This window comes from Sphingomonas sp. BL-S-29 (genome assembly GCF_055521495.1).
In genome coordinates, this window is record NZ_CM145482.1 from 4,759,355 (window position 1) to 4,817,025 (window position 57,671).

Annotated in this window: 47 protein-coding genes (2 of these 47 running past the window's edge); 20 read left to right on the top strand and 27 right to left on the bottom strand. The window is 66.6% G+C overall.

The window, feature by feature from the left end:
- A protein-coding gene (locus ACZ1I2_RS22640) for a TonB-dependent receptor domain-containing protein (RefSeq protein ID WP_465175758.1) crosses the window boundary here: on the top strand, positions 1-8 show its end. The gene continues 2,917 nt to the left of window position 1, outside the view; the window shows 8 of its 2,925 coding nt (coding positions 2,918-2,925); its start codon lies off the left edge, out of view; it ends in the stop codon at positions 6-8.
- 522 nt (positions 9-530) lie between these two features.
- On the opposite strand, the gene ACZ1I2_RS22645 is transcribed toward ACZ1I2_RS22640, so the two are convergent.
- The 5 genes from ACZ1I2_RS22645 to ACZ1I2_RS22665 form a co-directional block, all read right to left on the bottom strand.
- Complete coding sequence (locus ACZ1I2_RS22645; RefSeq protein ID WP_465175757.1) at positions 531-2,876, bottom strand: membrane-bound PQQ-dependent dehydrogenase, glucose/quinate/shikimate family; 2,346 nt, start codon at positions 2,874-2,876, stop codon at positions 531-533.
- An 81-nt stretch (positions 2,877-2,957) separates the two neighbouring features.
- The gene (locus tag ACZ1I2_RS22650; protein ID WP_465181537.1) at positions 2,958-4,109 is read right to left on the bottom strand and encodes an L-lactate dehydrogenase; all 1,152 of its coding nucleotides are present in this window, start codon (positions 4,107-4,109) and stop codon (positions 2,958-2,960) included.
- 115 nt (positions 4,110-4,224) lie between these two features.
- On the bottom strand, positions 4,225-5,112 hold the full coding sequence (locus tag ACZ1I2_RS22655) for an amidohydrolase family protein (RefSeq protein WP_465175756.1): 888 nt from the start codon (positions 5,110-5,112) through the stop codon (positions 4,225-4,227).
- The gene (locus ACZ1I2_RS22660; RefSeq protein ID WP_465175755.1) at positions 5,109-6,158 is read right to left on the bottom strand and encodes a 4-oxalomesaconate tautomerase; all 1,050 of its coding nucleotides are present in this window, start codon (positions 6,156-6,158) and stop codon (positions 5,109-5,111) included. The genes ACZ1I2_RS22655 and ACZ1I2_RS22660 overlap by 4 nt, the downstream gene beginning before the upstream one ends.
- Before the next feature lie 165 nt (positions 6,159-6,323).
- On the bottom strand, positions 6,324-6,998 hold the full coding sequence (locus tag ACZ1I2_RS22665; protein ID WP_465175754.1) for a 4-carboxy-4-hydroxy-2-oxoadipate aldolase/oxaloacetate decarboxylase: 675 nt from the start codon (positions 6,996-6,998) through the stop codon (positions 6,324-6,326).
- 98 nt (positions 6,999-7,096) lie between these two features.
- On the opposite strand from ACZ1I2_RS22665, the gene ACZ1I2_RS22670 reads away from it, so the two are divergent.
- From ACZ1I2_RS22670 to ACZ1I2_RS22710, 9 genes are all read left to right on the top strand, one after another.
- A complete protein-coding gene (locus ACZ1I2_RS22670) occupies positions 7,097-8,305 on the top strand; it encodes a LysR family transcriptional regulator (protein ID WP_465175753.1) in 1,209 nt (402 codons plus the stop codon).
- 54 nt (positions 8,306-8,359) lie between these two features.
- The gene (locus tag ACZ1I2_RS22675; protein WP_465175752.1) at positions 8,360-9,310 is read left to right on the top strand and encodes an NAD(P)-dependent oxidoreductase; all 951 of its coding nucleotides are present in this window, start codon (positions 8,360-8,362) and stop codon (positions 9,308-9,310) included.
- Entirely contained in the window at positions 9,307-10,332 is a 1,026-nt protein-coding gene (locus ACZ1I2_RS22680; protein ID WP_465171925.1) for an amidohydrolase family protein, read from the top strand. Before ACZ1I2_RS22675 ends, ACZ1I2_RS22680 begins: the two co-directional genes overlap by 4 nt.
- The gene (gene ligA, locus ACZ1I2_RS22685; RefSeq protein WP_465171924.1) at positions 10,329-10,739 is read left to right on the top strand and encodes a protocatechuate 4,5-dioxygenase subunit alpha; all 411 of its coding nucleotides are present in this window, start codon (positions 10,329-10,331) and stop codon (positions 10,737-10,739) included. Before ACZ1I2_RS22680 ends, ligA begins: the two co-directional genes overlap by 4 nt.
- Before the next feature lies 1 nt (position 10,740).
- Entirely contained in the window at positions 10,741-11,580 is an 840-nt protein-coding gene (locus ACZ1I2_RS22690) for a class III extradiol dioxygenase subunit beta (RefSeq protein ID WP_465175751.1), read from the top strand.
- Between the two features lie 164 nt (positions 11,581-11,744).
- Complete coding sequence (locus tag ACZ1I2_RS22695) at positions 11,745-12,686, top strand: Gfo/Idh/MocA family oxidoreductase (RefSeq protein WP_465175750.1); 942 nt, start codon at positions 11,745-11,747, stop codon at positions 12,684-12,686.
- Position 12,687: 1 nt separating this feature from the next.
- A complete protein-coding gene (locus ACZ1I2_RS22700) occupies positions 12,688-13,071 on the top strand; it encodes a hypothetical protein (protein WP_465175749.1) in 384 nt (127 codons plus the stop codon).
- An 18-nt stretch (positions 13,072-13,089) separates the two neighbouring features.
- Positions 13,090-14,259, top strand: a complete 1,170-nt coding sequence (gene pobA, locus ACZ1I2_RS22705) for a 4-hydroxybenzoate 3-monooxygenase (protein WP_465175748.1) — start codon at positions 13,090-13,092, stop codon at positions 14,257-14,259.
- 2 nt (positions 14,260-14,261) lie between these two features.
- Positions 14,262-15,269 (top strand): aldo/keto reductase, encoded by a 1,008-nt coding sequence (locus tag ACZ1I2_RS22710; RefSeq protein ID WP_465175747.1) that lies wholly within the window; start codon positions 14,262-14,264, stop codon positions 15,267-15,269.
- A gap of 1 nt (position 15,270) precedes the next feature.
- Here ACZ1I2_RS22710 and ACZ1I2_RS22715 read toward each other — a convergent pair whose 3' ends face one another.
- The 5 genes from ACZ1I2_RS22715 to ACZ1I2_RS22735 all read right to left on the bottom strand — a co-directional run bounded on the left by ACZ1I2_RS22715 (position 15,271) and on the right by ACZ1I2_RS22735 (position 21,429).
- A complete protein-coding gene (locus ACZ1I2_RS22715; protein ID WP_465181538.1) occupies positions 15,271-15,669 on the bottom strand; it encodes a VOC family protein in 399 nt (132 codons plus the stop codon).
- A 4-nt stretch (positions 15,670-15,673) separates the two neighbouring features.
- Positions 15,674-16,519, bottom strand: a complete 846-nt coding sequence (locus tag ACZ1I2_RS22720; protein WP_465181539.1) for a shikimate dehydrogenase — start codon at positions 16,517-16,519, stop codon at positions 15,674-15,676.
- Between the two features lie 145 nt (positions 16,520-16,664).
- On the bottom strand, positions 16,665-19,598 hold the full coding sequence (locus ACZ1I2_RS22725; protein ID WP_465175744.1) for a TonB-dependent receptor domain-containing protein: 2,934 nt from the start codon (positions 19,596-19,598) through the stop codon (positions 16,665-16,667).
- Positions 19,599-19,696: 98 nt separating this feature from the next.
- Entirely contained in the window at positions 19,697-20,983 is a 1,287-nt protein-coding gene (locus tag ACZ1I2_RS22730; protein WP_465175743.1) for an MFS transporter, read from the bottom strand.
- Complete coding sequence (locus ACZ1I2_RS22735) at positions 20,980-21,429, bottom strand: type II 3-dehydroquinate dehydratase (protein WP_465171914.1); 450 nt, start codon at positions 21,427-21,429, stop codon at positions 20,980-20,982. Before ACZ1I2_RS22735 ends, ACZ1I2_RS22730 begins: the two co-directional genes overlap by 4 nt.
- A 204-nt stretch (positions 21,430-21,633) precedes the next feature.
- On the opposite strand from ACZ1I2_RS22735, the gene ACZ1I2_RS22740 reads away from it, so the two are divergent.
- Together ACZ1I2_RS22740 and ACZ1I2_RS22745 are read left to right on the top strand one after the other, a co-directional pair.
- On the top strand, positions 21,634-23,517 hold the full coding sequence (locus ACZ1I2_RS22740; RefSeq protein ID WP_465175742.1) for a pyrroloquinoline quinone-dependent dehydrogenase: 1,884 nt from the start codon (positions 21,634-21,636) through the stop codon (positions 23,515-23,517).
- Positions 23,514-24,434, top strand: a complete 921-nt coding sequence (locus ACZ1I2_RS22745; RefSeq protein WP_465175741.1) for a ThuA domain-containing protein — start codon at positions 23,514-23,516, stop codon at positions 24,432-24,434. Before ACZ1I2_RS22740 ends, ACZ1I2_RS22745 begins: the two co-directional genes overlap by 4 nt.
- 142 nt (positions 24,435-24,576) lie before the next feature.
- Here the strand turns inward: ACZ1I2_RS22745 and ACZ1I2_RS22750 are convergent, their stop codons facing one another.
- A complete protein-coding gene (locus ACZ1I2_RS22750; RefSeq protein WP_465171911.1) occupies positions 24,577-25,572 on the bottom strand; it encodes an alpha/beta hydrolase fold domain-containing protein in 996 nt (331 codons plus the stop codon).
- Between the two features lie 50 nt (positions 25,573-25,622).
- Between ACZ1I2_RS22750 and ACZ1I2_RS22755 the strand changes: the two genes are divergently transcribed.
- Positions 25,623-25,781, top strand: a complete 159-nt coding sequence (locus ACZ1I2_RS22755) for a hypothetical protein (RefSeq protein ID WP_465171910.1) — start codon at positions 25,623-25,625, stop codon at positions 25,779-25,781.
- A gap of 22 nt (positions 25,782-25,803) precedes the next feature.
- On the opposite strand, the gene ACZ1I2_RS22760 is transcribed toward ACZ1I2_RS22755, so the two are convergent.
- The 4 genes from ACZ1I2_RS22760 to ACZ1I2_RS22775 all read right to left on the bottom strand — a co-directional run bounded on the left by ACZ1I2_RS22760 (position 25,804) and on the right by ACZ1I2_RS22775 (position 30,078).
- A complete protein-coding gene (locus tag ACZ1I2_RS22760) occupies positions 25,804-26,448 on the bottom strand; it encodes a TetR/AcrR family transcriptional regulator (RefSeq protein ID WP_465171909.1) in 645 nt (214 codons plus the stop codon).
- Positions 26,449-26,470: 22 nt separating this feature from the next.
- The gene (locus ACZ1I2_RS22765; protein WP_465175740.1) at positions 26,471-28,336 is read right to left on the bottom strand and encodes a bifunctional sugar phosphate isomerase/epimerase/4-hydroxyphenylpyruvate dioxygenase family protein; all 1,866 of its coding nucleotides are present in this window, start codon (positions 28,334-28,336) and stop codon (positions 26,471-26,473) included.
- 83 nt (positions 28,337-28,419) lie between these two features.
- Positions 28,420-28,776 (bottom strand): carboxylesterase family protein, encoded by a 357-nt coding sequence (locus ACZ1I2_RS22770; RefSeq protein WP_465175739.1) that lies wholly within the window; start codon positions 28,774-28,776, stop codon positions 28,420-28,422.
- 39 nt (positions 28,777-28,815) lie between these two features.
- The gene (locus ACZ1I2_RS22775) at positions 28,816-30,078 is read right to left on the bottom strand and encodes a carboxylesterase/lipase family protein (RefSeq protein ID WP_465175738.1); all 1,263 of its coding nucleotides are present in this window, start codon (positions 30,076-30,078) and stop codon (positions 28,816-28,818) included.
- Between the two features lie 137 nt (positions 30,079-30,215).
- Between ACZ1I2_RS22775 and ACZ1I2_RS22780 the strand changes: the two genes are divergently transcribed.
- Entirely contained in the window at positions 30,216-31,067 is an 852-nt protein-coding gene (locus ACZ1I2_RS22780; protein ID WP_465175737.1) for an N-acyl homoserine lactonase family protein, read from the top strand.
- A 24-nt stretch (positions 31,068-31,091) separates the two neighbouring features.
- Positions 31,092-31,646 (top strand): DUF3237 domain-containing protein, encoded by a 555-nt coding sequence (locus tag ACZ1I2_RS22785; RefSeq protein ID WP_465175736.1) that lies wholly within the window; start codon positions 31,092-31,094, stop codon positions 31,644-31,646.
- Positions 31,647-31,648: 2 nt separating this feature from the next.
- On the opposite strand, the gene ACZ1I2_RS22790 is transcribed toward ACZ1I2_RS22785, so the two are convergent.
- The 5 genes from ACZ1I2_RS22790 to ACZ1I2_RS22810 all read right to left on the bottom strand — a co-directional run bounded on the left by ACZ1I2_RS22790 (position 31,649) and on the right by ACZ1I2_RS22810 (position 38,954).
- Complete coding sequence (locus ACZ1I2_RS22790) at positions 31,649-32,800, bottom strand: multidrug effflux MFS transporter (protein WP_465175735.1); 1,152 nt, start codon at positions 32,798-32,800, stop codon at positions 31,649-31,651.
- Positions 32,801-32,844: 44 nt separating this feature from the next.
- On the bottom strand, positions 32,845-33,609 hold the full coding sequence (locus ACZ1I2_RS22795) for an OmpA family protein (RefSeq protein ID WP_465171903.1): 765 nt from the start codon (positions 33,607-33,609) through the stop codon (positions 32,845-32,847).
- Positions 33,606-35,072 (bottom strand): hypothetical protein, encoded by a 1,467-nt coding sequence (locus tag ACZ1I2_RS22800; RefSeq protein ID WP_465175734.1) that lies wholly within the window; start codon positions 35,070-35,072, stop codon positions 33,606-33,608. The genes ACZ1I2_RS22795 and ACZ1I2_RS22800 overlap by 4 nt, the downstream gene beginning before the upstream one ends.
- Positions 35,073-35,238: 166 nt before the next feature.
- Positions 35,239-37,470 (bottom strand): TonB-dependent receptor, encoded by a 2,232-nt coding sequence (locus tag ACZ1I2_RS22805; protein ID WP_465171901.1) that lies wholly within the window; start codon positions 37,468-37,470, stop codon positions 35,239-35,241.
- Positions 37,471-37,556: 86 nt separating this feature from the next.
- Entirely contained in the window at positions 37,557-38,954 is a 1,398-nt protein-coding gene (locus ACZ1I2_RS22810) for an MmgE/PrpD family protein (RefSeq protein WP_465175733.1), read from the bottom strand.
- A 93-nt stretch (positions 38,955-39,047) separates the two neighbouring features.
- Between ACZ1I2_RS22810 and ACZ1I2_RS22815 the strand changes: the two genes are divergently transcribed.
- On the top strand, positions 39,048-40,325 hold the full coding sequence (locus tag ACZ1I2_RS22815; protein ID WP_465175732.1) for an MFS transporter: 1,278 nt from the start codon (positions 39,048-39,050) through the stop codon (positions 40,323-40,325).
- Positions 40,325-41,452 carry a CapA family protein gene (locus tag ACZ1I2_RS22820; RefSeq protein WP_465175731.1) on the top strand — a complete coding sequence of 376 codons (1,128 nt, stop codon included), beginning with the start codon at positions 40,325-40,327 and terminating at the stop codon, positions 41,450-41,452. Before ACZ1I2_RS22815 ends, ACZ1I2_RS22820 begins: the two co-directional genes overlap by 1 nt.
- 136 nt (positions 41,453-41,588) lie before the next feature.
- On the opposite strand, the gene ACZ1I2_RS22825 is transcribed toward ACZ1I2_RS22820, so the two are convergent.
- The gene (locus tag ACZ1I2_RS22825; protein WP_465175730.1) at positions 41,589-42,755 is read right to left on the bottom strand and encodes a cytochrome P450; all 1,167 of its coding nucleotides are present in this window, start codon (positions 42,753-42,755) and stop codon (positions 41,589-41,591) included.
- 73 nt (positions 42,756-42,828) lie between these two features.
- Here ACZ1I2_RS22825 and ACZ1I2_RS22830 point away from each other — a divergent pair, with 73 nt between their 5' ends.
- Positions 42,829-43,830 (top strand): LacI family DNA-binding transcriptional regulator, encoded by a 1,002-nt coding sequence (locus tag ACZ1I2_RS22830; protein ID WP_465175729.1) that lies wholly within the window; start codon positions 42,829-42,831, stop codon positions 43,828-43,830.
- A gap of 339 nt (positions 43,831-44,169) precedes the next feature.
- Here ACZ1I2_RS22830 and ACZ1I2_RS22835 read toward each other — a convergent pair whose 3' ends face one another.
- Both ACZ1I2_RS22835 and ACZ1I2_RS22840 read right to left on the bottom strand, forming a co-directional pair.
- Complete coding sequence (locus ACZ1I2_RS22835) at positions 44,170-45,189, bottom strand: hypothetical protein (RefSeq protein WP_465175728.1); 1,020 nt, start codon at positions 45,187-45,189, stop codon at positions 44,170-44,172.
- Entirely contained in the window at positions 45,186-46,307 is a 1,122-nt protein-coding gene (locus ACZ1I2_RS22840; RefSeq protein WP_465175727.1) for a CapA family protein, read from the bottom strand. Before ACZ1I2_RS22840 ends, ACZ1I2_RS22835 begins: the two co-directional genes overlap by 4 nt.
- 111 nt (positions 46,308-46,418) lie before the next feature.
- Between ACZ1I2_RS22840 and ACZ1I2_RS22845 the strand changes: the two genes are divergently transcribed.
- Together ACZ1I2_RS22845 and ACZ1I2_RS22850 are read left to right on the top strand one after the other, a co-directional pair.
- Entirely contained in the window at positions 46,419-48,257 is a 1,839-nt protein-coding gene (locus ACZ1I2_RS22845) for a CocE/NonD family hydrolase (RefSeq protein WP_465175726.1), read from the top strand.
- Positions 48,258-48,288: 31 nt separating this feature from the next.
- Positions 48,289-51,006, top strand: coding sequence for a TonB-dependent receptor domain-containing protein (locus ACZ1I2_RS22850; RefSeq protein WP_465175725.1), 2,718 nt, complete (start codon positions 48,289-48,291; stop codon positions 51,004-51,006).
- A 49-nt stretch (positions 51,007-51,055) separates the two neighbouring features.
- Here the strand turns inward: ACZ1I2_RS22850 and ACZ1I2_RS22855 are convergent, their stop codons facing one another.
- The 4 genes from ACZ1I2_RS22855 to ACZ1I2_RS22870 form a co-directional block, all read right to left on the bottom strand.
- Entirely contained in the window at positions 51,056-52,804 is a 1,749-nt protein-coding gene (locus ACZ1I2_RS22855) for a glycoside hydrolase family 2 protein (protein WP_465175724.1), read from the bottom strand.
- Between the two features lie 160 nt (positions 52,805-52,964).
- Positions 52,965-54,134, bottom strand: coding sequence for a mannonate dehydratase (uxuA, locus tag ACZ1I2_RS22860; RefSeq protein ID WP_465175723.1), 1,170 nt, complete (start codon positions 54,132-54,134; stop codon positions 52,965-52,967).
- 65 nt (positions 54,135-54,199) lie between these two features.
- Positions 54,200-55,507, bottom strand: coding sequence for an alpha/beta hydrolase family protein (locus ACZ1I2_RS22865; protein ID WP_465181540.1), 1,308 nt, complete (start codon positions 55,505-55,507; stop codon positions 54,200-54,202).
- Positions 55,508-55,563: 56 nt separating this feature from the next.
- Positions 55,564-57,671: the 3' portion of a TonB-dependent receptor gene (locus ACZ1I2_RS22870; protein ID WP_465175721.1), read on the bottom strand. It continues 229 nt past the right edge of the window; 2,108 of the gene's 2,337 nt are visible here — the last part of the coding sequence; the start codon falls outside the window, past its right edge; its stop codon occupies positions 55,564-55,566.

Here is a 57,671-nt window from a genome sequence, read left to right on the forward strand (position 1 = left end):
AATTCTGACCCCCCGAGCCGGGTATCCGACCTGGCCCTTGGCGGCGACGGCATCCCCCGTCGCCGCTTTTTTTGGGCTCAGGAGCCGGCGACGACATTGCTTATCGACCAATTGGGTCTCCCCAAATGTCCCACGTCAGGCACCGCGGGGTTCGTATGCAGAAAATTAAATAGCTGATATATAATGACTTATTTCACACTGTCGCCGTAACGGCCAGAGATATGGGACATGCTGGTGTCCCATATCTCCGGGCACTGGCGGGCGTCGATTCAACCGTGAGATTGGATCTGGCAGATCATCCCTTGCCGGGCGTGGACCGGTTCGCTCTTTCTTAACGTCGAAAGCAGGATTGTCGGAGGGCGAGCGCGAAGGCGTCGCCTTAGCTTCCAATCGCTCGCCCCTTCTCCCTTTCGAACCACTCTTCTGTCCCCGCGAAGGAGTGACCCAGACTGGGCTCCCGCCTTTGCGGGAGCACAAGGAGTCGTACAGCGCTTCGACAATTGCTTATTCGAAAGGGCCGTTCACGCCCCTTACCGCTTCAACCGATAGGCAATGAAATAATCCCCCGGCCGGTCGCGCAGCGATCCGCCGCCCGCTGCGATCACCACATATTGATGCCCGTCGCGCCCGCGATAGCTCATCGGGGTGGCGTGGCCCGATACCGGCAGCTTGTCCTGCCATAATATCTTGCCCGTACCCGTATCGACCGCGCGAAACATCTCGTCCTGGGTCGCGGCGATGAAGATCAGCCCGCTCGCCGTCGCGATCGATCCGCCGATGTTCGGCGCGCCGAGCGGCAGCGGCAGGCCGAGGCCGAAGCCCCAAGGCCCGCTATTGCGGGAATCGCCGAGCGTGCGCATCCACAGCACCTTGCGCGTCTTCAGGTCGATCGCGGTCAGATAGCCATAAGGCGGGCGCTGGCACGGCACCTGAAGGCCGGATACGAACGGCCCCCAGTGAATCGCATAGGGCGTGCCCTCCATCGGTGCGCCCGGCGCCGAATGGGTCCTTGGGTCGCTCTTCACCACCAGCCCCTCGGCCTTCGCCTGGACGCGCGTGATCAGTTCGTCGCGGTCGGCCATGTGGTTGGAATTGACGATCAGCAGCCCGCGGCTTTCGTCCACCGAGACGCTGCCCCAGTCGATCCCGCCCAGCTCGCCGGGATAGCGCAAGGTTGGCCCAAGCCGGGGCGGGGTGAACATCCCCTCATAATGCGCGCGGCGGAACTGGACACGGCACCAGAGCTGATCGAACGGGGTGAGGCCCCACATGTCCAGCTCCTCGAGCGGCTTGCCCGCGACATCGGGCATGCCGACGGCAAAGGGCTGGGTCGGCGAACCGCGCTCGCCCGGCAGGGTCGATCTGGGGACCTGGCGCTCCTCCACCTTGATCAGCGGCGTGCCGGTGCGGCGGTCGAGCACGAACAGCTGGCCGGTCTTGGTCGGCAGGATCAACCCGGGTGTGGTGCCGTTGCCGGTCGGAAAGTCCACCAGCACCGGCTGGGCGGCTAGGTCATAATCCCACAGATCGTGCCGCACTGCCTGGAAGGTCCAGCGCACCGCGCCGGTCGCCGCGTCGAGCGCCACCAGCGACGAGGTGACCCGCTCCGTCTCCGGGCTGCGCTGGCCGCCGACGAAATCGGGGCTGCCATTGCCCATCGGGATATAGACCAGGCCGAGCGCATCGTCGCCGCTGAACAGGGTCCAGCTATTGGGGGTCGAGGGCATGTAGTGCTGCCCCGGCGGCAGCGGCCTTGTGTCGTTGGGCCGGCCGGGGTCGAACGCCCAGCGGATCTTGCCCGTCACCGCATCATAGCCGCGGATCACGCCCGGCGGCACCTTGGTCGCCTGGTTGTCCGCGACATAGGCGCCGATCACCGCGACGCCGTTGACGATGGTCGGCGGCGAGGTCGGGTGCGACCAGCGTTTCGGGAAATCGCCGATGCCGTCCTGCAGGCTGGTCGCGCCGCCCTCGCCGAAGCTCGTGCACGGCTTGCCGGTCTTCGCATCGAGCGCGATCAGGCGATTGTCGATCGTGCCGAGGATCAGCCGCGTGGGGCATTCCGCCACGCCCGCCGGCGCGCGGAAAAAGGCGATGCCGCGGCATGCCGGATGCCCGCCCGAATTCTCGGCGAGCCTGGGGTCATGACGCCATAATTGCCTGCCGGTGACCGGATCGAGCGCGAACACGCTGCTGAACGCGGTGCAGCCATAGAATATGCCGTCGACCATCAGCGGCGTGACCTGCAACCCGCCCTTGCGCTTGCCGCCGGGCATGGTGAGCCCGGAGCGGAAGGTCCAGGCGCGTTCGAGCCCGGTCACATTGGCAGGCGTGATCTCGGCCAGCGGCGAGAAGCGCGTGCCGCCGAGCGAATTGCCGTAATGCGCCCAGTCGCCATTTGCCGCGACCGCGCGCGGCTGGCCGCTCCACTGCGCCGGCCCCGCCTCGAACGGCGAATGGAGAGCCCAGGCGAGGAGGAAGATGGCCGTCGCCGATCCGATGCATATCCATAACACCCGGCGTTCCGCTCGCGACGAGGCGCAGACCAGCGCCACCGCCACGCCGCCGACGATCCAGAAGACCAGCCGCGGCATCAGCGCCCAGGGATCGAGCCCGACTTCCCACAGCCCCCAGAAAGTCGTACCGAGCAGGATGACGGCATAGAGAAGCGCGACCGCTGGTTTGCGCAGCCCCGCGAGCACGGCCGTGCCGATCGCCGCCAGCCCGGCGATCGCATAATAAGCCGAACCGCCGATGCCCAGCAGCGCGAGCCCCGGCACCAGCAGCGCCAGGCCGGCGGCCAGCAGGATCAGCGCGACGGGATAGCTGAGCCAGCGCGATCCCGGCTTGCGCGCCCCGTTCGATGCTCCGGCCATCTCCATCCCCTCAACGCGTCTTGTTTGCGTGGGAGCATAGCGCAAGCCCGCCGCCGGCGATGGCCATCGGTGTTCGGGCGCTCACTTGTTGAGAGGCAGCAGGATGTCGGGCGAAAGATCGGCGATGCTGGTCTGGCCGGTCAGCGCCATCGCCACCGCCATCTCGTGCCGCAACAGGTCGAGCATCGTGGCGACGCCCGCTTGGCCCCGCGCGGCCAGCGCAAAGGCCCAGGGCCGGCCGAGCAGCACGCCCTTCGCGCCGAGCGCCAGCGCGCGCAGCACATCCACGCCGGAGCGGATGCCGCTGTCCATCAATATCTCGGCCCGTCCGCCCACTGCCTTCGCCACCGCCGGCAGCGCGGCGATCGTCGAGGGCGCGCCATCGAGCTGGCGGCCGCCATGGTTGGACACGATGATACTATCGGCCCCGGCATCGCACGCCGCCAGTGCATCGTCGGGGTCGAGCACGCCCTTGATCACCAGCCGCCCGTTCCAGTGCTGGCGGATCCAGTCGAGGTCCTTCCAGGTGATCGAGGCATCGAAATTGCGCCCGACCCAGGCGAGGAACTGGCTCAGCCCCGCGCCCTCCTTCATCACCGGCGCAAAATTGCCGAGCGTGTGCGGCCCGCCGCGCACGCCGACGTCCCAAGCCCAGCCCGGCCGGCGCGCGATCTGCGAGAAACGGCGCAATTGCGTGTCGAGACCCTGCACGCCGGCCAGCCCCGACCGCACGTCGCGGTAGCGCGCGCTCTGCATCGCCAGGTCGACGGTGAGCACCAGCGTATCCACCCCCAGCGCTGCGGCACGCCCCAGCAGGTCGCGCATGAAATCCCGGTCGCGGATCATGTAGAGTTGCAGCGTCACCGGACCTGTCACCGCGGCCGTCACTTCTTCGAGGCTGCAACACGACACCGCCGACAGGACAAACGGCACGCCCTTCGCCTCGGCCGCGCGCGCCGCCTGCACTTCGCCGCGCCGCGCATTGAGCCCCGCCAGCCCGACCGGCCCTAGCGCGATCGGCAACGCGACCTCGCGGCCCATCATCCTGGTGGACAGGTCGATCGCGGAGACGTCGCGCATCACCTGCTGGCGCAACTTCAACGCCTGCATGTCGGCGACGTTGCTGCGCATCGTCGCCTCGGAATAGGAGCCGCCATCGATATAGTCGAACAGGAAGCGCGGCAGGCGCGCCTTTGCCAGCACGCGGAAATCGTCAAGGCACGCGGCGATCAAAATACGCTCCTATCCGGCAAGGAGTGCAACCTGATCGCGAAACGGCTGCGGGGTAAAGCGGATATCCCGCCGATCCCCTCATCTTCTGAGAGGGCCGGCGAGATCGGGCGAGAGCTTATGCCTCTTCGGGCCAGTAGAGCCGCATCGGATTGGCCACGAGCAGCTTGTGCTGAAGCGCCGCGGTCGGGGCGATGCGGGGAATCACGTCGACCAGCCCGCCATCATCGGGGATGCGATGCTCCATGTTCGGGTGCGGCCAGTCGGTGCCCCACAGCACCCGGTCCTGATAGTCCTCGACCAGCGGCCGCACCGCTTCGACGAAATCGTCATAGGGTTCGCCCCGTAGCGACAGCCGGTCGGGGCAGGTCACCTTGGTCCAGATATCGTCGCGGCTGTCGAGCAGCGCGCGAAAGGCGCGCATGTCCGCGCCGTCGGGTCCCTGGGTAACGTCCGGCCGGCCCATATGGTCGATCACGATCGGCACCGGGATGGCGGCGAGGAACGGCTTCATTTCCTCCAGGATATCCGCCTCGAAATAGACCACGACATGCCAGCCCTTGGGCAGGCGGGCCGCCACGTCGAGGAACTTGTCCTTGGGCGCGTTGTCGACCAGCCGCTTGAGGAAGTTGAAGCGCACGCCGCGCATGCCGCCGTCATGCAGCGCCTGCAGCTCGGCGTCGGAGATCGCCGGATCGACCACCGCCACACCCCGCGCCTTGCCGTTCGACCTGGCGATAGCGTTCAGCGTGGCGGCATTGTCGGTGCCGTGACAGCTCGCCTGGACGATCACGTTGCGCGCGAAACCGAGATGGTCGCGCAGCGCGAACAACATGTCCGGCCCGGCATCCTGGGGCTGATATTTGGCAAGCGGGCTGAACGGGAAGTCGGCCGCCGGACCGAAGACATGGCAATGCGCATCGACCGCGCCGGGCGGCGGCGCGAACTGCGGCATCGAGGGATGCTCGGTCCAGCTGCGGATACGGCCCTGTTCGTCCGTGCTCATGCGAACACCACTCCGTCCATCAATTTACGCGCCGTACGCAGCAAGGCCGCGGTCGCGACCTGCCCGTCGGCGTCCAGGTCGAGCACGCAACTCATCTCGCCGGTCGGATGCTCGACCGACAGGGTCTTGCGGTTGCCCTCGGGGATGGAGGCGACCTCGGCCGCCGGCGAACCCGCGACCAGACAGGCCGTCGCGACGCTGACCGCGCCAAGCACGCCGATCGTGGCGTGCGCGCGGTGTGGGATGAAACTGCGCACCGTCACCGCGCCGCCATGCGCGGGCGGGGCGACGAGCATCATCTTGGGCACCGACTTTTCCGTGACGTCGCCCAGGTTCATCATCGGCCCGGCCTTCAGCCGGATCGCCTCGATCCGCGCCTTGAGGTCGGTCGCCGCGTCGAGCGTGTCGCGATCCTCATAGCCGGTCGCACCGAGATCCTCGGCCTTGAACACCACGCAGGGCATGCCGTTGTCGATCAGCGTGCAGGCGACGCCGTCGATCATATCGACCGCGTTGCCGGTCGGCAGCAGCGCGCCGCTGGACGATCCGGCGGTATCGCGGAATTCGAGCGGAATCGGCGCGGCGGTGCCGGGCACCCCATCGATCCGAGCCTCGCCTTCATAGATCGGCACGCCCCCGGGCGTCCGCACCGTGGCGACCGCGACCTGGCCGGTATTGACCATGAAGATCGCCACGCGCGTCTCGTCGCCCGTCGCGGAAAACAGCCCGCGCTCGATCGCGAAAGGCCCGACTCCGGCGAGCATGTTGCCGCAATTCTGCGCATCGGTGACGATCGCCTGATCAACGAACACCTGGAGAAAGAGATAGTCGACATCCACACCCGCGCGGGCAGATTTCGAGACGATGGCGACCTTGGAGGTCAACGGATCGGCCCCACCCATGCCGTCGATCTGGTTCGGATCGGGCGATCCCATCACGCGGAGGAGGAACGCGTCGCGTTCGGCTGTGTCGGCGGGCAGATCGTCGGCGAGGAAGAACCCGCCTTTCGACGTGCCCCCGCGCATCCACATGCAGCGAGCCTTCATAATTCCTCCCCCAGGAACTGGGGGAGGGGGACCATTTGCCTCTTCCGGCAAATGGTGGAGGGGGCCTTGCCCCGAACGCTGCGTCTGCGGCGAGGCCCCCTCCACCACGCGCTGAAGAAGCGCGCGGTCCCCCTCCCCCGCTGCGCGAGGGAGGAATGAAGAACGTCACTCATAACTCAACCCCAGCTCCGCCAGCTTCCCGCGCATGTCATAGATGTCGAGCCCCAGTTCCCCCGCCGCCAGCCGCTGCCGCTTCGATTCCTCCGCCGCTTCGCGCGCCTGCGCCTTTTGCAGCACCGCCGCGGCATCGGCCCGCTTGACCACGCATACCCCGTCGTCATCGGCAACGATCACGTCGCCCGCCTCGATAGCCGCGCCCGCGCAAACGATCGGGACATTGACCGAGCCGAGCGTCGCCTTGATCGTGCCTTGCGCGAACACTGCCTTCGACCACACCGGAAAGCCCATCTGGGTCAGGTCGCGCACATCGCGTACCCCGGCATCGATCACCAGCCCGCGACACCCCCGCGCCATCGCCGAGGTCGCGAGCAGGTCGCCGAAATAGCCGTCCTCGCATGGCGAGGTGGGCGCCAGCACCAGGATATCGCCCTCGCGCAATTGCTCGATCGCGACATGGATCATCCAGTTGTCGCCCGGCGGCGCCGAGATGGTGACCGCTGAACCGGCGATGCGGGCGCCGGGATAGATTGGCCGCAGCCGGCTGGCGAGCAGCCCGATCCGCCCCTGCGCTTCATGCACCGTCGCAACACCAGCGGCACCAAGCCCGTCGATCACCGCCATCTCGGCGCGCTCGATTGAACGAATGACTCGACCCGCCATGCTGACCTCCTGCGTGAAGCGCCCGCCCTAGGCAGCGCGGGCGCGCCGCCCCAATCACAATTGCACGCGCCCGATAAGTTTTTGCTATAGGTGCGTTGATGGTTACCCCCTTCGACATGAACCTGCGACATCTCAGGTCGCTCTCGGCGATCGCCGCGCATCGCAGCATGAATGCCGCGGCACAGGCCGTGAACCTGTCGCAGCCGGCGCTCACCCAGGGCCTCGCCAAGCTCGAACGGCAGCTCGGCACAGCCCTGTTCGATCGCCATCCCGACGGCGTCACCCCGACCGAGGCCGGGGTGCTGATGGCGGATCGGGCGACCACCGCGTTCGACTATCTGACGGTCGCGACCAGGCCGGCGCTGCGGCGCGGCGGGCGGGGATTCGCCCGGCCCGAACAGCTTATGACGGCAAGCCAGCTCCACGCCTTTCTCGCGCTGGCCGATGCCGGCAGCTTCGTCGCCGCCGCGACGGCGACCGGCCTGTCCCAGCCCGCGCTCCACCGCGCGGTCCGCGATCTGGAGCAGATCTGCGGCCTGGCGCTGGCCGAGCGGCGTGGGCGCGGCGTGGTCCTGACGACGATGGGACGGCGGCTCGCGCGCGGGGTAAGGCTGGCCGCGACCGAGCTGGCGGCCGGCATCGCTGAAGTGGCCGGCGCGCAGGACAGCGGGCGGATCGCGATCGGGGCGATGCCGCTGTCGCGCGCGCTGATCCTGCCCGCCGCGATCGCCGCCTTCGTCCAGGGATCGCCGCGCGCGCTGGTCGATGTCGCCGAAGGATCGTGGCGCGAGCTGGTCGAGCCGCTGCGCGACGGCGTGATCGACCTGATGATCGGGGCGCTGCGTGATGAGACGCCGCCCGGCCTCGATCAGCGCGCCCTATTCACTGACCGGCTGGCGGTGATCGGCCGCGCGGAGCACCCGCTTGCCGCCAGGGTCGAGGTGACGCTGGACGACCTGTCGCATTATGGCTGGATCGTCGGCCAGGCCGAAACGCCGCTGCGGGGCCATTGGGACACCCTGTTCGCCGGTCGCACGGCTCCCGAGGCGCCGATCGAGTGCGGGTCAGTGATGGTGATCCGCGGCATATTGCGCGCCAGCGACCTGCTGACCCTGTTGTCGCCCGATCAGGTGGCGATGGAGATGCAGGGCGGCATCCTTGCCCAGATCGGCCGGCCGCTCGACCAGGGTGTCCGCACCATCGGCATCACCACCCGCACCGGCTGGCGCCCCACCGCCGCCCAGCGCCGCTTCATCGCGTTGCTGGAAATCGCGGTCGCCGACACAAGAATTCGGGAAAACCAATAAGCCGGTCGACAATTGGATTGGCACAGGGCTGCGCGCGTCACCTACCCCGGCCTCATGGATGCGGCATTCGCCTTTATCGGGTTTGGGGAAGCGGGCGCGGCCTTTGCCGGCGGCGCCCCGGCGCGCGGCTATGATCGCAAGACCGACCAGCCCGGCCTGCGCGCCGCCAAACTCGACGATTTCGCCCGAGCCAGCGTCATCGCCTGCACCGATGCCGCCGAAGCGACCGGGCACGCCCGCGCGATCTTCTCGCTGGTAACCGCCGACCAGGCGCTGGCTGCCGCCCGGACCGGTGCCGGGTCGATCGAGGCAGGCGCCTTCTGGTTCGACATGAACAGCGTCGCCCCGGACACCAAGCGCGACGCCGCGACGCTGATCGAGGCCGCCGGCGGCCGCTATGTCGATGTCGCGGTGATGTCGCCGGTCCATCCCGCCCGGCGCGCCGTGCCGTTGCTGCTCAGCGGACCGCATGCCGAGGCCGGCGCGGCGGCGCTGGCCGAGTTCGGGTTCACCAACGTCACGATCGTCGCCGGCGCGGTCGGCGCGGCCTCCTCGATCAAGATGATCCGTTCGGTGATGGTGAAGGGGCTTGAGGCGCTGACCGCCGAATGCTTCCTCGCGGCGGACAAGGCCGGCGTTTCGGCGGAGGTCGCCGCCTCGCTCAACGCGAGCTGGCCCGGCATCGATTGGGCCGACAAGGCCGATTACAATCTCGACCGCATGATGGTCCATGGCCTGCGCCGCGCGGCAGAGATGGAAGAGGTAGTGAAGACGCTCGATGCGCTCGGCACTGACTCCGCGATGACGCGCGGCACCGTGGAACGCCAGCGCGCGATCGGGGCGTTCGGGCTGGCGCCACCGGAAGGTCTCGCAGCCAAAATCGCTACCCTCTCCCCGTTCGTTTCGAGCGCAGTCGAGAAACAGGCGTCGGGCGCAGGTTTCTCGACTGCGCTCGAAACGAACGGAGATTCCACAATCCCAGACCGACAGGCGGACGCCGCATGACCCTGATCATCGATTGTCACGGCCATTACACCACTGCGCCGCCACAGCACGATGCGTGGCGCGACGCGCAAAAGGCCGCGTTCAAGGCCGGCGAGACGCCACCGCCCTACCCCGCCATCTCCGACGACGAGATCCGCGAGACGATCGAGGCGAACCAGCTCAAGCTCCTCAAGGAGCGCGGCGCGGACATGACGATCTTCAGCCCGCGCGCCTCGACCATGGCGCACCATGTCGGCGACGAGGCCGTGTCCAAGGCCTGGGCACGCGTCTCGAACGACCTGATCGCCCGCGTCGTCGGCCTCTATCCCGAGACCTTCGCCGGCGTGTGCATGCTGCCGCAATCGCCCAAGGCCGATCTGCAGGGCTCGATCGAGGAGCTCGAGCGCTGCGTCACCGAGCTCGGCTTCATCGGCTGCAACCTCAATCCCGATCCGGGCGGCGGGCACTTCGCCTTCCCCGCGCTGACCGACCGCTACTGGTATCCCTTCTACGAAAAGATGGTCGAGCTCGACGTGCCAGCGATGATTCACGTCTCGGGCTCGTGCAACCCGGCGCTCCACGCGACCGGCGCCTTCTACATCGCCGCCGACACCATCGCCTTCATGCAGCTCATTCAGGGTGATCTGTTCAGGGACTTCCCCGCCCTGCGCTTCATCATCCCGCATGGCGGGGGTGCCGTGCCCTATCATTGGGGGCGCTATCGCGGCCTGGCCGACATGCTCAAGCAGCCGGCCCTCGACACGCATGTGATGAACAATGTGTATTTCGACACGTGCGTCTATCACCAGCCCGGCATCGATCTGCTCGCCGAAGTGATCGACACCAGGAACATCCTGTTCGGCAGCGAGATGGTCGGCGCGGTGCGGGGCATCGACCCGCAGACCGGGCATTATTTCGACGACACCAAACGCTATGTGGACGCACTGCCCGTGAGCGCCGAGCGGAAACATGCCATCTTCGAGGGCAATGCGCGGCGCGTCTTCCCGCGCCTCGACGCCAAGCTCAAGGAAAGAGGCCTGTGACCGAACCCCGCGACATCCACGCCTATCTCGCCGAGTTCGACGACATCCCCGGCACGCGCGTCTTCACCGCAAAACGGGCACGCCAGGGCTATCACCTCAACCAGTTCGCGATGAGCCTGATGAAGGCGGAGAATCGCGAGCGGTGGAAAGCCGACGAGCGCGCCTATCTCGACGAATGGAAGCTCAGCGACGACCAGAAACAGGCAGTGCTCGATCGCGATTACAACCGCCTGCTCGATCTCGGCGGCAACATCTATTTCCTCGCCAAGGTCTTCTCGACGGACGGCCAGAGCTTCCTCCAGGCGGTCAGCACGATGAGCGGGATGAGCCTCGACGACTATTCCGCGATGATGATCGCCGGCGGCCGGTCCCCCGACGGCGTCCGCTCGATCAAAAAGGGTAATTGAGATGGCGCGCATCACTGCCGGCGTGGCGACCAGCCACATCCCCGCGCTCGGCGCCGCGATCGATCTCGGCAAGACGGGCGAGGACTATTGGAAGCCCGCCTTTGCCGGTTACGACTGGACCAGGGCGTGGGAGAAGAACGCGAAGCCCGATGTCGTGATCCTGGTCTATAACGACCATGCCTCCGCCTTCGACATGAAGATCATCCCGACCTTCGCGATCGGCTGCGCCGAGGAATTCCAGCCCGCCGACGAAGGCTGGGGCCCGCGCAAGGTGCCGGTGGTCGAGGGCCATCCCGATCTCGCCTGGCACATCGCGCAGAGCCTGATCCTCGACGAGTTCGACATGACCATCATCAACGAGATGGACGTCGATCACGGCCTGACCGTGCCGCTGTCGATGATGTTCGGCCAGCCCGACGCCTGGCCGGTCAAGGTCATCCCGCTCGCGGTGAACGTCGTCACCTACCCGCCGCCCTCCGGCAATCGCTGCTGGGCGCTGGGCGAGGCGATCGCCCGCGCGGTCGAGAGTTTCCCGGAGGATCTGAACGTCCAGGTCTGGGGCACCGGCGGCATGAGCCATCAGCTCCAGGGCCCGCGCGCCGGGCTGATCAATCCGGTATGGGACAATGACTTCCTCGACGGGCTGATCGGCGACAGCGATCGCCTGCGCCACATCCCGCACATCGAATATCTGCGCGAGACGGGCAGCGAGGGCATCGAGATGGTGATGTGGCTCGTCATGCGCGGCGCGCTCGGCAAGGCGACGCGAGTCCTGCACCGGCATTATCACGTGCCCGCCAGCAATACGGCGGTCGGGCATATCGTGCTGGAGCCTGTGTGACTTTCTCCCCTCCCTGCAAGGGAGGGGCCGGGGGTGGGTGGCGAGCGCAAGCGAGCCCCACCGCCCTCACCGCATAAAGCGACGCCGAGGGCATCGAGCCCTCGTCGTCGCTCACCCACCCCTTGCCCCTCCCTTGCAGGGAGGGGATGAAGAAGGAGACAAGTATGAAAATCGCCTTGGCCGGAGCCGGCGCCTTCGGTGAAAAACATCTCGACGGCCTCAAGCTGATCCAGGGCGTCGAGGTCGTCTCCCTGGTCGGCCGCCGCCTCGAACCCACTCAGGCGATCGCCGACAAATACGGCATCGGCCACGCCACCACCGATCTCTCCGACAGCCTCGCGCGCGACGATGTCGATGCGGTGATCCTCTGCACCCCCACGCAAATGCACGCCGACCAGGCGATCCAGTGCATGGATGCGGGCAAGCATGTTCAGGTCGAGATCCCGCTCGCCGACAGCCTCGCCGATGCCGAGGCGGTGCTGGCGAAGCAGCAGGAAACCGGCCTCACCTGCATGGTCGGCCACACCCGCCGCTTCAATCCGAGCCACCAGTTCATCCACAACCGGATCGTGGCCGGCGACTTCAACATCCAGCAGATGGACGTCCAGACCTATTTCTTCCGCCGCAAGAACATGAACGCCAAGGGCGAGGCACGCAGCTGGACCGATCATCTGCTCTGGCATCACGCCGCGCATACCGTCGATCTGTTCGCCTATCAGGCCGGCCCGATCGTCAAGGCCAACGCGATCGAAGGGCCGATCCATCCCGAGCTCGGCATCGCCATGGACATGTCGATCCAGCTCAAGGCGGAAAGCGGCGCGATCTGCACGCTGTCGCTCAGCTTCAACAATGACGGGCCGCTCGGCACCTTCTTCCGCTATATCGGCGACACCGCGACCTATCTCGCCCGTTACGACGATCTCTTCACCGGCAAGGACGAGCAGATCGACGTGTCGAAAGTCGATGTCTCGATGAACGGCATCGAGCTGCAGGACCGCGAGTTCATCGCCGCGATCCGCGAGGGCCGCGAGCCCAACAGCTCGGTCGCGCAGGTCCTGCCCTGTTACCGCGTGCTCGACGCGCTCGAACAGCAGCTGGCAGCGTGACATGCCCGATTTCACCCCCCTTTCCCGCGAACTGAGCGCGCTCGAGGCGATCCAGGCCGAACTGGCCAGTATCGCTGACCGGACCGACGACGCACGGCGCCACGACCTGATCCGGTTACGCCGCGATCTCTCGCTCCGGATCGCCGAGGTCGGCAAGATCGCCGAGCCGATCTTCGGCACGGCGGAGGCCGGCATGGCCCAGGAATATCGCAGCAAATTCTCGCGGATGCGCTCGGCTGCGGCGCTCCATCAGGCCAATTGGCCCGCCGTGCGGCTGGGCGAAGACGCCGATCAATATCGGGCGTCCGCGCAAGGCGTGCGCCAGGCCAACAAGGAGTTCGTCGCCTGGGTGCGCGGCGCGCTCGATCAGCTTCGGAAAGACTGAATTTATGCGAGCACGGACATGAAGACCGGCGTTGCGATCATCGGCGCCGGCCCCGCCGGGCTGTTGCTCGGCCATCTGCTGCGCGCCGAGGGGATCGACTGCGTCATCCTCGAGCGCCAGACCCAGGCCTATGTCGAGAGCCGCATCCGCGCGGGCGTGCTGGAGACCGTGACGACCGATCTGATGAGCCGCCTTGGCGTGGACGCGCGGATGAAGGCCGAAGGGCTGATCGAGGAGGGCTTCAACCTCGCCGATGGCGAGCGGCTGATCCGCATCGACATCACCCGCCTCACCGGCAAGCATGTCATGGTCTATGGCCAGACCGAGTTGACCCGCGACCTGTTCGCCGCCGCGCCGGAACGCGGGCTGGACATCGTGTTCGAGGCGAAGGACCTCGCGCTCCACGATGTCGACAGCGATCATCCCTCGATCAGCTATACCAGCGGCGGAGAGACGGTCACGATCCAGGCCGACTTCATCGCCGGCTGCGACGGTTTCCACGGCCCTTCGCGCAAGGCTTTCCCGGCCAGCGTCGCGCGCGACTTCGAGCGCGAATATCCGTTCGGCTGGCTCGGCATCCTCGCCGATGTGCCGCCCTGCCATCACGAGCTGATCTATTCCAACGGGCCGCGCGGCTTCGCGCTCGCCTCGATGCGCTCGGCGACGCGCAGCCGCTATTATGTCCAGGTCCCGCTGACCGACACGGTCGAGGACTGGCCCGAGGACCGGCTATGGGACGAGCTCGCGCTGCGCTTCGACTCCATTTCGAGCCGCGGCGTCACGCGCGGCCCGGCGCTGGAGATGTCGATCGCCCCGCTTCGCTCCTATGTGTTCGAGCCGATGCGCCACGGCCGCCTGTTCCTCGCCGGGGATTCCGCGCATATCGTGCCGCCGACCGGCGCCAAGGGCCTGAACCTCGCCGCCTCGGACGTCGCCTATCTCGCCGACGCGCTGACCGCGCACTACCAGCGAAGCGACGAGGCCGGCCTGACCGGATACCAGGACAAGGCGCTCGCCCGCATCTGGAAGGCGGAGCGGTTCAGCTGGTACCTCACCAAGCTGATGCACCGTTTCCCCGAGGACGGGCCGTTCGAGCACCGCATGCAGATCGCGGAGCTGGACTATGTCGCCTCGTCCGAGGCAATGCAGACCGCGATCGCCGAAAACTATGTGGGATTGCCGCTCTAACCATGTCCCTGCCCGTCCGCCGCATCGGCCCCTTTTCCGTCTCCGCCATCGGCCTCGGCGCGATGGGGCTCAGCCACGCCTATGACGTGGCGCCCTCGGCGGAAGACGGCGCGCGCCTGCTCAACCGCGCGCTCGATCTCGGCGTCACGCTGATCGACACCGCCGCGCTCTATGGCGGCGGCCGCAACGAAACGCTGATTGCCGGTGCGATCATGCACCGCAAGGCCGAGTTCACCCTGGCGAGCAAATGCGTGCTCGACATGATCGACGGCAAGCGCACCCTCGACGGCTCGCCCGACGCGATCACCCGCTCGGTCGACCGTTCGCTCGGCCGCCTCGGCACTGACCATATCGACCTTCTCTATCTGCATCGCCCCGACCCCGATGTGCCTGTCGAGGACTCGGTCGGCGCGCTCGTCCGGCTGAAGGAAGCGGGCAAGATCGGCACGATCGGACTGTCCGAAATGGGCGCCGACGCGATCCGCCGAGCCCAGGCGGTCCACCCGATCGCCGCGGTCCAGACCGAATATTCGCCGATCGTGCGCAACCCCGAAGTCGCGGTGCTCGACACCTGCCGCGAGCTCGGCATCGCCTTCGTCGCCTTCTCGCCGGTCGCGCGCGGCATGCTCGCCGGCGCGATCCGTGACGACCGCTACCCGGCGGGCGATATCCGCGCCCATATGCCGCGCTTCGTCGAGCCCCATCTCTCGCACAACCTCAGGGCCGTCGCCGCCTTCGACGCGCTGGCGGCCGAAATCGGGCTGACCCCGGCCCAGCTCGCGCTTGCCTGGGTGCTGGCGCAGGGCGACCATATCGTGCCGATCCCGGGCACGCGCGATCCGGCACATCTGGAAGAGGATCTGAAGGCGGCGACCGTCACGCTCGGCACCGACACGATCGCCCGGGTCGACTCGATCTTCGCGCCCGGCGCGATCCGCGGCGCCCGCTATGCCGCACCATTGCAGGCCCAGGTCAGCACCGAGCTGCTGCCCGGCGAGGAGCTCGCCTGATTCAGTCCGCCAGCCGGACCAGCTCATGCCCGAAGGTCAGCTCGACCCGCACGCCGTTCGGGTCGTGCAGATTGAACTGCACCAGCCCGGGCACCCGGGTCTCGATCTCGGTATAGGGAATGCCCTCGCGCGCGAGCAACGCCGCCATCGCGCCGCGATCGGGGCAGTTGAACGCGATATGGTCGAGGCAGGTGCCGCCGCCCGCGACCACGGACTCGGCCGGCCGGAACACATTGACGTGAACGCTCGGATTGCCTGCCGCATCGGCCAGCCAGAGATTGCGCGAAGGATCGGGATTGGTCGCCGCGGTCACGCGCCGGAAACCAAGGATCTTCTCGTAAAAGGCGCAGGTCTCGTCGAGGCGGGTGGTGCGGATATTGACATGGCCGAGCGTGATCATCGCCTCAGGCCGCACGCACCGCCGGGGCACTGACGAAATCGACGAAGCTCTTCAGCATGCGCTCGCGATCGGCGGTCACCCCGGTGAAGATGTCGAACGCCGCCGCCGCCTGGAACACCACCATGCCGCTGCCGTCCAGCGTGCGGCACCCGCGCCGCCGCGCTTCGCTCAACAGCATCGTCTCGAGCGGGAAATAGACGATGTCGGCAACCCAGTGACTCGGCCGCAGCAACTCGACCGGGATCGAGGTGCCCGGATAATTCACCATGCCGATCGGCGTCGCATTGACGATACCGTCCGCGCCGGCGATCGCCGTCTCCAGGTCGGTCCCCTCGACCGCGCGCCCGTCGCCGAAATCGCGCCCCAGCTTCTCGACCAGCGCCCGGCGTCGCGCGCTGTCGACATCGAAAATCTGCAGCTGCGCCACGCCGAGATCGAGCAATGCATGCGCCGTCGCGAAGCCGGCGCCACCGGCGCCCATCTGCACCACGGACTCGATCGCCGCATCGGGCAGGCCGTGGCGGAAGCTCTCGCCGAACCCGGTCACGTCGGTATTGTGGCCGATGCGCTTGCCGTCGACGAACTGCACCGTGTTGACCGCGCCGATCCGCCGCGCCCCTTCGGACAGGTCGTCGAGATAGTGCACGACTGCCTGTTTGTAGGGGTGAGTTACGTTGAGGCCGGAAACCCCGACCATCGCCGCCGCGTCGAGCAATGTCGGCAGGTCGCTCTCGTCCCATCCGCGCGCGGCGAAATCATAGAGCGAATAGACCAGCCGCAACCCCTGCGCATCGGCTTCGCGTTCGTGCAGCCAGGGCGAGCGCGATGCCAGGATGTCGCGGCCAAGCAACCCCGTCAGAAAGGACCGTCGCTGTTCCGGAAAAGGGGAAGCTTCACTCGTCAAATCACACGCTCCGTACGCGCCACGCGGCCCTGGTCGAGACCGCCGGCAAAAAGGGCCCGCCGCGCCACGATCGGCCAGCGGGCCCCGGTCATCAGAATTTGGTCCTCAGACCGATCGTGGCCACGCGCCCGATCGGACTGGCATTGATGTTATCGTAACCCGCCGAGACATTGTAGAAAGGCGGGTCGCGGTCGAACAAATTGGTCACGTCGACGAAGATCTGCGCTTCCTTCAGGAACACGTCCTTGATCTTGTACGACAGGTTGAGGTCGACCGTGGTGTTCGGCTTCACCCGCGCCCCGCCGCCGGTCGGGAAACCATTGGTGCGGGTGATCGGCACCTGGCTCGATCCGCTCCAGTTCCGATAGGCACCGAGATAGTTCAGATAGGCGTTGGCACTGAAGCCGGCGAGCGACCAGCCGATGTTCGCCCGGCTCTCGAACTTCACCGATGGGAAGGTCGTGTTGAAGCCCGCCGTGCCGAGCACGCTGAACTTGGTGCCGTTGGTGCCGAAGAACTGGTCGAACTTGGTCTTCAGCGTGCCGCTGGCGCCGAAATTGAAGTCGCCGAAGCTGGTGCTGGTCGCATAATTCACGCTGGCGTCGATACCGGCCACATCGAGGTTGAGCACGTTGCGCTGGCGATAGTCATAGATGAAATAGGTCGTCGCGTTGAGCGCACCGGTCTGTGGCAGGCCGGCGGTAGCGGTGCCGATCTGCGCCGGCGTCGCGCCGGCCGGATAGAGCTGGAGCAGATAGGCAAGGTCGGCCGCGCCCAGGGCGAGCGAGGGGACCGGCGAGGTGATGCCGCCGCGCAGCTTGTTGTTCCAATAGGTCACGCTGACCCGCAGGCCGGGGGCGAAGGTCGGGGTCAGGTCGATACCGATGCTGAACGCCTTGCCCGTCTGCGGCTTGAGGTCGGCATTGCCGCCGGTCAGCAACAGGCCGGTCACGCCGCTCCCAATCGTGCAGGTGGTCGATCCCGCCGGACAGCCCGGCAGGCCGATCGCCCCGGGAAAGGCCGAGGTCGAAACGGTGAAGGTGCCGCCCGGCACGCTGCTGCCATTGGCACCGGCAAAGCCGGATTCGCCGGTCAGGCCGACCGCGTTGGTGCCGAAGCTGGTCAGTGCCGGGGCGACGAAGGATTCGGCCCAGTTGCCGCGGATCTTCACGCCCTCGACGATTTCCCAGTTGGCGGCGATCTTCGGATTCTTCGTCTCGCCGAAATCGCTATATTTGTCGTAGCGGCCCGACACGATGACATCGAACTTGCGCACGCCCGGGATGCCGGTGTCCGGCCCGACCAGCGGCAGCAGCACCTCGACATAGGCCGATTTCACATCGCGGTCGTAACGCAGGTTGAGCGTCGACGATCCGGTCGAGGCCGGGCCGGTTGCATTCGGCCGGGTGATGTCCTGGTCGATATGATATTTGGTATATTCCCCGCCCAGCGCGACGCGCACCGCGCCGCCCGGCAGATCGAACAACGCCCCGTCGACCTTGGCATAGATGTTCGTCAGCGTCTGGCGCGTCGCCAGGGTCTGGTTGTTGTCGATCAGCTTGGCGAGCGTCGCGGCCGACGACCGGTTGCCCGGGACCCGATACGGGTCGAACGCGTTCGCCGTCGTCAGCGGGGTGTTGAGGATGATCGTCGTCGAGCCCGGGATCGACGGCGCGGTGGCGTTGCCGCCGCCATTGGTCGTGCCGTTGACCGCGAGGTTATAGGCGCTGGCGTTGAGCTGGCCCGAATTGAACTGCCGCGACGAGTCGCGCCCCGCCACGGCGCCGACATTCAAGTTCCACGTATCGGTGATGCGATAGACGCCGTCAGCCGCGACGTAGAAATTCTCCGCGCCCGAATCGATATAGGCGCCCGGGCCGAACAGCGCGTCGGCATCGAAATTGACCGTTTCGGAGGTCGCGACGACGCCGGTCGGCAGGGTGAAGAACGGATTGATCTGCGCGGCATTGGCCGAACCCGGCCCGAAGATCGTGGCGCTGGCCGATCCGCGCGCGACGATCTGATGGTTCTTGCGGTTCGAATAGACGACGTCGACCGTACCGGTGAACTTGTCGCCGATCTCCTGGCGGATCGTCGCGATCACGCTGTGGCGCTTCTCCGACGGGATCAGGTCGGTCAGGCCGGTGAAGTCGCAAACGCCGTTCGCCGCCGCATTGTTGGGCAGGCCGGCGGCGGTATAGGGCGAATAATAGATCAGGCCGTTGGCGGTCACCGTCGCGGGCGAGCAGCCATAACCGGCGAAGTTGGTGCCGCCCTGAGGCCGGTGATCCGCCTTGGTGAAGGCACGGTCGCCCGCCAGCAGGTTCGACCGGTCGGAATAATTGTAGGAGACCAGCGCGGAGCCGCTGTCCCATTTGGTGCCCGCGAGGATACCGGCGTTGAAGGTGCGATATTCGTCGCCGAAGCCGGCCTGGGCCGTCGCCTCGATGCCGCTATAGCTGCGGCGGGTGATGAAGTTGATGACGCCCGCGACCGCATCCGAGCCATAGACCGAGGACGCGCCGTCGGCGAGCACCTCGACGCGCTCGACTGCCAGCGGCGCGATGATGTTGGGATCGCCCAGCGCATGGTTGAGGCCGGTCAGCGGGAAACGATGGCCGTTGATCAGCACCAGCGTGCTGTTCGAGGCGGAGGCGCCGAGGCCGTGGATCGTCGGGGCATTGGTGCCGGCGCCGTCGAAGCTGCCATAGGCGCCCTGCCCGGCGCTCTGCGATCCGACGACCGACGGCACCGTCTTGAGCAGCTGCTGCGCGGTCTGCGGCGCGATATCCTCGATCTGCTCGCGCCCGACCGTGACGAGATTGGAGCCGACCGGCGCGACGCCGCGCAGGCTCGATCCGGTGACGATGATGTCCTCGATGCGCTCGCCATTGTCATCCTCGACCTGAGTCGCCTCGGCCGGCGACGGTGTCGCCGGCACGGCCTGGCCGAAGGCGGATTGAGCAGTTGCGAGCATCAGGAATGGAATGGCGGAAACACTCAACGTCAGACGTGCGCTCTTCATGGCATCTTCCCCTTTTTATATGTCGTGCTTTTTGCACTAACTGTTTCGTTACTTAATGAACGGACTGGTACATGTCAAAACATTCGAACCGGATCGGCTCAATCGATCGAGACGCGCTCGACCGGTCCCAGAATGACGATATAGGCGGCCGCGCCGACCAGCCCGAGCGCGCCGATATAGACCAGCGCGCCATAGAAACTGCCGGTTCCGCCGACCACGAAACCGACCACCAGCGGCGTCACGATCCCGGCCAGATTGGCGCAGAGATTGAACAGCCCGCCGGTCAGCCCGATCATCGGCTTGGGCGCGACGTCGGAGAGCAGGGTCCAGCCCAGCCCGGCCATGCCCTGGCCGAAAAAGGCGATCGACATGATCACGATGACGAAGGCGTTCGAGTCGACGAAATTGGCGGTGACCATCGTCGCGCAGAGCAGCAGCCCGGCGACGATCGGCAGCTTGCGGCCGATGCTCGGCGAACCGGTGCGGCGGATCAGCCAGTCGGACACCACTCCGCCCAGCATCACACCGATCGAGGCCGCGATATAGGGCAGGGACACGGCGAAGCCGGTCTTGATGAAGTCCATGCCGCGTTCCTCGGCGAGATAGCTCGGGAACCAGGTGAGGAAAAAGACCAGAGTCGAATTGCTGCAGAACTGGCCGATCGACGCGCCCAATATCTGGCGCTTGCGCATCAGCTTGCCGACATTGGCCCAGGTGAAGGGGATCGAGGCACCGCCCGCGGCCAGCCCGCCGCCGGCCGCAATCACGTCGAGCTCGGCCTGGTTGACCCGGTTGCTATGCTCCGGATCGCGGTACAACCGGTACCAGACCAGAGCAAAGACGATGCCGAGCCCGCCGACGATGAAGAACAGCGAGCGCCAGCCCCAGGTCGCGACGATCCAGGCAAGCACCGGGATCAGCAACCCCAGCCCGATATATTCGCCGACGGTATAGACGCCGGTCGCCCGGGCACGCTCCGATTGCGGGAACCAGGTGCTCAGGATGCGGCTGTTGGCCGGGAAGCACGGCGCCTCCGCAATGCCTAGCGCCATGCGCGCCGTCACCAGCCCCGCGACACTGGTCATGAAGCCATGCACCAGCGTCGCCAGCGACCACAGGCCGAGCGAAAAGGCATAGGTGATGCGCGTGCCGAGCTTGTCGAGCACGATGCCGCCCGGGATCTGGGCAATGGCATAGGTCCAGGAAAAGGCCGAGAAGATCAGCCCCATCACTTCGGGCGAGATATGCAGGTCCTTGACCAGCTCCGGCTTGGCCACGCCCATCGCCGAGCGGTCGAGATAATTGATTGCGGTGGCGATCGTGATCAGCACCAGCACGCCCATACGCGCGCGGGTCGCACGGGGCGCACCCATCGCGCCGCTCATTGCTCGCGGCTCCGCAGCCAGGCGATATGCCGGATGGCCAGCGGATAGCCGTTGACGCCGAGCCCCGAGATGATCCCGGTCACGACCTGAGTCATGATCGATTTCGACCGCCACTCGGCCTCGCGTCGGTGGATGTTGCTGATATGCACTTCGACGATCGGGCAGTCGCACAGCTTCAGTGCATCGAGCACCGGATAGGCGGCATACGTGAACGCCGCGGGATTGATCACCAGCCCGGCCGACCCCTTGCGTGCGGCCTGGATCCACTCGACCATCTCATGCTCGGCATGAGTCTGGCGGAACACCAGGTCGAAACCCGCCGCATCCGCCTCGACGCGACACATCGCCTCGACATCGGCCAGCGTGTCATGGCCGTAGATATGCGGCTCGCGCTCGCCCAGCAGGTTGAGATTCGGTCCGTTCAGGACATGGACTGCGCGTGCCAATCATTCTCTCCCGGGCATGCCGATGTCCGCCATGCGGCATCGATTTCGTCCCCGATACCGAAAGCGTCTTGCGTTGAAAAGGGAAATGTACGAACCAGTTCATATATAAGCGCCCAGCCAGAAAGTGACCGGCGCGGAGCAAGGGGTTGGATGATGAGGCTAGGTGCTGCGGCGCTCCTGTGTTCGGTGCTTTCGTCGGCGGCCATGGCGGCCACGGATGGCGACTGGGCCACCTATGGCCATGACAAGGGCGGCCAGCGCTTCTCCCCGCTGACCGAGATCACCCCGGCCAATGTGAAGGACCTCGCGCCCGCCTGGGTCTATCATATGAAACCTGCGGCCGACCCGTCGCTCACGCCAGAAGCGGCCGACGCGGCACAGCGCGCGGCCGAGGCAGTCGGCCCGCCACGGGCGCAACGCTCGCGCTTCGCCGGATCGCAGGTCACGCCGCTCGTGATCGGCGGGCGCATGTACATCACCACCCCTTATGGCCGCATCGTCGCGCTCGATCCGGCGACCGGCAAGGAGATCTGGGTCTCGCTGCTCGACCGCGGCCAGCCTTCGGTCCGGGGCCTCGACTATTGGCCGGGCGACACGGCCACGGCGGCGCGCCTGTTCTTCGGCACGCGCGACGGGCGGCTGCTCGCGCTTGACGCCGCGACGGGCAAACCGTCCGCCGGCTTCGGCACCAACGGCGCGGTCGAGATGAAGACGCCCGAGATCATCGGCACCGGCAATGCCCGCTTCTACGGCATGACCTCGCCGCCGCTCGTCTATGGCGACCTGATCATCACCGGCGCCGCCGTGCAGGAATTCCCCGCGATCGGCGCGGCGGGTGACGTCCGCGCCTGGGATGCGCGCAGCGGCAGGCTGGTCTGGACCTTCCACTCGGTGCCGCGCAAGGGCGAGCCCGGCTATGATAGCTGGGCACCCGGCAGCGCGGAAGGGCGTTCGGGCGTCAACGCCTGGGGTTTCCTCACCGTCGATGAGGCGCGCGGCATCGTCTATATGCCATTCGGCGCCCCTGCCTTCGATCGCTACGGCGGGGACCGCAAGGGCGACAATCTCTACGGCACCTCGCTCGTCGCGGCGGACGCGAAGACGGGCAGATATCTCTGGCATTTCCAGGTCGTGCATCACGACATCTGGGACAATGATCTCCAGGCGCCGCCCTTGCTGTTCGACGCGAAGGTCGGCGGCAGGACGGTCCCGGCGGTGGCGATCACCTCGAAGAACGGGCTGCTGTTCATCCTCGACCGGGTGACCGGCAAGCCGATCCTGCCGGTCAGGGAGAAGCCTTTCCCGGCAAGCGACGTGCCCGGCGAGGCCGCCTCGCCGACTCAACCGATCCCGACCGCGACGCCCCCGCTCGCCCGCACCAGCTTCACCATGGCCGATGTCGCCGACGTGACGCCCGAGCTGAAAAGCTGGTGCGCGAACTGGATCACCAGCAACAGGATGGTGTCCGGCGGGCTCTATGTGCCGGTGCGCCTCGAACAACCGACGATCAGCTTCCCCGGCCTGCAGGGCGGCGGCAACTGGAGCGGCAGTGCCTATGATCCGCGCTCCGGCCTGCTCTTCACCAACACCAGCGACCTCGGCCAGGTCACCTCGCTCGTCCCGTCCAAGGGTCCGCTGCCCTATGAGCGTGGCACCCTGAGCGCGCGTTTCCAGCAACCCGACTCGAAGATGATGTGCCAGAAAACCCCCTGGGGTCGGCTGAGCGCGGTCGACACCCGGACCGGCAGGATCGTCTGGCAGGTACCGCTCGGCATCACTGACAGCCTGCCGGCCGACAAGCAGCGCACCGGCCGCCCCAATATCGGCGGCGCGATCGCCACCGCATCCGGCCTCGTCTTCATCGGCGCGAGCGACGATTCCCGCTTCCGCGCTTTCGACTCCGCTACCGGCAAGGAGCTCTGGACGGTGAAGCTCGACGCCGCCGCGCACGCCACCCCGGTCAGCTATCTCGCCGGCGGCCGCCAGTTCGTCGCGGTCTCCGCCACTGGCGGCAGCTTCCTCGACAGCCCGCTCACCGGCGATACCATCACTGCCTTCGCCCTGCCGCCCAAGGGAACCGCCCAATGAAGATCCACCTCCGCACTGCCCTCTCGATCGCCGCGCTCGCCTTGGCCGCCACCTCTTCCGCGCAGGTCACGCCCCCGCCCGCCGACCGGCGTCCGCCGCCGGGCTACGAGGATGCCTATGCCGGCAAGAAGCGCCTGCTGGTCATCGCCGACATCTCGACCGGCAACCAGACCGCGCACAGCGCGCTGTCGCATGCCGCCTCGGTGATCGAGCAGATCGGGCGCGAGTCCGGCGCGTACGTCACCTTCATCCGCACCGACACCGACCTGATCACCAAGGGGGAGGTCTGGGGCAAGTTCGATTATGCCAAGGGCGGCAAGAAACAATCGCGCGGCCGCAACCTCGATTATTACGACGCCGTGCTGTTCTACACCAATGGCGAAACCAGCATGTCGCCGCAGCAGAAGCAGGACCTGCTCGATTTCATCGCGAAGGACGGCAAGGGTTTCATCGGCGTCCACACCGCCATCGCGACCGGCTATACCTGGCCCGAATATGGCGAGATGATCGGCGCCTATTTCGACAATCACCCCTGGATGATCACGGATGCGAAGATCATCGTCGAGCGCCCCGGCTTCCCCGCGATGAAGGCGTTCAAAACCGGCATGACGGTCAAGGACGAACATTATGAGATGACCGCCACGCCCTATGCGCGCGACAAGCTCGACGTGCTCGCGCGGATCGACCCGGCCAGCGTCGACCTGACCAACCCCAACGTCCACCGTACCGACAAGGATTTTCCGCTCGCCTGGATCAAATCCTACGGCAAGGGCCGCGTCTTCTATTCCGACCTCGGCCACACCGATGCCAGCTGGGACGATCCCCGGGTGCGGACCATGTATCTCGAGGGGATCAGATGGGCGCTGGGCGGCGGGACGGACGTGCCGAAACCGCATCCGATGGTCGCGGGGAAATAGCGGAGGCCTATCCACCCACTCCTGTCACCCCGGACTTGTTCCGGGGTCCATGCCTCCGCAAACGCAGCGCCCGATTATTGCCGCTGCGCCCAGCCGCAGAATGGATGCCGGAACAAGTCCGGCATGACGGAAGAGAAGGGGCTCACCGCCCCTTCAACTGCACCCCGAAAAAATCGAACGTCGCATTCACCGCCCTGAGCGTCGCGACCCGCGTCTCGGCCGGCGTCTTCCCGATAAAGCTGTGGTCGATCCCCGGCATCAATATCTCGTCGACCTTCACCCCCGCCGCCGTCATCTTGGCGAACGCCTCCTTCGACTGCGTCACCGCAACGGTGCGATCATCCTCGCCATGGATCAGCAAAAACGGCGGATCGCTCGGATCGAGATAGGTCAGCGGGCTCACCGCCCTGATCCGGTCGACCGGGCACGACGCCGCATCGGCACATCCGATCAGCGCGATCGGTGACCCTTCCGCCCGCGCCACGATCGGCGCGAAGTCGAACACCCCGTACCAGATCGCCGCCGCCTGCACGCATTCCGATCCCGCCGGCTGCGGTTTCGCGTCGAGCCCCGGCGCCCCGCAGGACAGGGCAGCAAGCGCCGCGAGATGCCCGCCCGCCGACGCGCCCCAGATGCCGACCCGGCCCGGATCGATTCCGTATTTCCCGGCATTGCCCTTCAGAAAGCGGATCGCCGCGCGCACATCGTCGAGCTGTGCCGGAAACCGCGCTTCGCCCGACAGCCGATATTCGACCGAGGCGACCACGAACCCCTCCGCCGCCAGCGACGCCAGCGCCTTGGGGAAATCGGCCAGCGCCCCGCCGGCGCGGGTATGTCCGCCGACCCAGCCGCCGCCATGGACGTAGATCACCAGCGGCTTCGGCGCGGCCGCCTTGCCCTTGGGCGGCATATAGATGTCGAGGATCATCGGGCGATATCCCGGGATCACGGAGTAGACGACATCCGCCAGGCTGGTCACGCCGCCCGGGAAAGCCGTCACGCGATCGGGATAGGGATCAGCCGAGGGCGGCCGCTCCACCGTTGGGAACACCCGCTTTCCAGGCGCCGCAGCGACTGCCGCTCCCGCCAGTGCCAGCGCCAGACTCGCGCCCGCGATGCGCCCCGTAGATCCGATCATCCACCCCTCCATATTTATCTAACTATTTAGTACATAACTGCGAGAGGCGCGTGCCGCAAGCTGCTCCGGCATGGTGGGATAAGCCGCAAAATGTCAGCAACCCTCATGACATTTTGCAACAATGGCCGCGCTCGATTCAACCGCGCCGCAACCAGCGCTATCCGCAGATCGCCACGGAACACCGCGACATCTTTCTCATCGCTGATTAATTAGGATACGCGCCCGCGCGCCTCAGCGCCGGACATAGGCCAGGATCGCCTCGACCACCTGCTCGCGCCGCTTGCTGCGCGTCTTGGCGACCGACGTGTCGATGCCGAAGATCGCGCGCAGCGTGTAGCGGTTGGAGACATTGTAGAAGCACAAGGCACTGATCGTCATGTGCAGCCCGAGCGGATCGACCCCCTCGCGGAACACCCCCTCCGCGACGCCGCGATCCAGCATCCGCTTCATTGCGTTGAGCACGCTGCGATTGCGGTTCTTGATGCCCTCGACGCCCTCGATATGCGCGCCGTGCAGGATGTTCTCGTTCATCACCAGCCGCACGAAATCGGGGTGCGCCATGTGATAGTCGAACGTGTGCACGACCATCTCGCGCAACGCGTCCTCGGCCGACATCGCGTCGAAATTCTGCGCCTCTTCGCGTTCGCGGATACCGCCATAGGATTGTTCGAGAACGGCCTGGTACAGGCCCTCCTTCCCGCCGAAATAATAATAGATCATCCGCTTCGACGAATTGGTCTTCTCGGCGATCTCGTCGATCCGCGCGCCGGCAAAGCCCTTGTCAGAGAATTCGCGGGTCGCGACGTCGATGATGTTGGCGCGGGTGTTCTCGGCCAATGCGGCGCGGAGGCTGGCCTTGGATTGCTGGACGGTCACGCTTCCCCCGCTGGTAAATCGATCAATACGCGACCTCGGCCTTGAAGCGGGATTGCGCCGCGAGGCGGATACCGGCGTTGGCCGCGCCATATCCTCCATAGCCGCGCCGTTCGACGATTTCAAAGAAGACGCGTTTTTCGAAGGCGCGGCTGTAGAACTGGAAATATTCGGCCTCCCCGTCGCGGTCGTAGAGGATGCCGAGCGACGCCATCCGGTCGATCAGATCGGCGCCCAGCCCGAAGCGCGCGTCGAGATCGTCATAATAGTTGCGCGAGATCTCGAGCATCTCCAGCCCGTTCGCCCGCGCCCGTTCCGCCGCGGCAAACACGTCCGAGCAGGAAAAGGCGATATGCTGCACCCCGGCGCCCATATATTTGGTCAGGAAGCGCGAGGAGAGGGTCTGCTGCGCGACCGAGCTGTTGAGCGTGATGCGCAAGGACTTGTCGCGCGACTCCACCGCCTGGCTCTGCACCAGCCCGAGCGGATCGGGAATCTGCAGCTGCACCGTCTTGGTCACGTCGAACAGGGTGACATAATAGAGGATCCAGCTCAGGAACTCCTCATAAAAGGTCGTCTGGGCGATATGGTCGATCGTCTCCAGCCCGATGCCCGCCCCGGCACTGTCCAGCGCCCCGAACTCGGTCGCCCAGACATCCTCCTCGCTGCCCTGCTCGATGAAATAGATCAGGCTGCCGCCGACGCCGCGCACCGAGGGGATCTGCATCTCGCCCGGCCCGACCGACTGTTCGAAGCGCGGGATCGACAGTGCCTCCGCCCGGGCCAGCGCCGCGGGTACATCGGGCACGCTCAGCCCGATCGCGCAGACCGACGCGCCGTGGACCATGTCGAAGCTGTGCGCGAACCCCTCCTGCTCGCGGTTGATGACGATGTTGATCGCGCCCTGCCGCCAGCGCTCGACTGCCTTGCGGCGATGCCTGCCGACACACACGAAACCCAGCGCGGCCAGGGTACCGCGCAGCATCGCCGCCTCGGCATCGTCCGCCGCGAACTCGATGAAGCTCACCCGGGTCGGCGACACACGCGGTGGCATGGTCGGCGCGACCGGGGTCCGCGGCCGCCGGCCTACCTCGTCCTCCAGCGCGATCAGCGAGCGATAGCCGTCGAGCGCCACGACATGCGCCGACCCCGACCGGAAACGGTCGTTGAAGATCTCCAGCGACCAATAGCCCTGATAGCCGATCCGCATCAGCTCGGCGGCATATTCGCCGATCGGGAAGTCGCCCTGCCCCGGCATGTTGCGCAGGTGCCGCGCCCAGGACAGGTAATCCATCTCGACGAACGGCGCGTCGGCGACCTGGACGATGAACAGCTTCGCCGGGTCGATATCGCCGATGCTCGACGAGGGGATACGCCGCGCGAGCGAATGGAAACTGTCGAGGATCAGCCCGAGCGCCGGATGGTTCACGTCGCGCACCACGCTCCAGGCATCGCGATGATCGTTGACATGCCGCCCCCAGGCCAGCGCTTCATAGCCCACCCGCAAACGCCGCGCCGCCGCCCGGTCGGCCAGTTCGGCAAAGTCGTCGAGGATGCGGTCGCGGTCGGGCAGCGAGAGCGGCGAGCAGTTGGAGCAGACCAGGATCAGGTCGGTGCCCAGTTCGTGCATCAGATCGAACTTACGCTCGGCCCGGTCGAAGGTGCGGGCGCGCAATTCTGTCGGCATGCCCTCGAAATCTCGGAACGGCTGGAACAGCGTACAGGCCAGCCCGAGGTCGCGCATCATCGCCCCGATCTCGCGCGGGGACGAGGCTGCGGCGAGCAGGTCGTTCTCGAAGATCTCGACCCCGTCATAGCCGGCATCGGCAATCGCGCGCAGCTTGTCCTCGAGCGTACCGCTGATCGAGACCGTGGCAATCGAGGTAAGCAAGAGGCGGCTCCGGCACTGTGTACTAACTGGTTACCACCAATGCAGGGCGGGTGTCGATAGCGCCGCCATCGACACCCGAAGCATCAGTCGCGCGGCGAGCCGGAACGCGGCGGCGCGGGCTGAGTCGCGACATTATGCGCCATCAGCCAGTCCTGCCGCCTGGGGTCGAGTTTCACCAAGGACACCTGGTCACCAAACATGATCTTGCGTTCGTCGCCCGGTTTCCAGGCCGGCCAGGGCATCGCCGGCGTGCTCGGGTTGCCGGTCGCGGCAAAGGCGATCAGCGCCCCCATCATCTGCTGCGACAAGGTACGGTCCCACGCCGTCCAGTTCCGCGTCGGTCGCTGCCAGTTGTATTTGTCCTGCGTGCCGAACCAGTAAGGGATGTCGGCGGTGTGATAGGCACCGACCGTGGCGGTGTCCTGATCGGCGATGCGCACGCCCGGCACATAGGGATGAACCCGCGTATATTCGTCGATCTAGGCCGGCTGCCCCACCGCGGTCTGGGCCTTGGCGCAGAAGCGCGCGCTGGATTGCAGCCCGGCTTCGGTCGCCGCGACCCGGGCCACGCCCGGCACTTCGGCATCGGTCTTCACCGGGTAGAATTTCAGGAAGGCATCGGCATCCGCCCCATAGAGCTTGCGCGCGCCCTCCTGGAATTCGGCGATCGTCTTCGCCGACAGGATCGGCTCGAGCCCGAAGCTAAGATCATTGGCGTTGTAGCTCGCGATGATCGGCACCTGGTTGAACGTCCCCGCCGCGAGCATCGTCGCCTTGGGCGCGGGCAACACATAACCGTCGACGATCGGCCCGCCGACCCGCACGCCCTCGACCCGCACGCCGAGCTGGTTCTCCGATTGAGTCGCCAGGATGCGATCCGCCGGGATCTGGCGCAGCGCATCGAGACTCGTCACCTTGAGCCGCTCCTGCAATTGCAGCCCGACCTTTTCCGCATCGGCGAGCGACGGACCGTCGCCGCGGAAGTTGCACCCGCTCGACATCACCGCCGCGCGGAACAGACCCTTGGCCTGCGGGCTGAAGATCTGCGCGATGACCGAGCCGGCACCGGCGGACTGGCCCATGATCAGCACCTTGTCCGGATCGCCGCCGAACCGGGCGACATTGTCGCGGATCCAGCGCAGCGCCAGCGTCTGGTCCATGATGCCGTAATTGCCCGAATGCCCGCCCTGCTCGCGCGTCAGTTCGGGGTGCGCGAGGAAACCAAAGGCGCCGACGCGGTAGTTGAAGTTGATGAACACCGCCCCGGCCTTGGCCATCGCCTCGCCGTCATAATTGGCCATGCCCGACGACCCGATGGTGAAGCCGCCGCCATAGAGGAACACGATCACCGGCAGCTTCGATTCAGGCGTTGCCTGGGCCGGCGCCCACAGGTTCATATAGAGGCAGTCCTCGGACGAAGGCTCCTCGCCGAAATAATGGTTGATGTCGTGCGGGCGCAGCACCTGGATGCATTCGGGCCCTTTGCGATCGGCATTCCACACGCCCTTCCAGGTCGCGGGCTGCGGCGGCGCCCAGCGCAGCGGCCCGACCGGCGGCGCGGCAAAGGGGATGCCGAGATAGGCGCGGACACCCGAATCGAGCTGCGTGCCGGCGATGCGCCCGCTCGCCGTGACAACCGGATCGCTCGCAATCGGTGTCATCGAGCGGTCGGCCGGCGCCATCCCCATCAGCGCCGACGCGCCCAGCAGCATGCCCAGAATCCTGTGTTTCGACCCGATCATCCATCCATCTCCCACTGAGCGCCTGTCGCGCCTGCTTGTTTATATGTACTAGTTCGTTACATAACTGGCAGTCGCCGGCTTTGCAAACGGGATGTTCGACATCCGGGGCAGCGCGGCCGAAAGGATGAGGGCCGGAAATGACGATCGGACGCGCGACCTTATGGCTGACGATCGGCGGGTTGCTGGCCCTGCTCTCCACGTCGGCCGCACTGGCCCAGCCAAAGCCCGAGTTGCTGCTGTGGCGGCTGGATTGCGGCACGGTCGACGTGCCCGATCTCGACTTCCTGTCGGACAGTTTCGCCTTTTCCGGCATGTCGAAGACGGTGTCGGTCAGCTGCTATCTGATCCGCGACGGCGACCGCTATCTGCTGTGGGACACCGGCCTGCCCTTGTCCCGGCTCGGTGCGAGACAGACCAGCGTTGGCGGCGGTCGCGCGTGGCTCGCCCGCTCGATCACTGACCAGTTGCGCGACATCGGCGTGCGCCCCGACCAGATCGGCCTCGTCGCGCTGAGCCATTACCATGCGGACCATGCCGGCCAGGTGGCGAGCTTCCCCAAGGCGACCTTGCTGATCGGTGCCGAGGACATGACCGTGGTGCGCGGCACGGGCAAGACCTTCAATCTCGACCGCGACCAGTTCGCCCCCTGGACGAGGGGCAGCGCGCCGATCGACCAGGTCTCGGGCGATCGCGACCTGTTCGGCGACGGACGGGTGATGATGCTGGCGACGCCCGGCCACACGCCCGGCCATCATTCGTTGCTGGTGCGGCTCGCCGATGGGCCGGTGATCCTGACCGGCGACCTGTGGCATTTCGCCGAGCAGAAGGCGGCCAATGGCGTGCCGAAGATCAACACCAGCCGCGCGGATACCCTCGCGTCGATGGATCGCATAAACCGGGTGGCCGAGGCACTGCATGCCCGTATCATCATCGGCCACGAGCCAGCGGATATCGGCCTGTTGCCGGCTTTTCCGCAGTCCGCCCGCTAACGGCATCCTCCCCGGAGCAACGCCATGACTGAAGCCCCGATCCTCACCCGCCGACAGGCAGCGCTTGGTGCCGTGCTGGCGGCGGCGCTGCCGCGATCCGCGTTTGCCGCGGCCGATAAGACCCCGGCAGCGCCGACGCTCGAATTCGTCTTCGAGGCCGTGATCCTGCTCGCGCCGCCGGTCGAGCTGGGCGTGGTCGACGGCTCCCGGCGGCGGCTGGTGCCGATCACCGGCGGCACGGTCAACGGCCCCCGGCTCAACGGCACGGTGTTGCCCGGCGGCGGCGACTGGCAGGCGATCGGCAAGGACCGTACCGTCATCCATGCGAAATACACGCTGGAGGCATCGGACGGCACGCGCATCGCCATCGACAACCCGGGCGTCAGGGTCGCCGCGCCCGACATCATCACCCGGCTGACCGCCGGCGAGGATCTCGACCCGGCGCTCTATTATTTCCGGACCACGCCGGTCTTCGAAGTCCAGGCCGGACCCCACGACTGGATGACCCGCAGCGTGTTCGTGGGACAGGGCATCCGTCATCCGAGCAACGTCGTCCTGCGCGTCTTCCGCGTCACGTGACGCTAGGCTGAGGCGTCAGGTCCGGTCGAAGACGCAATCGTCAGGATCATGGTCAGCAGCGCCAGCAGCGCGATCGCCACGGCGACCGGCAACGGGCTGTGCGGCGCCAGGGCGGCGACGAGCGAGCTGACCGCGGCGTTGCCCAGCATCTGCAGCGCGCCAAAGGCGCTGACCGCAGTGCCGACCCGGTCGGGACTCCCGGCCAGCGCGGCGACGAACGCGTTGGGCACGACCAGCCCGCCGCCGAACGAGAAGACCGCCATCGGCACGATCATCGCGACGATCTCATGCCGCCCGAGCGCCGCGCCGACCAGGAATCCGATCGCTCCGGCCGCGGCGAGCGACGCTCCCAGCCGCATCAGGCTGCGCGCACCAAGGCGCCCCGCCAGCCGGTTCACCGACAGCGCGCCCGCCCCCGCGCCAAGCGCAACGGCGCCGTAATAGATGCCGAGCCCGTGCGGATCGGCCCCGTAGAAATCGACCAGCAGGAAGGGCGACGCACCAAGAAAGACATAGAGCCCGGCAGTGAACGAGGTGCCGAGCAGCAAATTGCGCAGGAAGACCCTGTTCGTCAGCACCTGCGCCCAGTTCGTCAACAGGCTCGTCCCGCCGGCGGGACGCGGAACGAAGGTCTCGGGCAGCCAGCGCATCGCGGCGATCCCGCACGCCAGACCGAGCAAGGTCAGCACCGCGAAGATCGCGCGCCATCCGCCGCTATCGGCCAGGACGCTGCCGAGCAGCGGCGCAATCATCGGCGACAGCATGACGATCGCGGTGAGCAGCGCCATGTCGCGCGCGCCGCGCCCCTCCGCCGTATCGCCGGTCATCGCGCGCCCGACGACCAGCCCCGCCGATGCGCCGAGCGCCTGGATCAGCCGCCCGGCGAGCAGCAGCCACACCGATCCCGCCGCCCAGCAGATCGCCGAGCCGAGCACGAAGATCGCGATCCCGCCGAGCAGCACCGGCCGGCGTCCGACATGATCGGCCAGCGGTCCGCTGACGATCTGGCCGGTACCCACGCCGACCAGATACAGCGTCAGGGTGAGCTGCATGACCGAGGGCGAGGCCTGCAGCATGACCGCAGCAATCGGCATGGCCGGCACGAACATATGGATCGCGAGCGAGCCGAGCGCGGTAATCGCGCCGAGCAGCATGACCTGCCGGTGCGGCGATGCTGAAGTCGCTGGTGGCAAGCCGGTCAGGGCCGGACGAGAATGTCGACGCGCCGCCGCGACGGCTCGGCCAGCCCATCCGCCGTATCGACATCGATCGCAGCCGCCTTGCCCTCCGCCCGCACGGTGATGATGTGCCGGTCCACCCCGAGCCTCACCAGCGATTCAGCGATCCGGTCGGCGCGGGCGCGGGCGATCGCCGGATCTTCGGCGATGCTGCGCCCCGAAACCGTCACCGGATCGGTCGCCGCGCGTCCCGTCACGACGATCGACCTGGGCTTTGCCGCGCGAATCCAAGTGATCGCCTGATCGAGCAGGTAATCGTCATATTGATAGATCAGGAAATCCCGATCGAAGTCATAATAGAGGTGGAACGTCGTCGGCGCATAGGGCCCCGGCGGGACGGCGCGCTCCGCCGACATCGGCGCGACGTTACGCTTGGGCAGCACGAACGGACGCCCTTTGTAGCTCTCGGCCGGCAGCATGTGCCGCGTGCACGCGCCCGGCAGGATCGAGGTGCGCACCGGCTCGAGCACCACCCCACCGCACGGATCGCCCGGCGCAGCGCTTACCCTGCCCTCGACCAGCACCTCATGGTTCCAGTCCGGCTTGGACGGCGCCTGGCTGACGTCAAAGCGGCGCCCGTCCGCAGGATCATCGACCAGCCAGCAGCCGGATTTCTTGCCGCTGTCCGTATCGCGATAGACCGGGCAGGCAATGAAGCGGACCGTCTCGGGCGCGCTGCCCCCGGTCACCGCGGCCATGGCGAGCAGGGCAGCGACCGTCTTCACAGCGCGCTCATCAGGTTGACCAGGTCCTGCTTCTCCTGCTCGGTATAACCGATGGAATAGCGCCGCTCGTAGAAGTCGACGATGCCGCGCAGATCCTTCGCCAGCCCATTGGAGAAATAGGGCGCCCGCGCCGACAGGCCGCGCAGCGATTGCAGCGTGATCTTGCCCACATCGGCACACCGCCCGGTGGTCAGCGCATAGCCCGGATCATTGGTCAGGATGACGCGGCCATAATGCGGATGCGGCGGCCCCTTGCAGGTCACGCGGAACAGCGGCAGCCACGGCATCGGATCGGCAAAGGGCTGGTTGGTCGTACCGAGATCGACCTGGCCCGGCGCGACATCATTCCCCATCTGCGACATGTTGTGGCAGAAGGCGCAGCCATTGCGCACCGGGTTACCGAAACCGACCGGCGAGTTGATCCCCGCGCTGTCGGTGATCAGGAACGTCTTGTCGCGGAAGATCTTCGCGCCGCGGGCTACCGACGCGCGAAAGGCCGCCTGTTCGGGGCTAAGCCCCGGCGCCGGCTTCTCCCAGGCCTCGAACTCGCTCCACACAGGCTTGCCGATGCTGCCGAGCTGGCCCGGCTTCGACACGGCGAGCTTCTCCGCGCCGCCCTCGGCGCCCGCGATGTTCAGCGCGCCGCCCGTCCTGTCGACCTGTTGTGCGGTATAGACCCGGCTCTCAAAGTCGACGATCCGCGCCATGTCGACCGCGTCCATATGCTTGAGCAATTCTAGATGAGTCGCCGACGCATCGTTCATCTGTGCGTTCAAGGTGCTCGCGCGGCCATCGGCCATCAGATTGCCTGACAGCGGCTTGCCCGTCTCGGGATCGAGCGGCAGCGGCATGCCCTGCTTGGGATCGTGATAGAAACCGACCGCCAGCAGATATTTGAGGTTCGCGACCGGCCGTGGCCGGCGATAGACCGAGATGCTGCCCTTCGCCGCATTGCATCCGGTCGGATCGCGCACGACCTCGATCGTGATATCGGGCGTCATCGCCCTGCCCGCCGCGTCCCTGGGCGGCCACGGGCGCTGGATGCGGATCAGCCCATGGTCGAGCAGCAGTGAATGCGATGCGCGCTCACCCTGCGGCAGGGTCGGGCAGTTCGACCCGTCATAGGCAGCGAACAGCGGGTCCTTGCCGCCGGTCGCGTCCCAACGCGCCTGTGCGGTCGCAGCGGACAGGCTCATCGCGTCGGCCGGCTGGTGGCAGGTGACGCAGGCGCGACCATGCGGCCCGGTCGCGGTGAAGAAGGGATGGCCCTTCGTCTCCATCGGCCCGCCCGTCAGCAGCACGCGCAGGCTGCCCGTGCTGTCGGCATAATCGACCCGCGCGGGGAAAGTCCGCCCGCTGTCCGGCGCCCACCAGGCGTCGCCATAATCCGCCTGCGCCGCGACGCCCGACGCGAACGCGGCGAGGGAGAAGCACAGTGCGATGGGGGCGGCGCGGAACTTCATCGGAACGCGTACCCGCCTTCACCCCTTGTCCCTTCCCCGGCGGAGGCCGGGGCCCAGTTGGGATGGCCGAGGTAACTACGCGCAGCGCCCGTTCCCTTCTGCCCCCTAACTGGACCCCGGCCTTCGCCGGGGAAGCACGGGTAGATGGAACGGCCGGCAACCATCATCAGAACTTCGCCACCGCGCGGATGCCGTAGGTCCGCGGCGCGCCATAGATGCTGCCGCCATCGGCGCTCGACGAGTTCTGGATCTGCGAGGCGATGTACCGCGTGTCGGTGAAGTTCGCGACATAGCCTTCGAGCTTGTAGTTGCGGTTGATCTGCAGGGTCAGCCGGGCATCGAACACGTCGCGCTTCGGCACGATCGTGTTGAAGCTCGGGAACGGCGTCGCAACCTGTTCCGACAGATGCGACCATTGCACGCGCGGCGTCAGCGAGCGCTCGTCGCCGCCCAGCGGGATTTCGTACTGGACACCGGCATTGATCGTCCATTCGGGCGAGAAGGGCAGCACCCGGCCGTCCGGCACAAGCCGCAAATTGGTCGGGCAGCCGGCATCGGTGCCCGCCGAATTGGTGTCGGTGATGCAGGTGCTGCCGTCGAACCGGGCATGGAGATAGCCGCCGCCCGCGTTGAAGCTCAGCCCGCCGAACTGGCCGGTGACCTCGAGCTCCGCGCCATAGGATTTGCCGGCGGCCGCGTTCTGCGTGACCGGCAGGCCGTTCAGCAGGCTCGACAGCTGGATGTCGCTATATTCGGAATAGAAGACGTCGCCGTTCACGCGCAGGTGATTGTCGAGGAACTGAGTCTTGAATCCGGCCTCGTACACGCGGTTGGTTTCCGGCCCGAAATTGGGCGTGCCGATGGTCAGGTTGACGCCGCCCGCCTTGTAGCCCTGCGACGCCGTCACATAGAGCAGGTTGCGGCCGAGATGGTAGTTGATGCCGACCTTGCCGGTCACCTTGGTCGAATGCTGCGTCGCGACCAGGCTCGCCCCGGCCGGCACAGCGCCCGCCGGGATGAGGCGGTTGTAGATCTGGGTATCGTCGGAATAGCGCGCACCGGCGACGATCTCGAGCGGCGACGTCACGAACCAGTTGACCTGGCCGAACACCGATTTGGTGATGTTGTTCGCGCTCGTCTTGAAGGTCGAGGTCGACGAGATGAAGTCGGTCGTGTGGTTGTTGTCGCGCTGCGAGAAGGTGTCGACCGTCTCGTCGAGATAGAAGCCGCCGACCACCCAGTTGAAATTGCCCTTGCCGGTCGACAGCAGGTTCACTTCGCCAATGAAGGTATTGATGTCGGTCGACACCAGGCTGACCCGGCCCACCGCATTGGCCGGTGGGCGCGGCAGAGCGGTCGCGGTGCGATCGCCGTCGGTCTGGTCGATCGTATGGAGATCCTGGTACGACACCATGGTGCGCAGATCGACGCCATCGAGGATCTTGATCTTCACTTCGCCCGACAGCTTGCCGCCATGCTGGTTCTGGAAGGACCGCGCATCCTCCTCGATCACGAACGGATTGGACGAGACCAGATCGTTGCGGCGCTTCACCGCATTATTGTCCGATTTGGAATCGAAATAGTCGACGCGCAGATTGGCACGCAGCACCTCGTCGGGCGAGCGCACCGCGAGGTTGAAGCGCCCGGCATAGAGGCTGCTATTGCCCGGGGTGCTCGGGCTCGGCCCGATATTGTCGGTGAAGCTGCCGCGCTCGTCATGCGTCGCCGCGACGCGGAACGCGACTTCATCGCTGATCGGCACGTTGATCGCGCCGACCAGCTTGAACGTGTCGTAATTGCCATAGGTCGCGTCGACGAAACCGGAATAGGCATCGAATTCGGGCTCGGGCGTGCGCACATAGATCGCGCCGCCGGTCGAATTCTGCCCGGTCAAGGTGCCCTGCGGGCCGCGCAGCACCTCGATCGAGGCGATGTCGAAGAAGCTCTGCCCGATGAACTGCTCATGCGGGATCAGCTGGCCGTCGATATAGAAAGCGACGCCCGGGTTGGAGGTCGGCGCCGACTGCGCGATGCCGACGCCGCGGATGTTGATGAAGGTCGACCGGTTGAAGGTGTTGATCGCGATCGACGGCGCGACCTGCTGGATGTCGGCGAGATTGTTGACGCCCTTGCGCGAGATATCGGCGGCGTTGAGCACGGTGGCCGAGATCGGCACGTCCTGCAGGCTCTGCGTCCGGCGCTCGGCGGTGACGACGATATCCTCGAGCCCGCCATTGTCCTCCGCCTGGGGCTGGAGATCGGCGGCGGGTGCCGACGGGCTGGCAACCTGGTCCTGCGCGGCGGCGCTCTGCGCCTCGGCCGGCATCGCGGCCAGCGCGACAGCAAGGCCAGTCACGCCGGTAAGAAGAATCGCCTTTGAAAATGGGGTCACGGACATCCTCCTCGCTTGACCGCCGGCGCCCTTGCGTCGCCCTGGCTAAGGCCGCTTACTACCATTGTGGTGCGAAGCTGCAAGCGTTTTCATTATGGCATATAACTAATGCCGGACAGGGCCTTTGCCGCGTCCGGCGCCATGTCGAGCGACCAGATCGCCGCCGCCAATTCCGCCGCCGCGTCCGCCGTCAGCGCCTGGTGCGCCCGGCCCGCACAATCGACGAACTTCGCCTCGAGCGCGGCATCGTCGATCGGGCGCGAGACATGGCCCGCGGCCATGTCGACCCAATGCTCCAGCCGGGTTCCGTCGTTCAGCATGACGGCAAGTCCGCCCGACGCGGCGCGCTCACGGCCCCAGTCGGGATGGCGTTCGAAGCTGACCTTGGCTGCCTCAGTTAGCTTGCGCGGATCGGCAAGCGACGCGGCGTCATAGCTGTCGAGCGTCACTTCCCCATCGATCAGCGCCGCGGCGATGGTGAAGGGAATCGAGAATTTCGCGTCGATCGCCGTTGCCGGCGCGCGCTTGCTGGCAGCGGGCTCGACCAGCATCACCTGCACCTCGCCGCCGGTCGCCACGATCGAAGCGACATCCCCGGGCGCAAAGCCATGCGCAGCGCGCAGCGCCTGTACTGCCTCGATATAGGCATGAGTGCCGCGACAGGCCGGCCATTTCTTGAAGCTCAATTGCTCGATCCAGAACCGCTCGCCCAGCCCGTCGAGAAGATCCGCCGGCTCATATCGCCCATCGGCATAGAGGCGGAAGAACCCGCCTTTGCCCTCGAACGGCGCATCGAAGCCGCGCACGCCGAGCGTCGCGAGCGCGGTCGCCCGCACCGCCGCCTCGGCCGGCAATGCCTCGCGCACCGCACGGATCACGGTGTCGCGGCTATATTTGATCTCGCCCGGGCAGCTTGCCTGGCACAAAGCCAGCGACAGTGCATCGAGCGTCTGGCGCGCGGACAATCCCCGTAACCGCGCCGCCGCGGCGGTCGCGCCGAACACACCGAGGATCGGCGGCGGATACCAGCCGCCCGCCTCCATCTCGCGGCGCAGGCTCAGCCCCAGCCGGCAGACCAGGTCGCACCCGATCGCGATCGCGCCGAGCAGATCGCGGCCGGACACCGGCGCGCCGGTCTGCAGCACGGCGAGCGCCGCCGGCAGCAACGATGCATTGGGATGGCTCGGCGCTGCGTCGAACGCGTCCTCGAAGTCCAGCGCATGCGCCATCGCGCCATTGGCGAGCGCAGCAAGCGATGCACTGGTCGTCACCCCGCGCCCCAGGATACTCGCCTCGCCCGGCCCGCCGGCGCTGGCATAGGCAATGAAGGGCTCGACTTCCGGACTCGTCCCACTCGCGGCGAGCATCACGCCAAGCCCGTCGAGCAGTGCCCGCTTCGCTGCGTGAAGCGTCGCGTCGCTCAGCCGTCCGGCATCGAAGCCGGCGATGTGATCGGCGAGTCTTTCGCTCAGTGAGCCGGCCTGATCCACGGGAATCCTCTAATGTAAGCGCTTGCGTCGCCTTGCCGCATCGGCAATGAGCCTGTCGAGCACATAATGGCGATTCTGGCGGGAGCGGGACATATGGAAGCTGGGTTGCAGGCGATGGCGGGCAAGATCCGGTGGCGGCTGATCCTGCCGACGATCCTGTTCATGCTGCTCAGCTCGATCGACCGGGTGAATGTCAGCTTCGCCGCGCTGCAGATGAATGCCGATCTTGGCTTCACCCCCAGCCAATATGGTTTCGGCGCGGGCATCCTGTTCGTCGGCTTCCTCGCCGGCCAATATCCCAGCGTGTTGCTGCAGCAGCGTATCGGCATGCGGCGCTGGATGGCGGCCTGCGCGCTATTATGGGGCGTCTGCGCCGGCGGCATGGCCTTTATCGAGACTCATTGGCAATTCTACACCTTGCGCGTGCTGCTCGGCCTGGCCGAGGGCGGCCTCGCGCCCGGCATCGTGCTCTATCTCAGCCAGTTCGCCACGGAGCGCGAGCGCGCGACGACCTTCGCCATGCCGATGATCGCCATTCCCCTCTCGATCGTGATCGGCGGGCCCTTGTCGGGCTGGCTGATGAGCATGGACCCGCCCTTCGGTCTGGCCGGCTGGCGCTGGATGTTCCTGGGCGAGGCACTCCCGACCCTGGTGTTCGGCATCGCCGCCTATTTCTATTTCCCCGACCGCCCAGGCGACGCCACCTGGCTCGATGCGAAGGAAAAGGACTGGCTGTCGCGCAACGCCGCCAATCGCCGCGACACGGCGCAGGCGAACGACTGGAGCGTGCTGCGCAAGCCGCTGGTCTGGGCCTCGGCGCTGTTGTGGTTCTGCCTGTTGTCGGGTTCCTATGGCGTCATCTTCTGGCTGCCGCAGATCGTGAAGCAGATGACCAGCCTGACGCCGTTCGAGATCGGCCTGGTCAATGCTCTGCCCTGGATCGGCAATGTGCTGGGCATCTATTTCAACTCGAAACATTCTGACCGCACCGGGGAGCGTTTCTGGCACATCGCCATCCCGGCGACAGTGGCTGCGCTGGCGATCCTGAGCGCTGCCGCCGCCGGCGCGACGCCGCTCGGCCTGGTCGCGCTGTTTGTGGCGGGGACCGCGCTCGGCGCGGCGCAGGGCGCCTTCTGGGCATTGCCGACGCGGATGTTCACGCCCGCGACCTTTGCGGTAGGGGCGGTCGCGATCAACATCGCCGGCAGCTCGGGCGGGTTGATCGTGCCGCATCTGGTCGGGCTGGTGCGCGAGAAGACCGGCGCGTTCACCGCGCCGATCTGGCTGATCGCCGGCATATTGCTGCTCGCCGCGACGATCGTCCTGATCCTGCGCCGTTCGGCCGGCAATGAGGCAAAGGCCGCCGCGTGATGTCCGGTTTCGCCATCCTCGCGGTCGGTGATGTCGGGGCGAAGCGCGACGATCTCGCCTCGATGTTCGCGCCCCTTGCTGGCTTGCTCGAACAAGCACCGGTGGTGTTCGGCCAGCTAGAGACGACCGTGTCGGATCGCGGCGCGATCGTGCCCAATGCGAAGCTTGCGATGCGCGCGCCCTCGGTCCTCGCCCCCGCCCTGGCCGAAGCCGGCTTCACCATGATGTCCTTCGCCGGCAATCATTGCCTCGACTGGGGCTATGACGCGTTCGACGACACGCTGCGTCACATGGCGGATGCCGGCGTACTGCTGGCCGGTGCCGGCGCCAGCCTGACCGAGGCGCGCGCGGCGGTGATCCAGGAGCATGACGGCGTCCGCATCGCGATGATCGCGGCCAGCTCGATCCTGCCGGAGGGCTATGCCGCCCGCACCGACAAACCCGGCTGCGCGCCGTTGCGCGCCCACACCTTCTACGAGCAGATCGAGCATGATCAGCCCGGCACCCCCGCCCGCATCCGCAGCCATGCCGACCGCGCCGATCTCGCCGCCCTGCTCGCCGCGATCCGGTCGGCCCGGGCCCGGGCCGATATCGTGCTGGTCTCGCTGCACTGGGGCATCCACATGGTGCGCGGCAGCCTCGCCGAATATCAGATCGAGGTAGCCCATGCCGCGATCGAGGCCGGCGCCGATGCGATCCTCGGCCATCACCCGCATCTGATGAAGGGCGTGGGCTTCCACCGCGGCAAGCCGATCTTCTACAGCCTGGGCAATTTCGCGATCGAGCAGCCGCATGTCTGGGACCCGGCAATCGTCGACACCGACTCCTTTCGCCACCTCGTCAGTCTCAATCCGAGCTGGACGATGGATGCCACCTATATGCTGCCGGAGGAGACGCGGATTACCGGCATTGCGCGGCTGGTGGTGCGTGATCGGGAGGTGGCCGAAGTACGCTTTCGGCCATGCTGGATCGGCGACGACAGTGCGCCGCGGCCGCTAGCGGCCAGCGATCCGCTCTTTGCGCGGGTGTTTGACTATCTGGTGGAGGTGACGGCGGCCGAAGGGCTGGCGACGAGCATCGCGATTGATGGCGACGAATTGCGGCTTACCCCTAAGGGATGCGTATAAAGCCTGGAAACGCAATTCCCTCCGTTCGCCCTGAGCTTGTCGAAGGGCTGTTCTTTCTTCTGCGGAAGAGAAAGGCAGGGCTTCGACAATCTCAGCCCGAACGGGGAGAGGTGATTCCCGCTAACAGGGTTCTGCTCTACGCAAACCGCAACGGCACGCTCAGCGCCCCAATCTCCGGAAAGCGCGTCGGCACCACCTCGCCCGCGAGATCGAACGACGGCAACCGCGCCATCATCTCCTCCAGCGCCACGACCAGTTCGAGCCGCGCCAGCGCTGCGCCGACGCACATATGCGTGCCGCGCCCGAAATGGAGCGAATCCTTCATGTTCGGCCGGTCGATCCGAAAGCTCTCGGCGTCCTCGAAAACATCCTCGTCGCGATTGGCCGAGGCATAGACGAGCGCGATCGGCTCGCCCGCCGGGATGACGCGCCCGTGCAGTTCGATGTCGCGCGTCGCCGTCCGGGCAAAACCGCGATAGGGCGTGTAGAGCCGCAGGAACTCGTCCACGGCCGCCGGGATCAGCGCCGGCTCCGCGCGAAGCTTTGCCTGCAATGCCTGGTCGCGCGACAGATGCACCGCGATCGAGCCGATCATCACCGTCGGCGCGATGATGCCGACCACCAGCACCTGGCGGATCGTGCCGACGATCATCTCGTCGGGCAACGGCGCGCCATCGACCCGCGTCGCCAGCAAGGCGCTGGTCGCATCGTCGGCCGGATCGAGCGGCGCGGCCTTGCGATCGGCGACCAGCTTACGCGCCATCTCGTAGAGCAGCAGGCTGGTTTCCTTGGTCGCGACCATGTCGTTCGACTGAACCGCGATATTGTAGCGCCGGCCGACTTCGGCGAGCGAATCGATCTGCTCCTGCGGCAGGTTCATCCAGGTGGCGAACACCCGGATCGGCATGCGCGCGGAGAATTCCTCGCAGATGTCGCCACCACCCTTCGCCGCCATCGCATCGAGCAGGCTGATGCAGATCTCGCGGATCACCGGTTCGAGCGGCGCCACCTTGCGCTCGGTCAGCAGCGGACTGAGCGCGCGGCGATAGGGCGTATGCTCGGGCGGATCGAGATGCAGCGGCGGCCGGCGCCCGGTAAAGGCGACCGCGGGCACGACATTCTGCTTCGAGGTGATGTAAGTGGAACTATCCGCCGCGGCCGCCGCGACATCGGCATGCTTCATCAGCGCCCAGAAGCCGCCCCAGGCGTCGCTATGCGCCACGGGGCAACGATCACGCAGGTCGCGATACACGGCCTGGGCGCTGTCGAACGTCTCGGGAAGCAGGGGATCGAAGTCTTGCATAGCTTCGCTTAAGCGATGATGAAAGCGCTTGCAACGGCTTTCGGCGCCAGTCTTTCCCGGTTAGCGTAGGAAAATGACCGACAGCCCCAAGATTCCGAAACTGGAGGATGTCGCGCAGATCGCCGGTGTTTCGTCGGCGACCGTATCCCGCTTCTTCAACAACCCGGCGATGGTCGCGACCGCGACCGCGGATCGCATCCGCGACGCCGTCGCCGCCACCCATTATGTTCCGAACCTGATGGCCGGCGGCCTCGCATCGAGCCGCAGCCGGCTGGTCGCCTTGCTGGTGCCCGATGTCGCCCAGTCGATCTTCAACGCGACGGTCGAGGCAATGGTCGACGAATTGTCCGCCAGCGGCGACATCGTCATGCTCGGGCTGACCGGGGTCGACAATGTGCGCATGCCAAGCCTCATTTCGGCCGCGCTCGCGCGCCGCGCCGATGCGATCATACTGACCGGCATCGTCTCCGATCCCGCCACGCGTGATCTGATGCGCCGGCGCGAGGCGACGGTGATCGAGACCTGGGGCCTGCCGACCGACCCGATCGACGTCGCGGTCGGTTTCTCGCACCGCGCGGTCGGGCAGGATATCGCGCGCTTCGTCCATGGCCGCGGCTATCGCCGGCCGCATCTGCTGACCGCTTCGGGCACGCGCGCGATGGAGCGCCGCCAGGGATTCATCGACGACTGGGCCTCCGCCGGCGGCGACACCCCGACCGAACAGATGTTCGCCAGCCAGACCCGCTTCGGCCATGGCCGCGCCGCGTTCCGCGCGCTGCGCGAGCTGGACAATCGCCCCGACGTCGTCGTGTGCAGCTCGGACTGGCTCGCCCAGGGGTTGCTGGTCGAGGCGATGGCGGCCGGCGTGCGCGTGCCGGACGAGCTGGCCGTGGTCGGCTTCGGCAATCTCGCCGTCGCCGCCGAGATGCGCCCGACCATCACCACCATCGATATCGACGGCGCGCGCATCGGCCGCGAAGCGGTCAGCCTGCTCCGCCGCCGCACCGCCGGCGAGAAGATCGATAACCGCCTCATCGATGTCGGCTTCCGCCTGATCGTCCGCGAAAGCGCCTGACGGCATTCGAGCGAGTCTGGGCTCGACCGTCAGATACTCGGGCGTAAGCGCCCGCAATAGATCCGGTGCGTCGAAGGCAGCGCCCGGCGCCAACACCCCGGCACCCTCGAACCGCCCGTCGAGGAGGCGCTCCACCGCTTCGCAGATCAGCGGCGCGAACGCGGTGAGGCGACGCCACTGCTACGACAGACGGCGCACAGCCTGATCGCTGGCGACCTGACGCCACCACCCCCAACCGTTCGTTTCGAGCGAAGTCGAGAAACCTTGCTCAGCACTTGAGGCCTGTTTCTCGACTTCGCTCGAAACGAACGGGGGTATTGAGTGCAGGCTAAGGACCCGTCAGCCCTCCGCCCGGGCCTCGACCTTCGCGCGCGAGAAACGCGGCGCCACCGACAGCAATATGATCGCCGCCACCAGGATCGCCGCCCCGATCGTCTCGGCCGCGGTCGGTGCCTTCAGGCCCCAGAACCATGCCAGCAGATAGGCAGCGGCAATGCCCGCGAGCAGGCTCGACGCGCGCTCCAGCGGCACGCAATAGCTGTTCTCCCGCGCATCGAGCAGGATCACCGCGGCGAAGATCGAAATGATCGTCAGCGTGGTGCCGATGCCGATCAGCCACCACACCACCGGATCGCTCCACACCGCGATAAAGCCCCAGCTCAATTGCCCGGCCTGTGCGCCGATCCCGCTCCACGACAGGATGGCGAGCGCCGCCACCGACAGCGGCAGCGCGACCAGCTTCTCCTCGACGAAATAGCGCCGCACCAGCGCCGGATCGCCGCTCTTCGCCGTGCTCGTCATCACCGCGAGGCGGATGAAATAGCCGACCGTGTAGAGAATGACCGTCAGGATCGCGAGCGGCGGCAGATGGAATCCACCGCGCTGCTGCACCACGAACGCGAGCGACACCGCGACCATGAACAGCGCGACCCAGCTCCACCAGCGCACCCGCCGCCCGAACATCAGGTCGACCAGCGGCGCGATGATCAGGATGTCGCCGCGCATCAGCAACTGGATGAAGGGGATGCTCACGCCTTCGAACGTGAAGGACAGGGGCACGGTGAACAGCACCAGCGCCGTGCCGATGCCCGACAGGAAGGTCGACCGGGTCCACACCGGCACGCGTAGTCCACCGACCTGTTTGCCATGCGCATCGCGGTGCCAGCCCGACACGAAGATGAAGACATAGGTCAGCACCAGGCTGACGATCAGCGACGCGGGCAAGGTCTCGAGCCCCGTTGGCGGTCGCCCCAGCCCGGCATTGGGTGCGGTGGTGACCAGCTTGGTCATGATGATGTTGGGCAGATAGCTCAGGAAATAGAGCAGGGTGATCAGCTCGATCGGCAGGCGGCGGCTCATTGCGCCGGACCCGCGATGACGACATGGTCGCCGGCGATCTCGTACCGCGCGTTGAGCCCGGCCTCCGCCGTGATTGCGGTCATGTAATCGATCACCTCGCCGAAGCGCGGATCCTCCGGCGGCACGATACGCGGCACCGCGTCGCGGTCGATCCACAAAGGCAGGAATCCCGTCTCCACGACCTTGCCTTCCCTCACCTCGATCCGCGCGATCATCGACATGCGCGCGGCGGGCGGGAAATTATACAGGCTCTCGAAATCGGGCACCCAGTCCTCGGCCAGCGCCTGGATCTCCTTGAAGCTCTTGCTCGCGGCATGTGCCGGATCCATGCGCAGGTCGCAGGCGAAATTGCACAGGCTGTAATAGACCGGCTTGCCCTGGATGAACTCGATGCCCTTCAGGATATGCGCGTGCCCGCCCAGGATCACATCGGCGCCGGCCGCGATCGCCGCCCTCGCCACGTCGCGCTGATAATCCGCGATCGAGGCGCGCACGAAATGAATGCCCCAATGCTGCGACACGATGACCACATCGGCCTGCTGCTTCGCGGCCCGGATATCGGCCTCCATCGCCGCGAGATCGTCGCGGTGCGGATAGCTGTGCACCCGCGGCGGGGTACCCGGCTGGTCATGCTCGATCTGCTCGTAAATGGTGTGCGCCCGCATCGGCGCGCAGCCGGGCCGCCGCTCATCGGCCCAGTATGACATGGGCAGGATCGAACAATAAGCCAGCGTCGCGATCCGCGTGCCGTCGCTCAGCGTCGAGAAAACGGGTTTGCGCGCTTCGGCGATAGTGGCGCCGGCGCCCACCACCGTAATGCCCGCTGCGGCGAGATTGCCCATCGTCTCGAACAGCGCCTCATTGCCCCAGTCGAGCACATGATTGCCCGCCATCGAGATGATGTCGAAGCCGGCGCGCCCAACGGCGGCTGCAGCCTCCGGCCTGGTCAGCACGGCATGCCGCGCCTGGGGCAGGCGCGTGCCGCGCTCGGCGAAGCTGGTCTCCAGCTGGCCGAACACCAGGTCCGCCTCGCGCAGCACGTCGCGCGTCGCCGCGAAGCATTCGTCCGCATCGTCCCGGTCTGGGGCAATGTCACCGGTCGCCAGAATCAGGGGCATGCAGGATCCTCTCGCCTGTGGGCTAGGAGATTATGCAAGCGCTTGCAATATCTCGTCGGCCGTCCGTGAAATATCGTTTCGTAATATAACCGTTGAATATATCCACTAAATATGATCTTTGCTGCTCAGGCAGCGACGAGTCTCTCGACAGAAGAGGCGTGGGATGCCGCGATGGAGGAGATGCCGGTGATCGGAAAAGGCCCTGTGTCGGGACGCGCGCGGATCACCGCAGCGCTCGCTTGTATCTCCCTTCTGGCCACGCCGATGAGCGCGATCGCCGCATCCGAATCCGCCGCTGCAATGGCTTACAGCGATGTGACCCGCAGCTCGCTCTACGTGCCGGTGCGCGACGGGACGCGCCTCGCGGTCAACATCTATCGCCCGGTGGTCGACGGGAAGCCGGTCGAGACGCCGTTGCCGATCGTCTTCGCCTTCACCCCCTATCGCGCGCGTTATTTCGACAAGGACCACAAGCCGGTCGAGCTGGTCGATTCGCCGATCTTCGGCCTGCGCACGCTGGTGAAATCGGGCTATGTCGTCGCCACCGCCGACGTGCGGGGCAAGGGTGCCTCGTTCGGCGCGCGGCGCGGCTTCCTCGACCAGACCGAGGCGCATGACGGTTACGACCTGATTCAGTGGCTCGCGGGCAAGTCCTGGTCCACCGGCAAGGTCGGCATCACCGGCTGCTCCTATCTCGGTGGCACCTCGATGCTCGTGGCGGGCGCTTCGCCACCGGCGCTCCGTGCGGTGTTCGCCGCCGCGACCGACATCGACAAATACAGCTTCGTGCGCAACGGCGGCATCACCGGCCAGTTCAACACCCGCCCCGACGAGCCGCTCGATGTCGATCTCGCCAGCGTGCCGGTCGACGCGGACAGCGACGGCACAATGCTCAAGACCGCGGTCGCCGAGCACGCGGGCAACACGCCGATGGCGAAATTATGGGAGACCATGCCCTATCGCGACAGCGTGTCGCCGCTGACCGGCAACCGCTATTGGGAAGAGGTCGGGCCTTATACCCATCTCAAGGCGCTCAAGGACCCGAAGCTCGCCTGGCTGCTGTGGAGCAACTGGCAGGACGAGCCGACCGAGCAGATGATCCTCAACGCCGTCAACATCCCGTCGCGCATGCTGATCGGGCCGGGCAGCCATTGCGTCGGCCCGAAGCAGTTCGACATCGCCGGCGAGCAGCGCCGCTTCTTCGACCATTATCTCAAGGGCATCGACAACGGCTTCGAACGGGGCCCGCGCTACAGCTGGTATCACGAGGCCCCGGGCGGGACCGGCGCGATGGTCGCGTCGGCGACGGCACCCGGCATCGGCGTGGCCCGTTCACCGCTCTACCTCTCCGCGACGACGCAGGGCGACCTGTCGCCCGCCAGGCCAGGCAACGGCAAGCGCATCTTCACCGTCGATTACGATGTAGCGAAGGGCGAATATTTCGCCTTCTGGCCGCCCTCGCCCTTCGGCAAGGGCCCGAGCTTCACCAGTCCGCCGCTCGCCGCCGACGCCGCGATGACCGGCTATCCGGTCGCGACCATCACCACCGCGCTCGACCGCCCGGACGCCAATCTGTTCGCCTATCTCGAGGACGTGGACCCGGCGGGCAAGGCCTATATGGTCTCGTTCGGCCGGCTCGCCGCCTCGCACCGCAAGCTGTCCAGGGCGCCGTACGACCGGCTCGACCTGCCCTATCATTCGGGGCTGAAGGCGGACGCCTTGCCAATGGTGCCGGGCAAGCCGGCGACCCTGACCTTCTCGATGGTGCCGCGCGCCTACACCTTCGCCGCGGGCCACCGGCTGCGCGTCACCCTGGCCGGCGCCGATCCGCGCCAGCGTAACCTGGCCCAGATCCGCCAGGACCCGCCGCCGGTCTTCACCATCGTCAGCGGCGGCAGGGACGCCTCGCGCATCGACATTCCATTCACGACGAAACCGACGTTCCGCTGAGCAAGGCGGGCGCACCAAGGGGAGAGACAGAATGAAGGCTCACACCGCTAAGATCTTTGCCCGATCGGGCGTCGCCCTGCTCGCGCTGGCCTGGGCAACCGGCGTACAGGCCCAGGAGGTCCCGGCCACCGGCCAGCAGGAAGCCGCCGGCCCGACGACCACCACTGCCGAGGACGAAGTCGCCGGCGAAGTCGTCGTCACCGGCAGCCGCCTGCGCGGCGCGGCGCCGGTCGGCTCCTCGGTCATCGCGCTTGGCCGCGAGGACGTGATCGCTTCGGGCGCGGTCACCACCGACCGGCTGATCAAGCAGATCCCGCAGGTCTTCGATCTCGGGGTCAGCGAGAATTCGCGCGGCCAGTCGGGCGGCAATGGCAACATCACCTATGGCAACAGCGTCAATCTGCGCGGCATCGGCCCTTATGCAACCCTGATCCTGGTCGACGGCCACCGCGCGGTGAACAACAGCCGCGCCTTCGATCCCTCGGCCATCCCGACGCTCGGCCTGGAACGCGTCGAAGTCGTCGCCGACGGCGCGTCGGCGATCTACGGATCCGACGCGGTCGCCGGCGTGGTCAACCTCATCCCGCGCCGCACCCTCAACGGCGTCGAGGCAAGCGCGCGCTACGGCGTCGGCGGGCGCGGCGATTTCTCCGAATATCAGCTCGGCATCGCGGCCGGAAAGGTCTGGGACACGGGCCAGGCAATGCTCGCTTATGAGCATGTCTATCGCTCCGCCCTCAACGGCGACGACCGTGATTTCTTCCGCTCGGACCAGCGCGCCTTTGGCGGCAACGACTATAGCGTCACGCGGTGCGCGCCCGGCACCATCACCGCCGGCGGCGTCAACTACGCGATCCCCAAGGCCGGCGTGACCCAGGCGAGCGCGGCCAGCCTCGTCGCGGGCACCACCAACCGCTGCGACGACCTGATCGGGCAGGATCTGTTCCCGCAACAGACCTATGACTCGGTCAACGGCACCTTCACGCAGGAGATCACCCCCTGGCTGACGGTCTTCGCCGACGGCTTCTATTCGAAGCGCAAATTCCTGCGCTATCCGGCGGAGTCGAGCGCGACGCTGACGGTCCCGCAAACCAATGCCTTTTTCGTGCGCCCGGCCGGCTTCGCCGGCACCAGCTACACCATCGCCTATAATTTCATGAACGACCTGCCGCGCAACGCCAATCCGGGGTCGGCCGAGAATTGGGAGATCACGCCGGGTGTCCGCATCAAGCTGCCCGGTGACTGGCAGGTGGAAGGCATCTTCACCTATGGCCGCGGCAACGACCAGGCGGACCAGACGCGCGGCCTGAACAACGCGGCCCTGAACGCGGCACTCGCCAGCAGCAATCCCGCCACGGCCTTCGACCCCTATGGTCTCGGCCGCACCAGCGAGGCGACGTTGCTGGCCATCAGCAACTTCGTGTCCTTCTCCCCCACGCTCAACAAGTTCAACGGCTATGAGGCGCGGGTGAACGGCACGCTGTTCCGCCTGCCCGGCGGCGGGGTGAAGGTCGCGGCGGGCTATGAAGGACAGGAGATCACCGTCGATCTGGGGTCGGCGCGCGGCGTGCCCACCACGCCCATCGTCTTCCGGCATTTCACCCGCCGCGTGGACTCGGGCTATGCCGAACTGCTCGTGCCGATATTCGGCGCGGACAACGCGATCCCGTTCTTCCGGAAGCTCGAGATCGACGCCGCCATCCGCTACGACAAATATAGCGATGTCGGGTCGACCACCAATCCGAAGTTCGGCGTCAACTGGTCGCCGGTTACCGGCCTCACCCTGCGCGGCAGCTACGGCACCTCGTTCCGCGCCCCGCTGATCTCGCAGATCTACGGCAACAGCAACGCGCTGTTCATTCAGAACTACCAGAACCCGGCCGGCGGCGCGCCGCTGGTCGGCGTGGCCTATTCCGGCCCCAATCTCAATCTGCAGCCGGAAGAAGCGACCACCTGGTCGGTCGGCGGCGACTGGGACATCACGCCGGGCCTCCGGCTCAGCGCCACCTATTTCAACGTCGAATATATCAACCAGGTCGACACCTATCTCTCCGATCTGGCGATCCTGACGCGCGAGGCGCAGTTTGCGGGCACCGGCATCATCCTGCGCGGAACCCAGGCGCGGGACCGCGTGCTCGCCCTGCTCGCCCAGGGCGTGGGCATCGGCGGCGGCGTCTTCCCCGGCGGCGATCCCAACAACGTCACCCTGTTCGTCGACGGGCGGAACAACAATCTCGGCCGCTCCAACACCGAGGGCATCGACGTGACCGCCAACTGGCGGCTGGCGACGGCATCCACCGGCACGTTCAATGTCAACGCCAGCGGGACCTATCTGACCCGGTTCGAAGCGGCGATCTCACCCGCGGGCACGCCGATCAACCGGCTCAACACCATCTTCTTCCCGCTGAAGTTCAAGGCGCGCGGCAGCGTCGCCTGGGACATCGATCCGTTCCGGGTGCAACTCACCGCAACTCATGTCGGGGGATATACCAACAACGCGGTCACCCCGAACCAGAAGGTGGCGAGCTACACGCCTGTCGATCTCAGCCTCGCCTGGACGGTCGGCGGTGCGGACAAGGGCCCGTTCGGCGGCAAACTCACCGTCGGCCTGGAGGTCCGCAACCTGTTCGACGCCGATCCGCCTTATGTGAACCTGACGCCATCGGGCAATGGCAGCGGCGGTTATGACGCCTCCGCGTCGAACCCGATCGGCCGGCTGTTTGCGGCATCGGCCCGCATGAAGTTCTGAGGTCAAAGGGGGCGGAGCGCGCGCTTCCGCAAGGGAGCGCGCGCTCTGGTTACTCCTTCGCGCGGTAATAGGCCGCGAGCACATCGAACGCCTGTTTGCGCTGCCCGGTCTCGGAAATCAGCCCCTTGCGGTTCCAGCCTTGCTGGAAGTCGGGATTCTGCCGGCGCGGCGAGCGGAAGTCCTTGAGGATCCAGGGCGACATGCCGCGCAAGGTCGGCACCGAATCCGCCATCTTGAGCGTCGCGCGGTAATAATCCGCCTGATATTCCTCGGAGAATTTCTGCGGACCGGTCAGGTCGTGGAACCCGGCCCGCGCGTCGGCGCCGAATTCGGAGAAGACCAGCGGCTTGTCGGCGGGCACTTTCCAGACGCTGCCGGGCAGGTCGGTCAGCCGGTCGTTGGTGTACCAGCCATTATAGGTGTTGATCGCCAGCACATCCAGGACCTCGGCGAGCGGATCGGCCATGGTCATGGTCGGCGTCTTCGCGTCCTTCGAGCGCTCGACCAGCAAGGCCGCGCTGACCAGCCGCGTATCGTCGAGGCGGCGGACATCGCCGACCAGCGTGCGCAGGAAGATGTTGCGCGCCTCGCTGACGGGCGTCTCGTTGGCGACGCTCCAGATCGCGATCGAGGCGCGGTTACGGTCGCGCAGGATATTCTCGGCCAGCATGTTGCGCGCGGTCGCCAGGGTATCCGGGTTGGACCAGGCAACCAGCCAATAGACCGGCACCTCGCTCCACACGAGCAGGCCGAGTTCGTCGGCGGTGCGCGTCATCATTTCGGAATGCGGGTAATGCGCCAGGCGGACGAAATTGCCGTGCAGCCCGTCCTTGATCTCGCCGAGCAGGGCGCGTGCCGCTGCCGGGCTGATCGCGCGGGTCGGCTCGCTGCCCAGTTCCTCCTCGTGCAGCGAGATGCCGCGCAGGAAGATCGGCTTGCCGTTGAGCAGGATGTCGGCCCCATGCACTTCGATGGTGCGGAAGCCGATACGGTCGCGCCACTGGTCGTCGCCGCTCGCGATCGTCACGTCATAGAGTTTGGGGCGCTCGGGCGACCAGCGGACCAGCGCGCGCGGCGCGGCCATGGTCGCGCGCCAGTTGCCGGCGGCGTCGGTCGTGCCCGCCTGGTCGAGGCCGAGCTCGGCGACGCGCAGCCGGACCGCGCGATTGGCCGCCTGCGGCCCGTCCAGATGCACATCGACCGCCATGCGCCCGTCGCGGGTCAGGCGGACCCAGGCATCGTCGACATAGGTGTCGGGCGTCGAGATCAGCCGCACCGGCCGGGTGATGCCGCCATAATTCTCCCAGTCGGTGACGGGCGGGGGCACGGTCGCCTCGGTCGCCTGCGAATCCACGCCGACGGTGATCTGGTTGTCGCCGTCGCGCAACAGGCGGGTGACCTCGAAGGCGAAGGGCGTAAAGCCGCCTTCATGGCGCCCGACCGGCTGGCCATTGAGATAGACGACGGTGGCGTAGTTGGCCGCGCCGAAGCGCAGGAACATCCGCCCCTTGCGCTGCGCCTGCACCGGGAAGCTGCGCTGATACCACATCAGACCCTGATAATAGCGCAGCTCGGGCGCCTCGGTCAGCCAGGACGAGGGAAGCGTGGTGACCGGCGACCGGGCGAGGTCGAACTCGTACAGGACGCGGCTGTCCTGCGCCATTTCCTTGCGCACATCGACATCGCGGTAACGCTGCTGGCCCTTGTCGGGCGTCTCGCCATGGAAGCCGGCCAGGCCGGAGCGGTACGGATCGATCGAATAATGCCAGGCGCCGGACAGATCTGTGCCCTGCCGCATGTCGGCGGAAACCAGCAACGGCCCGGTCTGAGCCGTCGATTTGGGAAGCGAGGGGGGGGCGGCCTGCTGTGCGGCTATTGGGTCTGCCCACAAAACGGCCGCGGCTATGAGCCATGCGGCCTTCATTCGGTTAAGCACATCCGTCTCCCATCGCCGGTCGTCATGATATTCCGGAGGTCGCATGCGCGATCCCGCGTTCGAGTCCGCGCAGTTCCGCCAGCCCGCGCATGCGGCCGAGCAGCGAATAGCCGGGGTTGGTGACCTTGGTCAGGTCGTCGAGCATCTGATGGCCATGGTCCGGGCGCATCGGGATCGAGCGGCCGCTTCGCTGCTGCAGGCGGTGGACCGCCGCCACGATGTCGACCATCCCGGCATCACCCTCGAGATGCGCTGCCTCGTGAAAGGCGGTGTTCGGTTCGCGCTGCACGGAGCGCAGGTGGAAGAAGCCGATCCGGTCGCCCAACCGATCGACCATGCCGGGCAGATCGTTGTCGGCGCGCACGCCGAACGATCCGGCGCAGAAGCACAGGCCGTTGGAGGGGTTGGGCACGCGCGCGAACAGCAAGGCGACATCGGCCTCGGTGCTCACCACGCGCGGCAGGCCGAAGATCGGGAAGGGCGGATCGTCGGGGTGGACGACCAGCCGCAGCCCCAGCGCATCGGCGACGGGGCAGACCGCGGCCAGGAAGTCGGCATGGTTCGCGCGCAGGCGCTCCGCATCCACATCGGCATAGGTCTCGATCGCGGCGAGCAGCGCGGTGGAGGTGAAACTCTCCTCGCTGCCCGGCAAGCCGGCGATGATCGTCCGCTCCAGCCTGTCGCGCGTCGCCGCGTCCATGGCGTGAAAGCGCCGCGTCGCGCCTTCGACCATGGCCGGCGTATAGGAAGCGTCGGCGCCGGGCCGGCGCAGGATGTGGAGATCATAGGCCGCGACCATCTCCAGCTCGAAGCACAACGCCAGCGCGCCATCGGGAAGCGGCCAGGCCAGATCGGTCCGCGTCCAGTCGAGGATCGGCATGAAATTATAGGTGACGGTGGTGATGCCGCATGCCGCGAGGTTGCGCAGGCTTGCGCAATAGCGCTCGACCAGTCGGTCCCATCCGGGCCCGCGGGTCTTGATCTCTTCGTGCACCGGTAGGCTTTCGACCACGGTCCAGCCAAGCCCTGCCCGCTCGATCTCGCCCTTGCGCGCCGCGATCGCCTCGCGGGTCCAGACCTCGCCGTTCGCGACCTCGTGCAGCGCGGTTACGACTTCGGCCGCGCCTGCCTGACGGATGTCGCGCAGCGACACCGGATCGGACGGCCCGAACCAGCGCATCGTCTGCGTCATCAACATACGCCTTTACTCCCTTTCCGGCGCGCACCGCGCGGGGCCGGCTGCTTTACGCGTCACGTCTAGGACGCAGGTTTGAACTCGAGCGACATGCCCGAGGCTTTGTTCGGCTGGAACCCCTTCCACAAGGTGGCGGCGGGAGGTCCGGGGCTGAAGCCGGCATAGCGACCTGGCGGCGCGTCGGACCAGACGCCCTCGTTCGAATTGGGCACGAGGCCGTCGATATAGGCTGCCCTGGTCATGTCACCCTTCACATAGCGGTCGAGAAAGGCGGTGATGAAATGCGCCTCGATCGCCATCAGCCGGTCCTTGCGCCACACCGCATCCTCGAACCAGTCCTGGTCCCAATAGCTCTTCCGCATTTCCGGCGGCGCCCCGATCAGGGCGATGCTGTGCCCCGCCTCGCGAAACGTCAGCAGATAGCGTGCCGCATGCACCTCATCGTCGAACAGCGTGCGCACGCCGGGATCATAGCCGACGGTACGATCCTGGCTGCCGACGATGAACAGGGTGGGTGCCTGAATCGCGGCGACGCCGGGTGCCGCCCACATGGTAGCGCCGCGCACCGCACGCGGCGGCGAGATCGCGACCACTGCCTTCAGGCCGGCAACCTTCAACTCGCCCGCCTTCGGTCCGCCCGCGACATAGGGCGCGAGCACGTCGCGCGTGGCCCCGGCCAGCGCGGGATCGAGCGGAGCGCCCGCGGCCGTGAGCACGCCGTAACCGCCCATCGAATAGCCGATCAGCGCGGTACGATCGGCATCGGCGACGGCGAACGGCCCCTGCCCCGCCCGCGCGCGCCGCTGCGCCTCGGCGGCGACGAACGCGATGTCGAGCGGCCGTCGGGCGATCGGGCCAGCGGCCGCGGCGGCGGTACGGATGGTGATCGGCGGATCGCGAAAGGCCGGGGCGACGACGACATAGCCCTTGCTGGCCAGATTCTCGCCGAGCCACGACAGGACCTCCGGCGTGTTGCTGTATCCATGCGCCAGGATCACGAGCGGGAACCGGCCCCGGGCGGCGCGCGCGTCCGGTGTGGCGATGCCGGGAACGGTGAAGGCGATGTCGGTGCCTTTCTCCCCGGGCAGCGCCGACCGGTAGACCGTGCCGCGCCCCGGCATGGCCGCAGGATACCAGATTCTGAGCGGCAGGTGACGGTCGACGATCGCCGGCCTGTCCTGGCCCTGGAGCGGATCGGCCTGGCCGGGCTGGACGATCTCGATCGCGGCGACGCCGACCGGGTAGGACCCGAGCGCGGCAAGCTCCGGCGCGTCGACGGCGGGTTTCGCCGGCGCGTCCGCTGCCGGCGCGCTCGCCGACAACAGTGCAACGGCACCCGCCATCGCGACCGGCAGCGCAACACGAAACATTTCTTGCTCCCGATCCGTTGGAGAACAGCGGGGGCGGTGTGCGCCCCCCGCTGCCTTCAGAAATTCACGCCAACCCGGACACCGCCATAGCGACGGAAGTCGCGGGGCAGCAGTGCCTGCGTTGCCAGCTTGTTGCCGAAATTGCCCGCCGTGTTGACCAGGGAGGGGAAATATTGCTTGTCGAACAGGTTGTTGACGAAAGCGACCACCTCCCATTTATGGTCCTCGGCGCGTACGCCGAGCCCGCCATTGACGATGCCATAGGCCGGCTGGAACGTCTGGGGATCCTCCGCCACATAATAGACGCTGCTCTGATATTGCCAGCTGGCCTGGACGATGCCGCGCAGATCGCCGCCCAGCGACGGCGAATAATCGGCGTTGACCGAGAATTTCCACTCCGGCGCCTGCACCGCGCGCTGGTCGGTCAGGACCTGATAAGCGGGCTGGGCCGGTACTGGCGGCGCCGCCGGCACCGCCGGCACGCATCCCTGTGCCGGCGTCTGCAGGGGATAACATTGCGCACGCGGGAATGACGTGTATTTCGCGTCGAGATAGGCGACCGACGCGCCAAGATTGAGGTCGTTGCCGATCCGTGCGGAGGTGTCGAGTTCCACGCCCTTGGTGTTCAGTCCGCCGACATTGGTCAGACGGAAATTGCTGGTCCCGTCCGTCAGCGTCTCGATCGTCTGCGCCTGCAGATCCTCATAATCGGTGTTGAACAAGGTGAGGTTGGCCGTCACGCGCCGGTCGAGGAACTGCATGCGTGCGCCGAGCTCCCAGTCGCGCGACCGTTCCGGCCTGATCGGGCCGGCGTTGGCGCGGTTGGCGTTGAAGCCAGTGGTCAGATCATAGGTCTGGCCCTTGTAGCCGGTCGAATAGGTCGCGAAGACCATCATGTCGGGCGTGACTTCGTAGCGCCCGCTGATGCGATAGGTGCCCGCGGTATCCTCGGCACGGCCGCTGAAGAGAGACGGCGCGCCGACGGCCGCGAGATTGTCCTTGAAGGTATAGGCAATCTTCTCGTTCTGGACGCGGCCGCCGCCGGTCAGGGTCAGATGCGGCACGATCTCCCAGTCGATCTGCGCGAAGGCCGCGATCTGCTCCGATTTCGACGTCGCGAACCAGTTGGCGAGCGAGAAAGCCGGGCCGCGCAGGAAAGGCCGGTCGAACTTCACATTCGCATAATAGGCGCCCACCGTATAACGGAACGGCTTGTCGCCGGGCGAGAGCAGGCGGATTTCCTGCGTGAACAATGTCGAGTGGAACGTGCCGACCTGGATGTTGCTGCCGCTGGGAGTCGTGGACGACGTATCGTCCTGATCGAGAAAGTCGTTGAGGCGGAACTTGTCGTACGAGCTGATCGACACCAGGGTCATGTCGCCCAGCCCGACTTCCGCGCGGAGCGACCCGCCGCCGCCTTCATATTTGGTGCGCGCGTCGTAATTGTTGCTGACGTTCTGATTGTCCTCGTTGATCGTCACGCCGGGCATCGCCACCGCCGCGGTCTGGCCTGCGATACCGCGGAACAAGGCGGTCGGGTCCATGCGGATGAACGGCCGGCCGACGCTGGTATTGCCGTTGAGATAATTGCCCGACAGGGTGACGGTGACGTTGTCGGTCGGTTCCCAGCGGAGCTTGGCGCGGGTGTTGAATGCCTCGCGCCCGTTCACTTTCTTGCCGTTGAACAGGTTGCGGACATTGCCGTCCCAGTTGGAATAGCTGGCCGACAGGACATAGCCCAGTTCCGGGCTGATCGGGCCCGACACGCTGAAATTGCCGCCATATTCGCTGTCGGTGGTCGCCAGCGCATTGGCGCGGAAATGGAAGCTGTCGGTCGGCTGGCGCGTGATGATGTTGATCAGGCCGGCCGAGGCCGACTTGCCGTACAGGGTGCTCTGCGGCCCGCGCAGCACTTCGATCCGCTCGACATCGGGCAGGTCGGTGAAGGCACGCGCCTGGAAGGCGAGCGGCACTTCGTCGACCAGCACCGCGACGCTCGGCTCGACGCCGATGCCGAAGGCGAAGGTGCCGACGCCGCGCAGCGACACATTGGCGTTGACCGGATGTTCGGCCGGACGCACCGTCAACGACGGCGCGATACGGCCCAGGTCGGAGAACTGGCGCACACCAGAGGCCTGGAGCTGCGCCGACGACAGCACGGACA

What these genes read in the sequence shown, in the direction of transcription:
- ACZ1I2_RS22645 (WP_465175757.1), bottom strand. Translation starts at nt 2,876, where the DNA reads ATGGCCGGAGCATCGAACGGGGCGCGCAAGCCGGGATCGCGCTGGCTC.
- ACZ1I2_RS22655 (WP_465175756.1), bottom strand. Translation starts at nt 5,112, where the DNA reads ATGAGCACGGACGAACAGGGCCGTATCCGCAGCTGGACCGAGCATCCC.
- ACZ1I2_RS22660 (WP_465175755.1), bottom strand. Translation starts at nt 6,158, where the DNA reads ATGAAGGCTCGCTGCATGTGGATGCGCGGGGGCACGTCGAAAGGCGGG.
- ACZ1I2_RS22665 (WP_465175754.1), bottom strand. Translation starts at nt 6,998, where the DNA reads ATGGCGGGTCGAGTCATTCGTTCAATCGAGCGCGCCGAGATGGCGGTG.
- ACZ1I2_RS22670 (WP_465175753.1), top strand. Translation starts at nt 7,097, where the DNA reads ATGGTTACCCCCTTCGACATGAACCTGCGACATCTCAGGTCGCTCTCG.
- ACZ1I2_RS22675 (WP_465175752.1), top strand. Translation starts at nt 8,360, where the DNA reads ATGGATGCGGCATTCGCCTTTATCGGGTTTGGGGAAGCGGGCGCGGCC.
- ACZ1I2_RS22680 (WP_465171925.1), top strand. Translation starts at nt 9,307, where the DNA reads ATGACCCTGATCATCGATTGTCACGGCCATTACACCACTGCGCCGCCA.
- ACZ1I2_RS22690 (WP_465175751.1), top strand. Translation starts at nt 10,741, where the DNA reads ATGGCGCGCATCACTGCCGGCGTGGCGACCAGCCACATCCCCGCGCTC.
- ACZ1I2_RS22695 (WP_465175750.1), top strand. Translation starts at nt 11,745, where the DNA reads ATGAAAATCGCCTTGGCCGGAGCCGGCGCCTTCGGTGAAAAACATCTC.
- ACZ1I2_RS22700 (WP_465175749.1), top strand. Translation starts at nt 12,688, where the DNA reads ATGCCCGATTTCACCCCCCTTTCCCGCGAACTGAGCGCGCTCGAGGCG.
- pobA (WP_465175748.1), top strand. Translation starts at nt 13,090, where the DNA reads ATGAAGACCGGCGTTGCGATCATCGGCGCCGGCCCCGCCGGGCTGTTG.
- ACZ1I2_RS22710 (WP_465175747.1), top strand. Translation starts at nt 14,262, where the DNA reads ATGTCCCTGCCCGTCCGCCGCATCGGCCCCTTTTCCGTCTCCGCCATC.
- ACZ1I2_RS22715 (WP_465181538.1), bottom strand. Translation starts at nt 15,669, where the DNA reads ATGATCACGCTCGGCCATGTCAATATCCGCACCACCCGCCTCGACGAG.
- ACZ1I2_RS22725 (WP_465175744.1), bottom strand. Translation starts at nt 19,598, where the DNA reads ATGAAGAGCGCACGTCTGACGTTGAGTGTTTCCGCCATTCCATTCCTG.
- ACZ1I2_RS22730 (WP_465175743.1), bottom strand. Translation starts at nt 20,983, where the DNA reads ATGAGCGGCGCGATGGGTGCGCCCCGTGCGACCCGCGCGCGTATGGGC.
- ACZ1I2_RS22740 (WP_465175742.1), top strand. Translation starts at nt 21,634, where the DNA reads ATGGCGGCCACGGATGGCGACTGGGCCACCTATGGCCATGACAAGGGC.
- ACZ1I2_RS22745 (WP_465175741.1), top strand. Translation starts at nt 23,514, where the DNA reads ATGAAGATCCACCTCCGCACTGCCCTCTCGATCGCCGCGCTCGCCTTG.
- ACZ1I2_RS22750 (WP_465171911.1), bottom strand. Translation starts at nt 25,572, where the DNA reads ATGATCGGATCTACGGGGCGCATCGCGGGCGCGAGTCTGGCGCTGGCA.
- ACZ1I2_RS22775 (WP_465175738.1), bottom strand. Translation starts at nt 30,078, where the DNA reads ATGATCGGGTCGAAACACAGGATTCTGGGCATGCTGCTGGGCGCGTCG.
- ACZ1I2_RS22780 (WP_465175737.1), top strand. Translation starts at nt 30,216, where the DNA reads ATGACGATCGGACGCGCGACCTTATGGCTGACGATCGGCGGGTTGCTG.
- ACZ1I2_RS22785 (WP_465175736.1), top strand. Translation starts at nt 31,092, where the DNA reads ATGACTGAAGCCCCGATCCTCACCCGCCGACAGGCAGCGCTTGGTGCC.
- ACZ1I2_RS22790 (WP_465175735.1), bottom strand. Translation starts at nt 32,800, where the DNA reads ATGCTGCTCGGCGCGATTACCGCGCTCGGCTCGCTCGCGATCCATATG.
- ACZ1I2_RS22800 (WP_465175734.1), bottom strand. Translation starts at nt 35,072, where the DNA reads ATGAAGTTCCGCGCCGCCCCCATCGCACTGTGCTTCTCCCTCGCCGCG.
- ACZ1I2_RS22805 (WP_465171901.1), bottom strand. Translation starts at nt 37,470, where the DNA reads ATGTCCGTGACCCCATTTTCAAAGGCGATTCTTCTTACCGGCGTGACT.
- ACZ1I2_RS22815 (WP_465175732.1), top strand. Translation starts at nt 39,048, where the DNA reads ATGGAAGCTGGGTTGCAGGCGATGGCGGGCAAGATCCGGTGGCGGCTG.
- ACZ1I2_RS22820 (WP_465175731.1), top strand. Translation starts at nt 40,325, where the DNA reads ATGTCCGGTTTCGCCATCCTCGCGGTCGGTGATGTCGGGGCGAAGCGC.
- ACZ1I2_RS22825 (WP_465175730.1), bottom strand. Translation starts at nt 42,755, where the DNA reads ATGCAAGACTTCGATCCCCTGCTTCCCGAGACGTTCGACAGCGCCCAG.
- ACZ1I2_RS22830 (WP_465175729.1), top strand. Translation starts at nt 42,829, where the DNA reads ATGACCGACAGCCCCAAGATTCCGAAACTGGAGGATGTCGCGCAGATC.
- ACZ1I2_RS22835 (WP_465175728.1), bottom strand. Translation starts at nt 45,189, where the DNA reads ATGAGCCGCCGCCTGCCGATCGAGCTGATCACCCTGCTCTATTTCCTG.
- ACZ1I2_RS22840 (WP_465175727.1), bottom strand. Translation starts at nt 46,307, where the DNA reads ATGCCCCTGATTCTGGCGACCGGTGACATTGCCCCAGACCGGGACGAT.
- ACZ1I2_RS22845 (WP_465175726.1), top strand. Translation starts at nt 46,419, where the DNA reads ATGATCTTTGCTGCTCAGGCAGCGACGAGTCTCTCGACAGAAGAGGCG.
- ACZ1I2_RS22850 (WP_465175725.1), top strand. Translation starts at nt 48,289, where the DNA reads ATGAAGGCTCACACCGCTAAGATCTTTGCCCGATCGGGCGTCGCCCTG.
- ACZ1I2_RS22855 (WP_465175724.1), bottom strand. Translation starts at nt 52,804, where the DNA reads ATGCGGCAGGGCACAGATCTGTCCGGCGCCTGGCATTATTCGATCGAT.
- uxuA (WP_465175723.1), bottom strand. Translation starts at nt 54,134, where the DNA reads ATGACGCAGACGATGCGCTGGTTCGGGCCGTCCGATCCGGTGTCGCTG.
- ACZ1I2_RS22865 (WP_465181540.1), bottom strand. Translation starts at nt 55,507, where the DNA reads ATGTTTCGTGTTGCGCTGCCGGTCGCGATGGCGGGTGCCGTTGCACTG.